The sequence below is a fragment of the Campylobacter sp. FU_520 genome, assembly GCF_025772385.1.
GTDB classification, from domain to species: Bacteria; Campylobacterota; Campylobacteria; order Campylobacterales; family Campylobacteraceae; genus Campylobacter_D; species Campylobacter_D lari_C.
Genome location: NZ_JAKMRZ010000013.1, coordinates 1 through 42,457 on the forward strand (window position 1 = coordinate 1; position 42,457 = coordinate 42,457).

Annotated in this window: 44 protein-coding genes and 1 other RNA gene; 12 read left to right on the top strand and 33 right to left on the bottom strand. The window is 29.5% G+C overall.

The genetic code is table 11. The features are described 5' to 3' along the window. The 3 genes from L8W55_RS05875 to rnpB form a co-directional block, all read left to right on the top strand. Nucleotides 1–546 (top strand): hypothetical protein (locus tag L8W55_RS05875; protein WP_263677787.1); only part of this gene is annotated, 546 nt, incomplete at its 5' end. After that, on the top strand, nucleotides 509–1,048 hold the full coding sequence (locus L8W55_RS05880; RefSeq protein WP_263677788.1) for a hypothetical protein: 540 nt from the start codon (nucleotides 509–511) through the stop codon (nucleotides 1,046–1,048). The genes L8W55_RS05875 and L8W55_RS05880, both read left to right, overlap by 38 nt. Nucleotides 1,049–1,074: 26 nt before the next feature. After that, nucleotides 1,075–1,397, top strand: an RNA gene (gene rnpB / locus L8W55_RS05885) — RNase P RNA component class A. Here the strand turns inward: rnpB and L8W55_RS05890 are convergent. The 17 genes from L8W55_RS05890 to L8W55_RS05970 form a co-directional block, all read right to left on the bottom strand. Continuing rightward, nucleotides 1,392–1,607, bottom strand: a complete 216-nt coding sequence (locus tag L8W55_RS05890; protein WP_133318894.1) for a hypothetical protein — start codon at nucleotides 1,605–1,607, stop codon at nucleotides 1,392–1,394. The genes rnpB and L8W55_RS05890 overlap by 6 nt on opposite strands. After that, on the bottom strand, nucleotides 1,604–1,975 hold the full coding sequence (fliS, locus tag L8W55_RS05895; RefSeq protein WP_263677789.1) for a flagellar export chaperone FliS: 372 nt from the start codon (nucleotides 1,973–1,975) through the stop codon (nucleotides 1,604–1,606). The genes L8W55_RS05890 and fliS overlap by 4 nt, the downstream gene beginning before the upstream one ends. Nucleotides 1,976–1,992: 17 nt before the next feature. Then, nucleotides 1,993–4,287, bottom strand: a complete 2,295-nt coding sequence (gene fliD / locus L8W55_RS05900; protein WP_263677790.1) for a flagellar filament capping protein FliD — start codon at nucleotides 4,285–4,287, stop codon at nucleotides 1,993–1,995. A gap of 2 nt (nucleotides 4,288–4,289) precedes the next feature. Beyond that, entirely contained in the window at nucleotides 4,290–4,637 is a 348-nt protein-coding gene (locus L8W55_RS05905; RefSeq protein WP_263677791.1) for a FlaG family protein, read from the bottom strand. A gap of 120 nt (nucleotides 4,638–4,757) precedes the next feature. Continuing rightward, nucleotides 4,758–6,551, bottom strand: a complete 1,794-nt coding sequence (locus L8W55_RS05910; protein WP_263677793.1) for a menaquinone biosynthesis decarboxylase — start codon at nucleotides 6,549–6,551, stop codon at nucleotides 4,758–4,760. Next, entirely contained in the window at nucleotides 6,552–7,478 is a 927-nt protein-coding gene (hemC, locus tag L8W55_RS05915) for a hydroxymethylbilane synthase (RefSeq protein WP_263677794.1), read from the bottom strand. Continuing rightward, nucleotides 7,469–7,864: an FxsA family protein gene (locus L8W55_RS05920; RefSeq protein ID WP_263677795.1), complete on the bottom strand. Its 396-nt coding sequence runs from the start codon at nucleotides 7,862–7,864 to the stop codon at nucleotides 7,469–7,471. Before L8W55_RS05920 ends, hemC begins: the two co-directional genes overlap by 10 nt. After that, nucleotides 7,861–9,561, bottom strand: a complete 1,701-nt coding sequence (locus tag L8W55_RS05925; protein WP_263677836.1) for a proline--tRNA ligase — start codon at nucleotides 9,559–9,561, stop codon at nucleotides 7,861–7,863. Before L8W55_RS05925 ends, L8W55_RS05920 begins: the two co-directional genes overlap by 4 nt. Further along, entirely contained in the window at nucleotides 9,548–10,855 is a 1,308-nt protein-coding gene (gene hemA / locus L8W55_RS05930) for a glutamyl-tRNA reductase (protein ID WP_263677797.1), read from the bottom strand. Before hemA ends, L8W55_RS05925 begins: the two co-directional genes overlap by 14 nt. Further along, nucleotides 10,855–11,748 (bottom strand): polyprenyl synthetase family protein, encoded by an 894-nt coding sequence (locus L8W55_RS05935; protein WP_263677799.1) that lies wholly within the window; start codon nucleotides 11,746–11,748, stop codon nucleotides 10,855–10,857. Before L8W55_RS05935 ends, hemA begins: the two co-directional genes overlap by 1 nt. Before the next feature lie 47 nt (nucleotides 11,749–11,795). After that, the gene (locus L8W55_RS05940; RefSeq protein ID WP_412175272.1) at nucleotides 11,796–12,236 is read right to left on the bottom strand and encodes an exporting protein; all 441 of its coding nucleotides are present in this window, start codon (nucleotides 12,234–12,236) and stop codon (nucleotides 11,796–11,798) included. Beyond that, nucleotides 12,233–12,496 (bottom strand): DUF2018 family protein, encoded by a 264-nt coding sequence (locus L8W55_RS05945; protein ID WP_039618310.1) that lies wholly within the window; start codon nucleotides 12,494–12,496, stop codon nucleotides 12,233–12,235. The genes L8W55_RS05940 and L8W55_RS05945 overlap by 4 nt, the downstream gene beginning before the upstream one ends. A gap of 2 nt (nucleotides 12,497–12,498) precedes the next feature. Beyond that, the gene (locus tag L8W55_RS05950) at nucleotides 12,499–13,125 is read right to left on the bottom strand and encodes an HAD family hydrolase (protein ID WP_263659848.1); all 627 of its coding nucleotides are present in this window, start codon (nucleotides 13,123–13,125) and stop codon (nucleotides 12,499–12,501) included. Then, nucleotides 13,122–13,454 (bottom strand): hypothetical protein, encoded by a 333-nt coding sequence (locus tag L8W55_RS05955; RefSeq protein ID WP_257396833.1) that lies wholly within the window; start codon nucleotides 13,452–13,454, stop codon nucleotides 13,122–13,124. The genes L8W55_RS05950 and L8W55_RS05955 overlap by 4 nt, the downstream gene beginning before the upstream one ends. Beyond that, nucleotides 13,451–15,076, bottom strand: coding sequence for a cation:proton antiporter (locus tag L8W55_RS05960; RefSeq protein WP_263677801.1), 1,626 nt, complete (start codon nucleotides 15,074–15,076; stop codon nucleotides 13,451–13,453). The genes L8W55_RS05955 and L8W55_RS05960 overlap by 4 nt, the downstream gene beginning before the upstream one ends. 28 nt (nucleotides 15,077–15,104) lie before the next feature. Next, complete coding sequence (locus L8W55_RS05965; protein WP_039668403.1) at nucleotides 15,105–15,479, bottom strand: heat shock protein transcriptional repressor HspR; 375 nt, start codon at nucleotides 15,477–15,479, stop codon at nucleotides 15,105–15,107. Between the two features lie 12 nt (nucleotides 15,480–15,491). Further along, the gene (locus L8W55_RS05970; RefSeq protein WP_263677802.1) at nucleotides 15,492–16,364 is read right to left on the bottom strand and encodes a J domain-containing protein; all 873 of its coding nucleotides are present in this window, start codon (nucleotides 16,362–16,364) and stop codon (nucleotides 15,492–15,494) included. Nucleotides 16,365–16,513: 149 nt separating this feature from the next. Between L8W55_RS05970 and L8W55_RS05975 the strand changes: the two genes are divergently transcribed. Genes L8W55_RS05975 through L8W55_RS06005 form a run of 7 tightly spaced genes read left to right on the top strand, consistent with a single transcriptional unit; the run spans nucleotide 16,514 to nucleotide 23,374 of the window. Beyond that, the gene (locus L8W55_RS05975) at nucleotides 16,514–17,932 is read left to right on the top strand and encodes a DegQ family serine endoprotease (RefSeq protein WP_263677804.1); all 1,419 of its coding nucleotides are present in this window, start codon (nucleotides 16,514–16,516) and stop codon (nucleotides 17,930–17,932) included. A gap of 12 nt (nucleotides 17,933–17,944) precedes the next feature. Continuing rightward, nucleotides 17,945–18,619: a response regulator transcription factor gene (locus L8W55_RS05980; protein ID WP_039618324.1), complete on the top strand. Its 675-nt coding sequence runs from the start codon at nucleotides 17,945–17,947 to the stop codon at nucleotides 18,617–18,619. Next, a complete protein-coding gene (locus tag L8W55_RS05985; RefSeq protein WP_263677806.1) occupies nucleotides 18,616–19,857 on the top strand; it encodes an ArsS family sensor histidine kinase in 1,242 nt (413 codons plus the stop codon). Before L8W55_RS05980 ends, L8W55_RS05985 begins: the two co-directional genes overlap by 4 nt. A gap of 7 nt (nucleotides 19,858–19,864) precedes the next feature. After that, nucleotides 19,865–21,886, top strand: a complete 2,022-nt coding sequence (locus L8W55_RS05990) for an ATP-dependent helicase (protein ID WP_263677810.1) — start codon at nucleotides 19,865–19,867, stop codon at nucleotides 21,884–21,886. A 60-nt stretch (nucleotides 21,887–21,946) separates the two neighbouring features. Continuing rightward, nucleotides 21,947–22,471: a thiol peroxidase gene (gene tpx, locus L8W55_RS05995; RefSeq protein WP_263677811.1), complete on the top strand. Its 525-nt coding sequence runs from the start codon at nucleotides 21,947–21,949 to the stop codon at nucleotides 22,469–22,471. A 39-nt stretch (nucleotides 22,472–22,510) separates the two neighbouring features. Next, entirely contained in the window at nucleotides 22,511–23,116 is a 606-nt protein-coding gene (locus L8W55_RS06000) for a Crp/Fnr family transcriptional regulator (protein ID WP_263677812.1), read from the top strand. Nucleotides 23,117–23,173: 57 nt separating this feature from the next. Next, a complete protein-coding gene (locus tag L8W55_RS06005; RefSeq protein ID WP_039668411.1) occupies nucleotides 23,174–23,374 on the top strand; it encodes a DUF2892 domain-containing protein in 201 nt (66 codons plus the stop codon). Here the strand turns inward: L8W55_RS06005 and msrA are convergent. The 15 genes from msrA to L8W55_RS06080 form a co-directional block, all read right to left on the bottom strand. After that, nucleotides 23,371–23,877: a peptide-methionine (S)-S-oxide reductase MsrA gene (gene msrA / locus L8W55_RS06010; RefSeq protein ID WP_263677813.1), complete on the bottom strand. Its 507-nt coding sequence runs from the start codon at nucleotides 23,875–23,877 to the stop codon at nucleotides 23,371–23,373. The two genes, L8W55_RS06005 and msrA, sit on opposite strands and share 4 nt — an antisense overlap. Next, nucleotides 23,867–24,232: a hydrogenase maturation nickel metallochaperone HypA gene (locus tag L8W55_RS06015; RefSeq protein ID WP_263677814.1), complete on the bottom strand. Its 366-nt coding sequence runs from the start codon at nucleotides 24,230–24,232 to the stop codon at nucleotides 23,867–23,869. The genes msrA and L8W55_RS06015 overlap by 11 nt, the downstream gene beginning before the upstream one ends. After that, complete coding sequence (hypE, locus tag L8W55_RS06020) at nucleotides 24,232–25,203, bottom strand: hydrogenase expression/formation protein HypE (RefSeq protein ID WP_263677816.1); 972 nt, start codon at nucleotides 25,201–25,203, stop codon at nucleotides 24,232–24,234. Before hypE ends, L8W55_RS06015 begins: the two co-directional genes overlap by 1 nt. Nucleotide 25,204: 1 nt before the next feature. Beyond that, the gene (gene hypD, locus L8W55_RS06025; protein WP_263677818.1) at nucleotides 25,205–26,296 is read right to left on the bottom strand and encodes a hydrogenase formation protein HypD; all 1,092 of its coding nucleotides are present in this window, start codon (nucleotides 26,294–26,296) and stop codon (nucleotides 25,205–25,207) included. Further along, entirely contained in the window at nucleotides 26,283–26,564 is a 282-nt protein-coding gene (locus tag L8W55_RS06030; RefSeq protein WP_039618343.1) for a HypC/HybG/HupF family hydrogenase formation chaperone, read from the bottom strand. The genes hypD and L8W55_RS06030 overlap by 14 nt, the downstream gene beginning before the upstream one ends. Further along, nucleotides 26,564–27,298 (bottom strand): hydrogenase nickel incorporation protein HypB, encoded by a 735-nt coding sequence (gene hypB / locus L8W55_RS06035; RefSeq protein ID WP_263677820.1) that lies wholly within the window; start codon nucleotides 27,296–27,298, stop codon nucleotides 26,564–26,566. Before hypB ends, L8W55_RS06030 begins: the two co-directional genes overlap by 1 nt. A gap of 63 nt (nucleotides 27,299–27,361) precedes the next feature. After that, the gene (hypF, locus tag L8W55_RS06040; protein ID WP_263677821.1) at nucleotides 27,362–29,560 is read right to left on the bottom strand and encodes a carbamoyltransferase HypF; all 2,199 of its coding nucleotides are present in this window, start codon (nucleotides 29,558–29,560) and stop codon (nucleotides 27,362–27,364) included. Next, a complete protein-coding gene (locus tag L8W55_RS06045) occupies nucleotides 29,541–31,055 on the bottom strand; it encodes a hypothetical protein (protein WP_263677823.1) in 1,515 nt (504 codons plus the stop codon). Before L8W55_RS06045 ends, hypF begins: the two co-directional genes overlap by 20 nt. Nucleotides 31,056–31,156: 101 nt before the next feature. Next, complete coding sequence (gene pepE, locus L8W55_RS06050) at nucleotides 31,157–31,978, bottom strand: dipeptidase PepE (protein ID WP_263677825.1); 822 nt, start codon at nucleotides 31,976–31,978, stop codon at nucleotides 31,157–31,159. A gap of 73 nt (nucleotides 31,979–32,051) precedes the next feature. Continuing rightward, complete coding sequence (locus L8W55_RS06055; RefSeq protein ID WP_263677826.1) at nucleotides 32,052–32,717, bottom strand: M48 family metallopeptidase; 666 nt, start codon at nucleotides 32,715–32,717, stop codon at nucleotides 32,052–32,054. Then, entirely contained in the window at nucleotides 32,693–34,009 is a 1,317-nt protein-coding gene (locus L8W55_RS06060; RefSeq protein ID WP_263677827.1) for an MATE family efflux transporter, read from the bottom strand. Before L8W55_RS06060 ends, L8W55_RS06055 begins: the two co-directional genes overlap by 25 nt. A gap of 166 nt (nucleotides 34,010–34,175) precedes the next feature. Further along, nucleotides 34,176–34,916 carry a phosphate ABC transporter ATP-binding protein PstB gene (gene pstB / locus L8W55_RS06065; RefSeq protein ID WP_214100477.1) on the bottom strand — a complete coding sequence of 247 codons (741 nt, stop codon included), beginning with the start codon at nucleotides 34,914–34,916 and terminating at the stop codon, nucleotides 34,176–34,178. Then, nucleotides 34,913–36,001, bottom strand: coding sequence for a phosphate ABC transporter permease PstA (gene pstA / locus L8W55_RS06070; RefSeq protein WP_263677829.1), 1,089 nt, complete (start codon nucleotides 35,999–36,001; stop codon nucleotides 34,913–34,915). The genes pstB and pstA overlap by 4 nt, the downstream gene beginning before the upstream one ends. Further along, the gene (gene pstC / locus L8W55_RS06075) at nucleotides 35,998–36,912 is read right to left on the bottom strand and encodes a phosphate ABC transporter permease subunit PstC (RefSeq protein WP_263677830.1); all 915 of its coding nucleotides are present in this window, start codon (nucleotides 36,910–36,912) and stop codon (nucleotides 35,998–36,000) included. The genes pstA and pstC overlap by 4 nt, the downstream gene beginning before the upstream one ends. A 14-nt stretch (nucleotides 36,913–36,926) precedes the next feature. Further along, nucleotides 36,927–37,910 (bottom strand): substrate-binding domain-containing protein, encoded by a 984-nt coding sequence (locus L8W55_RS06080; RefSeq protein WP_263677831.1) that lies wholly within the window; start codon nucleotides 37,908–37,910, stop codon nucleotides 36,927–36,929. Nucleotides 37,911–37,997: 87 nt separating this feature from the next. On the opposite strand from L8W55_RS06080, the gene L8W55_RS06085 reads away from it, so the two are divergent. Both L8W55_RS06085 and L8W55_RS06090 read left to right on the top strand, forming a co-directional pair. Beyond that, a complete protein-coding gene (locus L8W55_RS06085) occupies nucleotides 37,998–38,657 on the top strand; it encodes a response regulator transcription factor (RefSeq protein ID WP_263677833.1) in 660 nt (219 codons plus the stop codon). A 56-nt stretch (nucleotides 38,658–38,713) separates the two neighbouring features. Further along, on the top strand, nucleotides 38,714–39,937 hold the full coding sequence (locus tag L8W55_RS06090; protein ID WP_263677834.1) for a sensor histidine kinase: 1,224 nt from the start codon (nucleotides 38,714–38,716) through the stop codon (nucleotides 39,935–39,937). Here the strand turns inward: L8W55_RS06090 and L8W55_RS06095 are convergent, their stop codons facing one another. After that, entirely contained in the window at nucleotides 39,938–42,373 is a 2,436-nt protein-coding gene (locus L8W55_RS06095) for a hypothetical protein (RefSeq protein ID WP_263677835.1), read from the bottom strand. It abuts the gene before it with no gap. Nucleotides 42,374–42,457: the final 84 nt, after the last annotated feature.

A 42,457-nucleotide genomic window follows, 5' to 3' on the forward strand; every position in this document is an offset into this window, starting at 1 on the left:
AGTAATATTTTTTACCAAAAATTGTTAAAAAATTGTGATCAAATCAAGGTTAATTTTACCAACAAAGAAAAAATAAATCATTTAAAATCTTTTAGTTTTAAGATTTTATTAGCTTTTACTTGTGGAGTTTTACTAGCTTTAGTTTATCCTTTGTATTCATATACACAAAAATCATTTTATGAAAATGAGAAAACAAAATATGAAAATTTAATAAAAAAGCAAGATGATATTTTAGAGCAAGCAAAAATAAATCAAAAGCAAAATCAAGAGTTTAAAAAACTACAAAAAGAAAATGAGTTAAAGGTTGATTTGTTACAAAAATTTTATGCAAATGCACTTTGTTATAAAGATTTTTATGATTTTTTAAAAGTTTTAAATTCTCATCAAGCTTATATAGAGGCTTTACATGTTAAAAATAATGATTTTATTATAGAGCTTAAAAATGACTATGAATTTTATGAAGATTTTAAAAAGCATCATTTTGTATTAAAAAATAAAGAAGTTAATAATGGAAAAATCATTCTTGTTTTTGAAAAATCTTTATAAAAATTTAGAAAATATCTTTGCTAGGTTATCTGGGCGTGAATTTGCACTAGCTTTGATAGTTGCTTTTGTTTTTGGTTCTTTCATGGTTTATATGAGTGTTTTTGATTATTTTGAAAAGCAAATGAAGTTGTCAAAAGATGGGCTATATGTTTTACAAACAAAATACGAGCAAAAACAAGAAATGATTTCTGATTTAAAAGAAGATGAAAATATATCTTATAACGAGCAGTCATTCTTGAGTTTAGACAAGGACTATCAAAGCATTTTAAAAGATATTGAGAGAAATCTTGCTAAAATAAGGTCTTTGCAAATTCAAAGTTATAAAAGTCAAGATGAATATTTTACTTATTATGAATTAAAATTGAGTTTTGTTAGTGATTTTTATTTTTTAATGCAATTTTTACAAAAACTAGATCCTTATATAAAAGTTAAAAATTTAGAGCTTACAAAATACGAAAATGAACTAAAAATCACACTAAAACTTATTTTTACTCTAGTATAAAAATGATTTTTTTGGTAGAATTTGTCTAAACATGGCAAGCGATCGCTTCTTTCGAAGAGGAAAGTCCGAGCTGCAATAAGACAAGGATTCCATCTAATGGATGGCTAGGGCAACCTAAGGGAAAGTGCAACAGAAAGAAAACTACCATATTTTTATGGAAAAGGTGAAACGGTAGAGTAAGAGCCTACCAGTAGCTTTGGTAACAAAGCTAGCTATGTAAACCCAATCTGCAGCAAGAAGGGGTGGTTTTAGTCTTATAATATAACCCTTCGCTTGAACTTGTTTGCAAAAACAAGTCTAGATAAATGATCGCTCTTGACAGAACTCGGCTTATCGCCATGTTTTACTTCATATAAGCAGAAGCTTTTTTGAGTTTTTGCAAATTTTTTGCTACTTCATCTTGCTTTTTTTTCATAAAGGCTATTGCTTCATTAGTAAGCGCTAAGGCCTCATTAGGACAATCTTTAAAATCAGGTTTTTCGATGAGTTTAACTATTTTTTCCACATCTTCAGTATATACAGCTAGTTTAAACTCATCTATCCATTTTTTTTCACTCATTTTTGATGTACTTCCCTCCAAGCTTCTAGTAAGCCTTTTACTACATTTATTACTTCATCTACTCTAGCTTCATTATTTTCTATGTTTGCTAAAGAAAGAAGTTGTAATTCTCTAGTGTATAAGCCACTCAGATAATGTGCTACATCTCCACCTTTTTCATAATCAAGACAATTTAATAATTCAATAAAAATAGCACTAGCTCTTTTTACATAATACACTCTTTCTTCTATATTTTCATTTTGAATAGCTATTTTTATCCTACTTGAAAAGCGCAAAATCCCGCTATATAGCATTTCTATAAGTTTTTCTTGGGATTCTACACCAGTTTGATTTTGTGAATATGCACTATAAACTGCACTATTTAGCATTTAAACCCTTTCTTATTTTAAGAATTTTGATTATTTGCTGCATTAATCATATTTGAAATAACACTTGCTTGGTTATTTAATTTAGCAATGATACTATCATATGCAGCCCATCTAGACCACATCGTATCATATCTACCTTCTATAGATTTTTTAGTATTTTCTATGGTTTCGTTAAGATTTTTTGATTCTTTAGTTAAAGATTCTTTGTATCCTCCAAAAGAACCATCAGAACTCATTATTTCACCCATAGTATTTTTCAATATCCCAAAGGTTCCTGTTTCTTCTTTATAAACGGAGTATATGGTTCTAGAACTTAAGCCAAATTTTTTCAAAAAGTCACTATTGCCTTGAATTTCTAAATTACTTCCCGAGGTTCCTTTGATTTTAAATTGAATTTTTTGATCAGCGGTGCCTTGATTGATGATTTCAAAACTAGCCTCTAAACCTTCTAAACCAAAACTATTGATATGATCTACTAGGTTTTGAGCTTTTTCTACATCCGTATCTCCAGTTAAGGTGAAAGGATCTCCATTTGCAGTTTTACCTAAATCTATGGTTTCATCATTGTAAGTGATAGTAAAATCACCTTCTTTAAATTCTATATCTCCTTTATCAAAACCACTTACTCTATCGCCTACTAAATCAATATCTTCAAAACCATTATGTCCTACGAAAAATTTTTCAGCCATTTCTGGATCTTCATTGAATTTAGAGTTAAATTTTCCCGAATCAAAAGACAATACCCCATCGCTCAAAGTCAAGCCATAATCAGCCAAAGATAAACTTACTTTAGAAGAAACCTTAATACCATCTGAACTATCACTATCGCCAACTATAACCGTCCCATCTACTGTAATGGTTTGAAGCAAAATATTATTAATTTGAGATTTGATATTATAAATTTCACTAACACCTACAAAATTTCCTTTTGTTCCTGCGTCAGGGTCGTATTTTGTCGCTGCATTAAGATTTACCATTAAATCATTATAAGCAGTGGCTAAACTTTCTAAAGATTGTGAAATAGCTTCGGTATCTTGAGAAACATTGAAGCTTATTTCACCTTTTTGTTTAAGCTCTAAAGTGATATCGGGGCCTATGTCTGTGATGGTATTAGTTGGTCTAGTCATTTTAACACCATCTACACTAAAGATAGCGTCCATACCTTTTTGGATGTGATTTTCATTGTTTGAAGCTACATTGTAGCCTTGTGGAGTGCTAGTATCTAAGGTAATTCCAAATTTACTACTTAACAATGAAGTAGCTTTGCTATCTCTAGCATAATTTGCTTGATCTATATTGCCATCAGCATCAGTTGCATAGCCACCATCAAAAAGACTTAACTCACCACCATTAGTGGCTCTAAATGTAAAAGCATTTCCCTCAAAGCTTAATTCCACTTTTCCATTAGTTTGTTTTTTTAAATCTTTTGCTAAACTTTCATAAGTAGTATTTTCATCAATATTTATAGTAAATCTATCATATCTTTCACCATTTTTAATAACAAAAGTAAAAGAAGTGCTTTCTTCTGGCGAACTAAGTAACTTATCTTTAGGATTTCCACTAAATGTTCCACTTATTTTATCTTTTTCTTCTCCAGCACCTTGAGGTCTAAAACCATACAAACCACCTGCACTAATGCTATCTTTATCAAGTTTCCAACCCATAGCCTCCAAAAGTTTTTCATCACCTGAAAAAGAAATATTATTTTTAGTTCCTGTTTCAGTACTTTGCACTACTAAGCGGTATGGATTATCTTTATCCCCAGTATTGACTAGCTTAGCTTCTATTTTACCGCCTGTAACAGAGTTGATTTTTTCGGCAAGTTGAGCCACAGTAGTGCTTTCATCAATATCGATTTTATAATCTCTTCCATCTTGGGTAATAGTAAAAGAAGTTTTGCCATTTTCTCCGCTTATCCCAAGACTCTTCATTACAGAAGCGGTTTTGTCTTTAAAACCATTGCTTTGATACACGTCTTTTTGAGCAAGTTGTTCTACAATAACTTTCATATTAGTAAGGTTAGATAAAGATCCTACTACTAAGCTTGCAGCAGCACTATCTCCACTTACACTAGGGGATACTTTTTTCTTATTAAACTGAGAGGCATCACCTAGGCTACTTACAGCTGTTTGAAAAGCAAGTAGTTTAGCTTCAAGTTCTGCTAGGTCTTTTTGTCTTGAAGTATTAGTTTCAAGCTGTGAGTTGTAAAGGCCTAAATGAGCGTTCATTTCCGCTTCTTTAAGTTTATTAAGTGTATCGCTTGTTAAAACACCTGAGCCTATTCCTAAACTTCCTAAACTACCTATTGCCATGATTAACTCTCCTTATCAAAAATAGTGCCGATAACACCTTTAAAATGCTCTATTAATTTCATCACTTCTTCACTAGGAATTTTGCGTATAAGTCTACCGGTATCTTTTTCGGTTACATTTACATACATTTCATTGATTTTGTCATTATATGCAAAACGCACATTTGTTTCTAGTGTTTCCATTTGTCTATTAAGCTTTTCTGTCGCGTTTTTTAGTTTTTCATTTAAATTCTCATCTTGATCGTTTAAATTAACTTGTTGTTGCTTATTCTCTTGAGGTGCTTTTTCAACGCTTTTTGTATTAAAATGAGCTACATTTGCATCTCTTTGAATATTGTTACTAATGTCCATTTTAAACTCCTTTTTAAAAGACTTTAAAATACTCTATCGACATAATTTTAAAAAACTTAATATTTAGATTAAAAATCTATATTTTCTTACAAGCAAAAAATGTTCTCAAAAAGTTTAAAATTAAAAAATTTCAAACTTTTTGAATAATTTTTCATCATTTGGAAGTAAATTTCTTGCAATAAGTCTGTCTATAACTTCTTTAGAACAATTTGTCATTAAAGGCCATTCTTTATGATAATCTTCTAACAATCCTTTATTTGTCGCATCAATCGCAACACAATCTTTTTTGAGAAAAATATCTCTTTTTGCATCGATATTATTTACCACACGCCAAATTAGCATATAAGGATTTTCTAAAATAGCATCTGTATCTAAGAAAACTAAAATTCTAAAATGCTTTTTATAAGTTTGTAATTTTTCAAAAACTTGAGTTATTTTTTCTTTTTTATCAATCAAAATCACACAAACTGGAGCAAAGGTTTGGGTGTAAAATTGCTTTAATTTTAAAATACTTTGATCTTTTTCTTTAAAAAGTGAAAGTAAAGCCTCATCGCTTAGAATTTCAAGTTCAACTTTTTTCTCATCACCACACGCATCAAGTCCTGCTTTACCACCATAACAATAAGTGTTTGAAGCATGATCAAGCTGATCGCAAATTCCTTCACTAATAAGCAATTTTTCTTCATCAAAGCGGTTGAGTATATAAGGTATGAGTTTGTCATAATCTTGCAAACAAGGCGCATTTTCATCAACAAAAATAGCATGTTTTACAAAACTCATTTGCCCTACTCCCCAAAAAGTATGCATAACTTGTTTTGCATGAGCTGGGTATTTTGCTTCTATTTTAGCCAAGATTAGATTATGAAAAACTCCGTTTTCAGGCATGTTGTAATCTATCAAATCAGGCGCGTTTGTCTGAAGTAAAGGTAAAAAAACTCTTTCTGTGCCAAGCCCCATGTATTTATCTTCTAAAGGTGGTTTTCCTACAACGGTAGCTTGATAAATTGCATTTTTTTTAGCAAAGATTTTTTCTACTTTCAAAACAGGACAAAGCTCAACAGGGGTATAAAAACCCGTATGATCTCCAAAAGGTCCCTCAGGTGCAAATTCATTTGGATCTACAAAGCCTTCAATCACAAAATCACTATCATAAGGCACATAAAGATGATTGCTTTTGCATTTTGCCAAAATTGCAGGTTTTTTCTTGATAAAACCATAAAGTAAAAGTTCAAAAATTCCTTTTGGTAAAGGTGCTTGAGCACACCAAATATATAAAGGATCTCCACCTATAGCTATGCTTACTGGCATTTTTTGATTTGCTTTTTTATACTCGTGGAAAAAATGGCTCGCATCTTTATGAATTTGCCAATGCATAAGCAAGGTTTTTTCATCAACTACTTGCAAACGATACATTCCAAGATTATTTTGTTTTCCATCTAAGCTTTGAGTATAAACTTGCCCCATAGTGATAAAAGGCGCAGCGTCTTTTTCCCAAGTTTTTAAAATAGGCATATCATATAAAGAATTTAAGCTTTTGTGGTTAAATTCTCCATCTTTTTTAATGCGTTTTGGTGGGATATTTTTTAAATCAAGTAAGGTTTTGAAAAAATTTAATTTTGCACCAAAGCTTTGTGGTATATGCATTTTAAGCAAAGAGCTAATTTCTTTAGCCACATCTTCATAGTCTTTCCCAAATGCTAGATTTAAAGCTTTTTCATTACAAAAAGTATTTAAAAGAACAGGATAATCGTATTTTTTACCATTTTTTACTGCATTAGTAAAAAGTAAGGCTTTAGAATCTTCTTTTTTAACTTCTATATAAGCTAAATGTGCCATTTCAAGATCAACATCAACAGGCTCATGAATGGTTTTTAATAAATTATTTTTTTCTAAAAGCTCTATGAATTTTTGCATTTATATCATACTCTCTGCTTCTTTTAAAATTTCTTTTGCACCTTTTGCTATCATTTCTTTAGCTAAAAGCTCGCCTGCATTAGTGTAATCTTGTTTATCAATCATTCTTTTTTCTTTGAGAATTTTACTTGCATCAGGTAAGCCTACTATGGCGCGAATTTCTATTTTTTCATCAATGATTTTTGCGTTAATTCCTATAGGTACTTGACAGCCACCTTCTAGAGTTTTTATAAAATCTCTTTCTACATGGGTTTCTATAAAGGCATTTTCATCATTTAAACATTCAAGGTATTTTAAAATTTGTTTATCATCAATGCTTTCTATGCCTAAGGCTCCTTGGGAAGCTGCGGGTATCATCTCATCAAGTTCAAAAGCCCTAATGTATTTTATTTCTTTATCCAAACCTAAGCGTTTAATACCAGCTAAAGCTAAAATAATAGCGTCAAATTCTTTGGCTTTAAGTTTTTCTAAGCGTGAGTTAATATTACCTCTTAGAGAAATGATGTTTAAATCAGGTCTTAACGCTAAAAGTTGCATTCTTCTTCTAAGACTTGTAGTGCCTACTTTTGCACCTTTTGGGAGAGCATTTAAACTCTCATAATACTCACTTAAAAAAGCATCATTTACCACTTCTCTTTTTGAAATAGCAGCTAAAACCAAACCTTTTGGGAAAAAACTAGGCACATCTTTTAAGCTATGCACAGCTAAATGCGAATCGCCTCTTAACATACTTTCTTCAAGTTCTTTTGTAAAAAGTCCTTTTCCACCTATTTTAGCCAAAGGTGAATCAAGTAAAACATCACCTTTAGTTTTAAAACCCTCTAAAGAAATTTCTAATTCAGAATGTGTTTGTAATAATTTATTTTTTATATACTCACTTTGCCATAATGCAAGTTGGCTTTTTCTTGTTGCGATGATTAATTGCATTTTTTATGCTCCTGTATGATTTCTACATCTATGATTTCTTCTTCATTATTTGTTTGATGATATTTTCTTTTTTGTTTTGTAAAAAGTTTTAGCACCATCATAAAAAATAAAAGCAAAATTCCTAAAAATGTACTTAAAATTCCTGGTATTAAAAGTAAAATTCCTACTATAGTTAAGGAAAATAATTTAATCATACCAAATAAATTCGTGTTAGTATTTTGCATAGTAATGAGATTTGTCCAAGTCTTTGCTAAAAACATTGCTCCTAAAAACATACTTGCAAAAACTATCATAAAAAAATTTAAAAAACCAAAAAAGGCTATAAATAAAATACTAGCAATTAATTCTAAAATCAAAAATGCACTTAAATTTGTTTTTGCTATCATAGAATTTTCTCTAAGTGTGAAATTACTTCTTGGGTTTTTAAAACTTGTTTTTCTAAGGTATTTCTATGGATTAATTCTACTTCATCATTTTCTAAGCCTTTGCCTATAACTAAAGCATAAGGAAAGCCCATTAATTCAAAATCATTAATCTTTACACCAAAACGCTCATTTCTATCATCAAATAAAATCTCTTTATCATTAAAATGAGTATAAATTTGCTCAGCAAATTCCATAGCTTTTGTATCTTTTATATTAGAAACGATGATATCTAAAACAAAAGGAGCTAGAGTTTTATTCCAAATACAACCTTTTTCATCATGGCTTGCTTCTATGGCAACTGCAACCAAACGGCTCACTCCCATACCATAACAACCCATAGTGAAAAATTGAGCTTTACCATTTTCATCTAAATAGCTTGCATTCATTGCTTTTGAGTATTTATTTCCAAGTTTAAAAATATGCCCTACTTCAATACCTTTGCTTTGCTTGAGCTTATGCTGACATTTTGGACAAAGATCATGCTCTTTAACTACCGCAAGATCTTTAAAGCGTTCTTTATTTAAATTTACAACATTGATTCCTATTAAATGATAATCTTTTTTATTTGCTCCAATAATCATATTTGTTTCATTTTCAAGCTCATGGTCAATATAAAAATCAACTCCATTTAATCCTACAAAGCCGATAAATCCTGGTACTAAACCTGCTTTTTCTAATTCTTCTTCACTTACATCAACTAATTCTAATGCATTTGCTGCATTTAGTGCTTTAACTTCTTGCAATTCATCATCACCGCGTATAAAAAATACTACAATTTTTTCTTCATTTTCATAAATAGCTTTTTTAGCAATAGCTTTGATAGTATAGTAAGGGTTAATTTTAAAAAATTCTGCTAATTCTTCTATAGTTTTTACATTTGGAGTGTGAAATTGTGTAGCAAAATCAGCTTCTGGCCTTTCATCTTCACAACTTTTTTTAGCTCTTTTTGCTGCTTCAATATTTGCAGCATAATCACAATGCTCGCATAATAATATATCATCCTCACCATTCTTAGCTAAAACCATAAATTCTTTTGAACCGCTTCCACCAATAGCCCCACTATCAGCTTCAACAGCTCTAAATTCAAGCCCTAATCTTGTAAGAATTTTACTATAAGTTTCATGCATAAGATTAAATTCTTTGTCTAAATCAGCTTCACTGCTATGAAAACTATAACCATCTTTCATTAAAAATTCTCTACATCTTAAAAGTCCAAATCTAGGTCTAGCCTCATCTCTAAATTTAAGTCCTATTTGATATAAATGCAATGGAAGTTGTTTATAAGAATTTATTTTATTTCTTACTAAAGCCACCATAGCTTCTTCATGAGTTGGCCCTAAGACAAAATCATTTTCTTTTCTATCTTTAAAGCGTAAAAGCTCTTTACCAAAAACATTAAATCTCCCACTTTCTTTCCAAAGTTCTGCTGGAGTATTAAAACTTAAATTTACTTCTAAAGCTCCTGCTTTATCCATTTCTTCTTTGATGATATTTTTAATCTTATCTAAAACTCTTTTTCCCAAAGGTAAAAAATTATACAGACCACTTCCAATTTGTTCTACAAAGGCACCTTTAACTAAAAATATATGACTTGGTAAAGTAGCATCTTTTGGATTTTCTTTTGTACTTATGGCATAAAATTTACTAAATTTCATGATTATTCTCCAAATTAAATTCACATTTATAAAGGTTTAAACCTTCCATGTTTTCATTTTTTAAATCAAACACATAACGCATAGCATTAACTACTGAATCATTTTGCATAGTTCCGCTTAGTTTTTTTAAATTTACACTAGGATGATGTAAAAATGCATTCATTACTTGTCTTATAAGCTTTCTTGCTTCTTCATGGTTTGAGTGTTTTAAATATCCTTTATCTATGGCCTTTTGTAATTGCTCTTTAGCGATTTCATCAGCTTGTAAGCGTAATTGCTTAACTAAAGGCAGAGTTGCTAGTTTGCTTAGATGTTGGAAAAACTCATTTGTCATAGCACCTACTATAGAATAAGCAATTTGAGCTTGGTGTTCTCTTAGAGTTAAATTTTTTCTTACAACTTCTTCTAAATCATCAACAGCATAGACTATATTTTTTTCATTTGTTTTTACATCAATATCCCTAGGCACCGCTATATCAAAAAAATATCTTTTATAATCTTTTTCTTCTAATAAATCATTGGTTATGATAGCATGCGGAGCATTTGTAGCACTAAAAAATATCTCATATTGATTTAATGCTTCTTTTAAATTTGCAATACTTTCACAACTTGCATTTTCACCCAAATCCTCGCAAAGCTTTTGAGCATTTTGTATATCTCTATTTAATATCAATACTTTGGCCTTAGCATTTAATAAATGCTTACAGGCTAGCCCGCTCATTTCCCCTGCACCTACTACAACAGCAGTTTTATTTTCTAAATTTACAAGCTCTTTGGCTTTTGCTACCGCCACTGAAGCAACTGAAATAGGATTTTTAGAAATTTCAGTTTGATTTCTAACATTTGCCGCACATTTAAAAGCATAATGTACTGCTCTAGTTAAATGCACACCACATCTTTGCTCTTGCAGGGCAAATTTATAAGCATCTTTTAATTGTCCAGCAATCTGTGTTTCACCAATAACCAAGCTATCAAGTGAGCTTGCCACAGAAAATAAATGATGGATGGCTCCGCTATCTTCGTAAAAATCAGCCTTGGTGCTTAAACTTTCTTTATTAATCCCACAAAGCAAACTAAGCGTTCTTAAAATATGCTCATTAATGCCTTCAATCTCTCCAACAAAAAGAAAAATTTCAACCCTATTGCAAGTACTAAGTACTAAGCTTTCTAAAATTTTATTATTAGTATGAATTAGCTTTAACAACTCTCTTTTTTTGTCTTCATTAGAAAAGGAAAGTTTTTCTCTAGTAGCAATATCTGTATTTTTATGTGTAAAACTGATACAATAATAATGCATTAAAAATCCCTTTCTATCATACTTTTAATAATATCTTCTAAGTCTTTTATATTGTATTTTTCTATGGCATTGAGTGCATTATTTGCATAAGTATTTAATTCTTGGCCAACTTGATTAAAAATTTCATGCTCTTGCATTTTATTTTTAATCCAAGAAAACTCATCCACACTTAAATCTTTCTTGTAATAAGACTTAAGTATTTCTTGGTCTTGTGGATTTAATTTTTCATATAAATACATATAAGCAAGAGTGGTTTTACCTTCTTTAAAATCATTCATAGCAGGTTTACCTAAGGTTTGCTCATCACCTTTGATATCTAGAATATCATCTACAATTTGAAAAGCTAAACCCAAATTTTTACCATATTCTGCGAAATCATCTTCATCTAAACCAGCGAGTATAGCCCCACACCTTGCACTAGCTTCGATTAAAATGGCTGTTTTATTGTATATCATTTGTAAATAAGCATTTTTATCAGTATTGAAAGTTTCGCTTAAATTTACATCCATTAATTCACCAACAGAAAGCATAACAACAGCATTAGAAATGATTTTTGCTAATTTTAAATCAATCAAAGAAAGCTCATAAAAGGCTTTTGAGTATAAGATATCTCCAAGCATGATAGCGTTTTTAGCTCCAAATTGTGCATTGATAGACTTTACTCCTCTTCTTAATTTTGCCTCATCAATCACATCATCATGCAATAAGCTTGCAGCATGAATTAACTCTATAATAGCACAGATTTTATAGCTAATATCACTTTCGCCAGCTATTTTTAAAAGTAGTTTTGAGCGTAATTTTTTACCACCTTGAAGTTTTGAACTCATGGTTAAAATAGGGTTGTAGTTTAATTCAGATAAAAATTCATGCATATACTGATCGATCTTTTGCACTATGCTTTCCTTAGTTTTCTTATAATTGTATTTTATTAAATTTTACTTTAGTTTTGGTTAAGACTAGCTTTTCTAGGGTCTAAAAATTCTACTTCTAATCTTTTATCTTTATCTTCTATATACACAGTAAAAATAGCTTCACCTTTTTTAAAATCACTAAATTCAAGTATCAATCTTGCTCTATCTATATGAGGATTTTTATAATCAGGCACTAAGGTTTGATCAATCCAGTTTAAATTTCTTCTTAAAGACATCACAAATTGCCTAGGGTATTTTTTATATCTTGAATGAACAATGATATTAGTTTGATCAAATAAAGTCCATGAAAAGTCAAAATAATAAATCTCATCAGGATAGTCAATTTCTTTTATTTTTACACTTGCTTTTTCATCTTTACTTAAGGTAAATTTATAAGTATAATCAAAAAATACTTCAGCCTTTAAAAAATTAAGTATCAAAAATAAAGATAAAAATAAACGCAAAATCAACCCTCATGTCCTAAAATTTCAGCGCTTAATCCTATGTAAAAATCATTTTTTCTCTCATCTATTAAGAGTGAATTTTCCATTTGAAATTGCGCTACATCGCTTTCGTTTAAATTATTTTTTTCTAAAAGCTCTATCATAGCGATATGATCGGCTAATAATTTTTCTAAAACATTTTCTAATGCACCTAAATTTGCATATTTTATTGTTTCGATAAATTTTTCTTTAGGGCTTTTTGCAAACATTTCATCAAAAATATCCATTTTTAACCTTTTATGTAAGTTTGAATTTTTTCTATTAAAGTAGTTTTATCGTTAGCTTCATCTAAGTCTTTAATTTCTTTTTGCCAAGAAATATGTATATAATCCATCTTAGCATTTTTAGCACAAAGTCTGTCTTTTAAGCTATCACCTATGAAAATACTTTTTTCATATTTTGCTTCATCTGCGATTAATCTTAACATCATAGGATCAGGCTTAGCTTCTATACCATAACTAACACCTAATATTTTATCAAAATATGAAAGAATGTTTTGTTTTTTTAAAATAGGTACTAAGCTTTCTTGAGGTGCATTAGTAGCTATAGCTAAATAACAATCATTTTTTTTACAAAATTCCAAAACTTCAAGTACACCGTCAAAAAGCACCACGCTTTGATCATAATGCTTGATAAAATACTTCTCATAACCTTCTTTAAAGCTAGTATGTGAGTAAGTATCAACCCCATAAAAAATCTTAGCATAATTTTGCCCAGGAGTATTGATAGTATCTAAAATAAACTCTCTTTTTAAAGGTTCTAAATTTAAATCTGCTCTTATTTCATTTACCGCACATACTATGGCATTGGCACTATCTATAAGCGTGCCGTCCATATCAAAAATTACATTTATCAATATTCATCCTTAAATTTAATTTTATGTTTGTCTTTTTTATAACTTTGATTATTTTTTAGCTTATATAAGGCATTGGCTTTTGAAGCTAAGGTTTTTTGGTCCAAACTCTCATCTAAACACTCATTTACAAAAAGCTCCAAAGCCTTAGTGTAAGTAGAATCTAAAAACACCGCTTGAACTTTTTCAAAGATTTTAGCATTTTTTTGCATTCTTTCTCTAAAAAGTGTTAAATCAAAATCTTCTCTTTTTAAAGCACTTACAGCAGAGTTGGTAAATTTTTCCAAAGCTCTTACGTATTTAACTCTTAAAGCTTTTTCATCATTTTTCATTCTGCTGCACTTGTATTAATTCTACATTGCAATGCTTCTTGTACTAAATTTCTAGCTATTGAAGCTTCAGCATCTACAATGTGTAAATGTTTATCAGTATGCGGGAAAATGATCTTAGCACCCGTACCACTTGTTTTTAAAACCGTTTGTATGGGTTTATTGAAATTAGAAAGCACTTGATAGAGCATATCAAGTTTAGCTTCATTGCTTATAGTTATAATAGCAACTGAGCATTCTTCTATATTAGCTACTTTTAATGTTTCTACTTGCGCTACACTAGCAAAAAAAACATTCTCATTTCTACTACGCCCAAGCTCAACTAAATTTAAATCACTTTCTAAAACTAGATATGGAATACCTGTTTTTTTAATCTTTTGCACTACTTCTTGACCTAATCTTGCATAACCAAAAATGATAAAATGATCTTTCATTTTTTGATCGCATAAATAAAATTTAGCCATATCATTTTGCTCACCTTCGGCTGCGTTGGCTATTTTTCTAAGATTATTTAAAATAAAAGGCGTCGCAACCATAGTGATAATAGAAACTATAATAAAAATTTGTGCTGTTTTTTCATCTATAAGTGAATTTACTTGCATTAGTGAAAATACTGCTAGTGCAAATTCTCCAATTTGAGAAATACTCAAAGCAGTTTTTAACGCCACTCTTTTTCTTGTATAAAGGATTAAAAGACCATAAATTACTACAAATTTTATCAATAACACCAAACTTACAAAAACAAAAATCAAAAACCAATTTTCAAAAACTATATGAAAATCAATTTGCAAGCCAACACTAATAAAGAAAAATCCTAAAAGTAAATCCCTAAAAGGAACCAAGTCTGCTTCTATTTTATGTTTATACTTAGTTTCAGCTATCAAAGCTCCAGCTATGAATGCCCCAAGTGAATATGAAAAACCAAAAGAATGCGCTAAAAAGCTTGCTCCTATTACGGTAAAAAGTATGGTAGCGATGAAAATTTCATTTGCATTAGTCTTAATGATAAATTTTAAAACATAAGTAAAAAGGTATTTGCCTATAAAATAAAGCAAAACAAGTAAAATCACAGCGCTGACTAAGGTTGTAAATAAAAGCTTTGAAATATCAGCGTTTTGAGAGCTAAATATATCAATCATTAATAGCAGTGGTATCACAGCAATATCTTGAAAAAGCAAAATTCCCAAAGCTTTTCTGCCATATTCTTCATTGATATCGCCACTATCATTAAGTATTTTTAAAACTATAGCAGTGGATGATAAAGCTAGAGCAAAACCTGCTATCATTGCTATATGGTTTGCTATACCTAAAATATAAGTTACAAGCAAAGTACAAACCAAGCCACAAGTTAGCATTTGCAAACTTCCATTTAAAAACACTTCTTTTTTCATTGCTAAAAGGTGTTTAAATGAAAATTCAAGCCCTATGGTAAACATTAAAAAAACTATACCAAACTCAGCCACATGGATAATGATTTCATTCGTGCTAAAACCATAAAACTCACGCACAAATAAACCTGTGGCTATATAGCCTATAATGGTTGGAATTCCAAATTTTTTAAGTATAACATTAAGTACGACAGCAACTGCTACTGCAGTTAAAAATAAAGTTATAAAAGCATCCACTCACCAACCTTTTTTTTGTAATGTTATATTATTTTATTTTTTCTAAAAAAATTAAGTCAAAATTACTTCTGTGTTTGACTACTGCTCTTGATTTTGAAGGATTATCTCTTCTATCAAGTTCTAATCTCAATTCTTCAATGGTATTTTCAAACTCATCAATTTTTGTTTTTAGCTTTAAAATCACATCAACACCAGCTAAATTAACTCCAAGATCTCTTGTTAAGCGTAAAATCATTTTGATTCTATCTATATCTTTTTGAGAATAAAGCCTCATCTTACCATCGGTTCTACTTGGTTCAACCAAACCTTCTTTTTCGTATTGTCTTAGAGTTTGTGGGTGTATGCTTAAAACCTTTGCAACAACGCTTATAAGATACACCGGTTCATCATAACTATGCTCCATTGCATACTCCTTTTAAGGTAATTTTTCTTCTAAAATTTTTACAAATTCAGGATCAAGGCTATTAATATCAGGTATTTTTACATTTAAAATTAAATACATATCCCCATAAAGATCTGTTTTTCTATTTTGTACCCCATAGCCTTTAAGTCTAATTTTTTGATTGTTTTTAGAATTTGGCGGTATGGTGATTTTAACTTCTTTTCTTGGAGTATGTACGCTGATTTTATCTCCAAAAAGTGCTGTTTTTAAGCTAATTTCAACCTTTTTGTATAAATCATCATCTTCTCTTTCGTATTCATCACTTTTTTCAAGCTCTACCTTTAAAATCAAATCTCCTTTTTGCCCTTGAAAGCTTTTTCCCTTACCTCGTATGCGTAGCTTTTCGCCATCTTTTATACCATGTGGAATTTTGATTTTAACTTGTTCGTTATTGATATTTATAGTATGTTCACCACCTAAAATTCCTTTTTCAAAAGGAATTTTAACACTTGCTTGTAAGTCTAAATCCTCTTCAAAGCCCCCAAAACCTCCAAAACCACTTCTAAAATTATTGCTAGAACTAAAACCTCTACCAAAACCTCCAAAGCCACCGCCAAAAATATTATTCAAAATATCATTAATATCAGCCCCGCCTGCATTTCTTGAAAAATCATGAAAACTTTGCCCACCAAATATAGAATCACCATATCTATCATATTGAGCTCTTTTTTTCTCATCACTTAAAATCTCATAAGCGGCGTTGATTTCTTTAAATTTTTCTTCAGCACCTGCTTCTTTATTGATATCTGGGTGATATTGTCTTGCTAATTTTCTATAAGCTTTTTTTATCTCATCTGCGCTAGCATTTTGTGAAACACCTAGTGTTTCATATAAACTATTACTCATTTATTATCCCTTATTTTTTATAAGATTATATCATAAACTTTAGTCTTAGTCAATCAACTTTTATAAGTTTTAAAACTAAAGGTTTTATTTACAATTGTGTAAAAATAAAATTTTATACTTGCATAAATTGATTTTACAAAGGATAATACATGAAAAAAACTATGGTTCTTTCTTTGGCATTAGCAACTACTCTTTTTAGTGCTAGTATTGATTTTAAACAAGCAGATGATAATGTAAAAAGATCTTTACCAACTGATAATCAAAATACTATACTTTCTTATCATGATTCTATACAAAAAGTTAAAAATTCAGTTGTCAATATCTCAACTTCTAAAACCGTTCAAAGTAATTCCTTTGGGATTGATGATTTTTTCAATGATCCTTATTTTAAACAATTTTTTGGTTTTGATTTTCCACAAGCTCCAAAAAGTAAAAAGAATAAAAAAGAAGTAGTAAGTTCACTTGGATCTGGTGTAATTATCTCAAGTGATGGCTATATTATAACAAACAATCATGTTATAGAAGGTGCTGAAAAAATCACTGTAAATTTGCCTGATTCAAGCACTGAATATAAAGCTAAATTAATTGGCGCTGATCCTAAAACAGATTTAGCAGTGATAAAAATAGAAGCAAAAAACTTACCTGCTGCGGTTTTTGCGGATTCAGATAAATTATTAGAAGGCGATGTTGTATTTGCTCTAGGTAATCCTTTTGGTGTTGGAAGTAGTGTTACAAGTGGGATTATTTCGGCCTTAAATAAAAACAATATAGGTCTAAATCAATATGAAAATTTCATCCAAACTGATGCTTCTATTAATCCTGGAAATTCAGGCGGAGCTTTAGTAGATAGCAGAGGAGCTTTAGTTGGGATAAATTCAGCCATACTTTCAAGAAGTGGTGGAAATAATGGCATAGGCTTTGCAATCCCTTCTAATATGGCAAAATCTATTGCGCAAAAACTTATCGAGCATGGAAAAATTGAAAGAGGATATTTAGGTGTGGTTATAGGAGCTTTAACTCAAGATATCAAAAAAGCTTATACTAATCAAGAAGGTGCTTTAATAACAGAAGTTCAAAAAGATTCAGCAGCTTATAATGCAGGATTAAAAAGAGGCGATTTGATCATAAAAGTAGATAAAACTGTGATTAAAAGTCCTATGGATTTAAAAAATTATATAGGAAGTATTGATCCAAAACAAGCTATAGAAGTAACTTATGAAAGAGATAATAAAATCAAAACAGCTAAATTTATGCTAAAAACAGATGAAAAATCGCTACAATATGAAAAAGGTTATATTGATGGTTTAAAATTAGTAGAGCTTGATTCTAAAAATAAACAGCAATACCGCATACCTGAAAATATTAGTGGTATTTTAATCACTGAAGTTACTCCAAAATCAAAAGCAGAAAAAATAGGCTTTGAGCAAGGTGATATTATTATAGGTATTGATCAATATGAAGTTTCAAATTTTAAAGAACTATCTAAGGCTTTAGAATTAAATAAAGGCAAAGAATATGTTAAAATTTGGATTAATAGAGGCGGTATGGTTAGAGCTTTACTTTTTTAAGAAAGGAAAAAAATGACAAATATTTTAATGATAGAAGATGATTTAGAATTAGCTGAGATTATAGCTGAATATTTAGAGCAATTTGATATGAAAGTAGATATTGCTCATGAGCCTTATATAGGTCTTTCAAGACTTGCTTTAAATCCTTATGATTTAATCATTTTGGATTTAAGCTTACCTGGACTTGATGGGCTTGAAGTGTGTGAAGAAATTCGTAAAAAATATGATACACCTATTATCATTTCAAGTGCAAGACATGATATTAGCGATAAGGTTGCAGCACTTGATTTGGGTGCAGATGATTATTTACCAAAACCATATAATCCTCAAGAGCTTCAAGCAAGGATTAAAAGTCATTTAAGAAGAATTTCAAACACCAAAACCGCTCAAACTCAAGTTAAAAAAGATCTTGTATATGATAAATACAAACATACTATCACTATGAAAGATCAAGAAATTAGCTTTACTAATGCTGAATTTGATATTTTGAGTTATTTAATTAAAAAAGAAGGTGGAGTGGTAAGCCGTGAAGAACTTGTGTATAATTGTAGCTCTATTAGTGAAGATTCTAGCAATAAAAGCATAGATGTAATCATTAGCAGAATCAGACAAAAAATCGGAGATGATCCTAAAACTCCAAAATACATTCATTCAATCAGAGGCATAGGGTATAAATTAACTCAATGAATAAATCATCAATTTTTTATACTATAACCTTTGTTTTTTTACTTGCTAGTGTTAGTGTGATTTTGGCATTTTTATGGCTTATAAAATATGATCAGCAAAATTACACTAATGAGCTTAATGCGAAATATTCTTTTATAGCTAATGCAAGATTATTGTATTTTAATCATGTAATTAGCGAAAAAGAATTTTATGAGCAAACAAAAAATTACAAAATGATAGAACTAACAACCCCATCTTCTATAAGAAAAATCATCTACAAAGCTGAAACCATAGCACGCGCTCAAACTAGCACAGGTGTGGTTGAAATCATTACTTTAGAAGATAATGTGTATTTAAAAATTATTTTTGATGGTAAGCTTTATTTGTATAAAGATTTAGAATATCAAGGTTATCGTTATTTTGTGATTAAGCTTATTGCTAGTATAGTGGTAATGGTTTTATTGATTTTATATATTTTTATCATTAGAAAATTAAAACCACTTAGAGCTTTAAAAAGACAAATAGATAAATTTGGCGAAAATAAACTCAATGAAATTCAAAATGTCAGTAAAGGCAATGATGAAATTTCTCAAGTAGCAACAGCCTTTTATGAGTCTATTTTGAGAATTCAAAAACTAAACACTTCAAGGCAATTTTTCTTAAGAAATATTATGCATGAGTTAAAAACTCCTATCACTAAAGGTTTAATTACTTTAGAAATGCTTGAAGATAGCAAATATAAAGAAAGATTAGTAGGCGCTTTTAATCGTTTAGAGATTTTGATTAATGAATTTGCAGCCATTGAACAAATTACTTCAGGTGCTGGTTTAATTAATTTAAAAAAATACAATATCTTAGATCTTTTAGATGAAGCTAAAGATATAGCTATGAGCGATGATGAAAAAGTAAAAATTAGTATAAAAGAAAGTTTTAGTGTCAATGTGGATTTTAAACTTTTTACTACTGCGATGAAAAATATGATAGATAATGCGACAAAATATTCTGATGAAAATTGCGTTACTATAGAAATAACTAAAGATTATCTTTGCTTTAAAAACAAAGGAAAAGCCTTAGATAAAGACTTGAAATACTACACTCAAGCCTTTACGCAAGGCAAGAAAAATAAAGATAGTTTTGGACTTGGATTATACATTGTTAAGACTATTTTAGATTCTCATAAACTCACGCTTTATTATGAATATAAAGATGGTATCAATCATTTTTATTTTAATGATATGCAAAATATAATTTTAAACTAGGAAGCTCATGCCCTTATCGCGTTTAAATGAAGAACAATACAAAGCTGCTAGTGCTCCTTTTGGACACAATCTAATCATAGCAAGCGCAGGCACAGGTAAAACTTCAACCATAGTTGCAAGAATAGCTTTTTTACTTCAAAATGGTATAAAGCCTGAAAAAATTATGCTTTTAACCTTTACAAACAAAGCTAGTAAAGAAATGATAGAAAGACTTAGTAGGTATTTTGATAAAAGCATTACTTCAAAAATCACAGCAGGAACCTTTCATAGTACCGCTTATTCTCTGCTCAAAGAATTAAATCATGATATTATTTTAAAACCTGCAAGTGAGCTTAAAATTCTTTTACGTTCCATTTTTGAAAAACGCACTTTTCATCATCTAAGTGATACTAAACCTTATATGCCAAGTTATTTGTATGATGTGTATTCTTTATTTCAAAATACTAATGCAAATTTAGATGAATTTTATAATTGGTTTTGTCAAAATTATGATGAACAAGCTGTTTATGCTGAAATTTATGAAGATATTTTAAAAGAATACGAAGAAGAAAAAGCACGTTTTAATTATGTGGATTTTAATGATTTATTGATCAAATTAAAACATGTTTTAGTTTCACATCATTTTGAATTTGATGAGATTTTAGTAGATGAGTACCAAGATACTAATACTTTACAAGGTTCATTAATTGATGCTTTTAAAAGCAAAAGTTTATTTTGTGTGGGTGATTATGATCAAAGTATCTATGCTTTTAATGGAGCTGATATTTCTATTATAGGAAGTTTTAAAGATAGATTTGTCGATGCAAATATTTTTACTTTAAATAAAAACTATCGTTCTAGTAAAAATATACTTGCGCTGGCTAATAAAGTTATTTTAAACAATGAAAGATTATATCCTAAAGAATTAATTGTAACTAGAGAAGGAGATTTTAAAGCGCCAAGTTTGCTAACTTTTAATGAATTATTTGATCAATACTCTACTATAGCAAAAATAATCTTACAAAGCGGGGTTAATCTTGATGAAATCGCTGTTATTTTTAGAAACAATTCTAGTGCAGATGGAGTAGAAGTTGCCTTAAGAGAACTTGGTATAGCAAGCAAAAGAAAAGGTGGGGGAAGCTTTTTTGAAAGCTTGGAAGTTAAAAACTTTTGCTCTATGCTTGCAATCGTGCTTAATCCAAAAGATATCATGGCTTTTATACACTTACTTGAATATACCAAAGGGGTTGGTGGGGTTTTAGCAAAAGATATTTTTGATGCTTTATTAAAATTAGGACATTCTAGTTTGATTAAAGGTTTTTTAAATCCTGATAGTAGTGTGAGTTTAAAAAAATACAAAAAACAAAGTTGCCAACTAGGACTTTTTGATGATATTGAGGAGTTAGCCTCGCCTTCAAGGTTTAACTTAGAAAGTGAATTTAATACCCACCCTATTTTAAGCCTTCCTAAAATTAACGAGCTTTGTGCGAAAAATCTTGAAAAAATTTATCTTTTTATTAAAAAAGCAAGCGAGTGTAAGGTTTCAACCCAGCTTGTAAATTTGATCTTAGAAAATGATTATTTTAAAGAAATTTGTGATATTTTAGCAACTAAAAGAGCAACTAATAAAAACTCTAATGTTGATTTAAATAAAAAAAATGAAATTTTAGAAAAAATCAATGCGAAAATGTTTGTATTAAAAGAACTTGCTAAAAATTATAGTGATAATTATAAATATTATAATTTTCTTACTCTTGGTGCTAGTGAAATGAGTAGTGGTAGTGGGGTTAATCTTTTAAGTATACATGCTAGCAAAGGTCTTGAGTTTGAGCTTGTATTTGTAATTGATCTTGCACAAGGAAGATTTCCTAATCAAAAACTCATGAGCATGGGTGGAAGTTTAGAAGAAGAAAGAAGGCTTTTTTATGTAGCAGTAACTAGAGCTAAGGATACTTTATACTTAAGCTATGCAAAATATGATAAGATTAAAAAAAGCAATTATCAGCCTTCGTGTTTCCTAATCGAAGCAGGTATGTGCAAAGAAGAATAAAAATAAGACTTTATTAATCTTTTTATACTATGATTAATAAAAATCATTCAAGGAGAAAAAATGAATAGTGTATTATTCAAAGGAAATAAAGTAAATTTAAAAGGAAACAACATCCAAGTTGGCGATATGGCTCCAAATATCACCTTAAAAGCTAAAGATCTTTCAGGTATTGAAATTGCTCCAAAAGGCAAAACTCAAATTATTATCAGCGTACCAAGCCTTGATACTCCAGTATGTGCAACTGAAGCTAGAGAATTTAATAAAAAAGCAGCAGCAAGCGGTGTAGAAGTAATCGTAGTTAGCATGGACTTACCATTTGCTATGGGTCGTTTTTGCTCAACTGAAGGTATAGATAATTTAACTGTTGCAAGTGATTTTGTTTCTAAAGAATTTGGTGAAAAATATGGTGTTTTAATGGCTGATGGTCCACTTGAGGGAATTTTAGCTAGAGCGGTGTTTGTAGTTAAAGATGGCGTGGTTGTTTATAAAGAATTAGTAAATGAAGTAACAGAACTTCCAAATATGCAAGCTCTAGAAAGCTTCTTTAGTCAAAGTTGTGGATGTGGTGGTTGTGGTTGCCACTAAAATTTAAAAGCCTTTTATAGGCTTTTAAAACTTAAAAACATGGAAAATTTTCTTTCTCGTTTTGAAATAGAAAAGCAAGATCTCAAACTTATACAAGAGCACTTACAAATAATAAGCATTGAAAAAGACTTTAAGGTCAATGATAAATGTTTAGGATTTATAAAAATTTTAAAAGGCGAGCTTAGAGCTTTTATTCTAACTCCAAACGCAAAAGAAATAACACTTTTTCACCTTAAAGAAAATGATGAATGTATTATTTGCTCTGAGTGCAATATGGATGGTATATCTTATGATGTTTTTATACAAAGTACTCAAAATACAAGTATAGCCATCATCCCCTCATCAATTTTTCAAATTTTAAAAGAAAAATACCCAAAAATTAATAATTATGTTTTAAGTTTAATCACTAAGCGTTTTAATACCTTAATCAAAGTTTTAGAACAAGCTTTATTTATGCCTTTATCTTCTAGAATTTGTGATTTTTTAAAAGAAAATGCTAGTAACAATACTTTAAAAATTACCCATGAAGCTTTAGCTAATCACTTAGGAAGCGCCAGAGAGGCCGTTTCAAGAATTTTAAAAGAATTAGAAAAAGAAGGTAAAATCAAACTTGAAAGATCTAAAATAATACTAATTTCTTTGTAACTTTATCACAGAAATACTTTTAAAATTTATTTATAATATCAACAAAAAGGAGAAATTATGAGTAAATTAGAAAGAGTGCTAAGAATAGCTTTAGCCATAGTGGTGTTTTCTTTAGGAGTTTATTTTTCAACTTGGTGGGGATTATTGGGTTTAATTCCTTTATTAACAGGTATTTTTGCTGTTTGTCCTATAAGAGTGCTTAGTGGAAAACAAGCTTGTCCACTTGGGGTTTGCCCTATTTCTAAAAAGAAAAATTAGGAATGATTTACTAGTTTTTCTAGCTTTGGTGTAATGACAAATCTGCAATAAGCTTGGTTGGGATTATTTTTAAAATATTTTTGATGATAATCCTCAGCCTTATAAAATTTTTCTAATTTTAAAACTTGTGTAACTATAGCCTTAGCATAATATTTTTGTACTTTTTGTAAAAAATCACTAATGATTTTCAACTCCTCATTAGTTTGATAAAAAATAACTGATCTATATTGTATCCCCTCATCAGCACCTTGTTTATCTAAGCTTGTTGGATCATGCATTTTGAGAAAAATTTCTAAGATTTTTTCTAATGAAATTTGTTTTTCATCATAAATTATCTTAGCTACTTCTATATTTTCATCGCCACTTATCACGCTTTCGTAACTTGGATTTGGCTTACCGCCACTATAACCTACTTCTGTATAAACTACGCCTTTAATTTCATTAAACACAGCTTGAGTACACCAAAAACAACCCGCACCTAAGATGATTTCTTTATTTGTCATTATTTTCTAAATCCTCGTTTTCTTTTAAAACAAGTTGCATAAGATAAAGTTCTTCTCCATCTATGATTTTTAAATCTTTATCTTCGCATTTTGGGCACCAAAAGATATTATTTTCAAGCACTCCACTAAAATAGCATTTTTGACACTCAACTACTACTTCTTGAATATGCATAATAAATTTAGCATTCTTACACAAAGGACTATTTTCTTTAAAAGTTTCAAAGCTTCTTTGCAAAAGTGGAGGCTCAACCCCACTTAAGCGCCCTATTTTAACATGCACTTCTTCAATAATTTTTCCTTGAGCGTATTCTTCGCAAAGCTCTAGCAAAGATTCTGTAATACTTAACTCATGCATTAGCAAATTCTTGGCAAAAGTTCGCCTTTTGGAGCTTCTAAAATACGTTTTGCTCCATAAGCATTTTCTAAAACCACTCTTGTTTTTTCATTAGCTGTGATTTCACCTATAATGGCTGCATTAGCATTAAATTGTTTTAAAATTTCTAATGCTTTTTGCTCATCTTTTTTATCTACACAAATAATAAAAGTTCCTTCATTTGCAAGCTCATAAGGCTCATACCCAAAAAGCTCACAAACCCCTAAAACTTCATCGCAAACTGGGATTTTTTCTTCATATATTAAAAGCTCTAAATTACTTAATTTAGCCCATTCATTTAAAACCGCACTAAGCCCACCACGCGTAGCATCACGCATTGCTTTTATAGAAATATCTGCATTTAAAAGTGCTAAAACTTCGTCTTTTAAGCTTTTGCAATCACTTTGGATATTTGCCTCTAAATTATTTCTTTCAACCAAAACCGCACAACCATGAGCTCCAATATCCCTTGAAACTAATATGCTACAACCACTTTTTAAGTCTTTGGTATTGATTTTTTGTATATTTTTACCTATACATGAAGTGTTAATATATATTTCATCGCCTTTATTTTTAGGAACAACTTTAGTATCCCCACAAACTAGTTTTACTCCAACTTTATCGCATTCTTCTTTTATAGATTTTAGTATAATTTTTAACTTTTCTATCTCAAAACCCTCTTCTAAAATCAAAGCTAGCGACAAATATAGCGGTTTTGCTCCCACCATTAATACATCATTTACGCTACCACAAACTGCTAATTTTCCTATATTTATATCTTTTAAAAAGATAGGATTTAGCACAAAAGAATCGGTGCTAAAAGCCAAATCATCTAAAATAGCAGCATCATTTGCCTCTTTTAAAACATCATTTTCAAAAATAGAAAAAATTTCACTTATTAAAGCATTCATTTCTTCGCCACCACCACCGTGGGCTAGAGTAATTTGTTTCATTTTATGCCTTATCTTGATAGTATTTATAATAAGCCGCACAAGCTCCTTCACTAGAAACCATACAGCTACCTATAGGATTTTTTGGAGTACAAGCTTTTGCAAACACCTTACAATCATAAGGCTTAGCTAAACCTCTTAAAATTTGACCACAAATACAAGCTTTGCTTTCATCTTTACTTTGCACTTTACAATCAAACACTTTGCTAGCATCTAAGTGTACAAATTCATCTTTTAAACAAAGCCCACCATTTACAATCACTCCAAGACCTCTAAATTCAAAATCACAAGGTTTAAAGTATTTTTCTACTAAAATCTTAGCTTTTAAATTTCCCTCTTTGCTAACTACTCTGTGATATTCATTATAAACTTCAAAAGTATTTGCATTCATTTGCTCTACTATATTTAACACACTAAGCATTATATCAACCGGTTCAAATCCACTTACTGCTATAGGTGTTTGGTATTTTTTAGCAATAGGTTCATAAATGTTTGATCCTGTGATAACGCTTACATGAGAAGGTCCTAAAAAGGCATCAATTTTTACATTTTCATCTTGCATGATAGCTTCTACTGCGGGTGGAACCAAAACATGATTGATATGAAAAAATAAATTTTTTAAATTTAAAGCCATGCTTTTTTCTATAATCACCCCACTCATAGGTGTAGTTGTCTCAAAACCTATGGTAAAAAAGATTATATTTTTCTCAGGGTTTTTTAAAGCTATATCTATCACATCCAAAGGTGTATAAAGCGCTCTAACATCAGCTCCTTTAGCTCTAAGATCAATTAAGCTTTCATAGCTTCCTGGCACTTTAAGCATATCGCCTAATACACAAAAGATAGTATTTGGCATACTTGCAAGCTTTAAAGCTACATCAATACGCTCTCTTGGCATAACACATACAGGACAACCTGGGCCGTGAACAAAATTAATTTCTTTGGGTAATAAATCAGGCAAACCAAATTTCATAATACTATGCGTATGTCCACCACAAATTTCCATGATATTAATAGGCTTAGTAATTTTAGAAGCAATAAGTTCTTTTAGGGCTAAAATTCTTTCTTTATCTCTAAAATCATTAATTAAATCCATTTTTTAGCCCCATATCGCCTTCATTTTCATCGATTTGTCCATTTTGCATTTTCTCTGCTATATCTGTATAAATTTTTAAACTCTCTTGCGCAGCTTGAGTGTCAATTTTTTCCATAGCAAAACCCACATGTATAAGCACATAATCACCTACTTTTAAAGGTTCACTTATTAAATCCAAACTCACTCTTCTTTTAACCCCTAAAGTTTCTACTATAGCTGAATTTAGCTCATCAATTTCTAAAATTTTAGAAGGTATAGAAAGACACATTAGTTAAGCTCCTTTTTCATTTTTAGATAATTTATCCAAAGATCAAATCCTGTTTTTGTTTTGCTATCTAAAATCATAATATCTATTTTAGGATTTAGCCTTTTAGCAGCCATAGAAGCCGCTTTGAAATCAAAGTCAAAATGCTGAGCTAAATCGGCTTTAGTAATGACTAATAAATCAGCCTTTCTAAACATCACTGGATATTTTTCTACCTTATCGCTACCTTCTGTTACTGAAAGTAAAACCACATTTAAATGCTCGCCTAAATCATAACTTGCAGGACATACTAAATTTCCCACATTTTCAACAAAAACTATATCAAGTTCGCTAAGTTTAAAATGATGTAAAGCTTCATGCACCATAAAAGCATCTAAATGACAAGTTTGTCCTGTGGTGATTTGATGAGCTAAGCCTCCTGCTTTGATAATGCGGTTTGCATCATTATTAGTTTCTAAATCTCCTTCAACCACGGCTATTTTTAAATCATCTTTTAAAGTTTTTATAGTTTCTTCTAAAAGTGTTGTTTTACCGCTTCCTGGAGAACTCATTAGATTAATACAAAGAGTATTATACTCATTGAAATGCTCTCTATTATGAGCTGCTTGATGATCATTTTTTGATAAAATTTTACTAATAACATTAATAGTTTTTTCATCTTTTAAAGCTGGATTTTCATGATGGTGATCATGATGATGTTCATGTCTATTAATAGAACAGCCACAATCTTTACACATAATCTTTCCTTTATATTTTTATTTTATTGTATATAAAAAAGTATTAAAAAAATATGAGTTTTATTAAGTTTTTAAAGATAGATAATATACAAGTTGTCCAAGCGCAATAGAGCTATCATTACAAGGAAATTTCAAAGAAGTTTTATAAGTGAATTTTTTTCGATCTAAAATTTCAAGTAAGGTTTTATTTTGAAATACCCCGCCACACAAAAGCACTTCTTCTTTAAAATCTTTTGAATATTCTATAATTAAATTTGCAATGCCATTAAGCAAACCTGTGCTAATTTTAACTTTATCTTTATCTTCTAAAGCTTGCAAAAAAGCATTTTTAAAGCAAATTTCTTTTTCTTTGATGTCAAATTTGTAACTATAATCAAGATTTTTATCATAATATTTTTCCATCAAAAGTCCAATTTGTGCTTCATAATCAAGCTTTTGTATATCAAAAGCAAAAGCGCCAAAAGCATCAATAATCCTACCAAGAGAACTTGTATATAAAGAGCTTTGAGTATGAATTTTTTTAAGATTATTTAATTTTACTTGAGAAAATTTAGCTAAAAACTCGCTAGCTTTACTTTCTAAATTAAAATCAAAAATCAAAGCTAAAGCTAAATTTGCGATATTTTTAATATCTGCATTAATTAGCTTGAAATTTTTAAAATGATTTAGCCTTTCATAGCTTTTTAAATTCGCTCTAAAAATCTCCCCACCCCAAATTTTTCCATCATCTCCATAACCTGTTCCATCAAAAATAAAGGCTAAAACATCATTTTTGTAAATTTTGTGTTCAAATAAACAAGCGCACAAATGCGCATAGTGATGTTGCACGCGAAAATTTTTATAATCTCTAAATTCTTTTACATAGTTAAATTGTGGGTGTTTATCGCTTAAAATATGATCAAAATTTAACCTATAAGAGTTTTGAAAGAAAGTTAAAATTTTAAAAAATCTCTCTTGTATGTCTAAACTTTTCATATCACCTATATAAGGAGAAATAAAAATTTGATTTTTAAAAAAACATGCAAATTCATTTTTTAACTCACTTCCTAGAGCGAGAATATTTTCTTTTACATTAAAAATATCTGCTGTGTTAATATAAAGTGGGTTAAGCCCCCTTGAAGTCCTTAAAAACATTGTTTCTTTACCAATAACTTGAGCAATGCTATCATCACTTGAATTGTGTATTGCTCTATCATAATCAAGATAAAAATCAAACACATCACTAAGTTGCTCTAAAAGTTTTGTTTCTTCATAAATAATGCTTTGTGAGCTTAAATTAGCACTTGTTGCAATGATAGGTTTTTTAAAATGTTCAAAAAGCATTAAATGCGTTCCCATATAAGCTAACATAATGCCTATTTTATTAGTATCTGGTGCTAAGCTTTTATGGATATTTTTGCTATTTAAAATAACTATGGGTTTTAAATTTGAAGTTAAAAGTTTTGCTTCAGCTTCATTAATAAAAGCTAATTCTTGAGCCATTTTAAGATCTTTTACCATGATAGCAAAAGGCTTTTTAGGGCGATTTTTGTGTATTCTAAGTTCATTTATAGCATTTTCATTTGTACTATCACAAATTAAATGAAACCCACCCATACCTTTAAAAGCTATGATTTTACCTTCTTCTAAAAGCTTTGCAAGCAAGATAAAAGCTTTTTCATCTTTGGCTAAAATATTTTGATTTTTATCTTTTAAAAAGATAGTAATTTTACATTTTGAGCATGAGAGTGGTTGAGCATGAAAGCGACGATTAGTAGGATCTTCATACTCGCTTTGACAAAAAGAACACATTTTAAACTCATCCATTGTAGTATTAACTCTATCATATGGGAGTTTTTTTATAATAGAAAATCTTGGCCCACAATTTGTGCAAGTGATGAAAGGATATTTAAAACGCGGATTTTTCTCATCATAAAATTCATTATAGCAATCCTCACAAAGAGCAAAATCACTTAAAATAGGGCTAAATTTTTCACTATCTTGTGAAGTACTTATACTAAATTCATTATAAGTTTTTTGAAGTTTTTTATAAGAAAAATTAAAATCATCTATCCTAGCTAAAGGTGGTAAATTAGCAAAAAGTTTTTCTTTGAAAATTTCTAATTCATCATTACCACACTCAAGGATTATAACAACTCCTAAGCTATTATTATAAATTTCACCTTTTAAATTAAGCTCTTTAGCTATATTAAAAACAAAAGGACGAAAGCCAACGCCTTGCACTAACCCTTTAATATGAATTTCATATCCAAAGTGGGACATCGCTTAACTTAAAAAATGGTATGTGTTTAAATACATTTTTACTAAGGCTTTTATGTTCAAACAAGCTCCCACTAAGCACGGCACAATCAACTTGCTCTTTAGCCTTTAAATCATCAAATAAATCTCTTAAAAAATATGCCAAACTCTCAACAACACCTAAGGCTATGATTTGATTTTCTACTCCAGCAAGCTTAAAACTCATCACACTTCTTAAGGTCTTAGTATAATCAAATTCTTTTTGCTCATTAAGCTTAAAATCTATCCTAACACCTTTTGCCATTTTACTCTCATCTGCTAAAGCTAAAAGCGCTAATGCTGCTTTTTTCTCGTCTTCACCAAGCTCTAAAATCATCCCTACCATGCCAAAAAGATTAAAAAAATTATTAGCCATATTTAGTTCTTTTCGCACTAGGATAAATTCTTTTTCATAATTAGCTAATAATCTCTTAGCAACATCATCTTGACTTATAGTTTCATAAAACTCATCAAAGCTTTTTGGCAAGCAAAGTTTTAAAAGATTGATTTCTTTATCGAGTAAAATAATATCATCATATTTTTTACTAAGTTCTAAAAGCAAAGGCTTTTTGTCTTTAAAATCAGACAATATACAAGAAATTCTTGCAAAATTTTTATCTTCTTTTTGAAAAATCAAATTTTTAAACTCAGGTAAAATATAATCATAACCCCTGCAAACTACTAGTTCATTTTCGATTAAAGCCACTTCAAAATCATCTTCAAAATGTTCTAGCTTTTTAAAATTTAAAAACTTAATTCCTTCTTTTTCAAGCTCAAAACATAAGGCAAACAAGAAAAGATTATCGTATATTTTTATTTTAAAATACTCATGATTTAATTGATGATTTTGTCTAAAAATAGCATTAAATTTAAGTTTCATTAGAGGTTTTTCAACCCCTGCTAAGATTTTAAATTGCTCGTTATTGCAGGAAAAAAATGCATTGATATGTTTTGGATCACTTGGCATTAAAAAATCATCTAATGCTTCATTAAAAATTTCAAAAGCATATATTCCTTTTGAGTTTTTAAAATATATTTTTTCTTTGTTTTTTAATTTTTCTAAGGCTTTTTTTAAATTATCGCAGAAATTTTCTTTAGTGATTTTTATAAAATCTTCTTCTATCTTAAACTCTTCTTCTACAAAAACACCCCATTCATTTTCTAAAAGCTCACCATTAGTATAAGCATTTGCATTAAGTCTTGTTAAAAAACTTCTTTTAGTGAAGTTTTTTTCTTTTTTTATAGGTGTAAAATCTTCTTCTATAACTTTTAAGTCGAATTTGTTTAAAAAAACACTGTGGCTGATATTTTCTAAATTAGAACAAAAGGCTTGAATTTCATCTTTTTCGCCTTTAATTTTAATGATGATTTTTTCATCTTTTTGCTCATAATTATACACATAATCTTTAGCATAATAAGCTAACAAATACTCAAAGATATCGTTTTTAGATTTATAATCAAAAGTAATTTCTAAAAGCAAGTTTAAAACCTTAAAATTAAATTTTTAAAAGCATAAATATAACAATTTTAATTCTAAGGAAAGCTTAAACAAGCTATCTAAAATATAGATAGCTTGTTATTTTAGTAGTTAAATTCAGAACCGATAGCGATTTTTTGAATTTCTTTTTTGTTTTCAAGTTTTAAAAGTGGAGCATTTTTATCTATACCTAAAACTTTTGCTTTTTTACCATCAAGTGACAATGCAACACCTTCAGGTAAAGCATAAACAACAACTTTAGGATTAACAATCAAAAACTCTTCAAGTCTTTCTTCACGACTTTCACCATTATGTCCTACTGGTTTACCTGAGATAAAATGCGGGTTAATTTGGTGAGGGAAGATATTGAAAGTATTGAATGATTTTGGTTCAACTATAGGCATATCATTAGTTGTCATCATAGTTGCACCTGCTACGTTTGAACCTGCTGACCAACCAACATAAGGCACGCCCTCACTTACTCTTTTTGCGATGAGCTCTACTAGGTTATTATTATAAAGTTGATTTACAAGTTCAAAAGTATTTCCACCCCCTACAAAAATCGCATCAGCACTTTTAACAATATCAGCAGCATTTCCTCTATGTACGCTAATTATTTGAAGTCCTAAGCTTTCTAAAGCTTTAGCAACTTGTGCTTCATATTGCTCATAAGTTTTTCTAACACCCGCATAAGGTATGAATGCTACTTTTTTACCTTTTAAGTTGTTTTTTTCGACAAATTCTTTAAGCCAAGGTAAAGCATGGTTTAAATACCCAGTGTCTTTATAGCCTGAACTTGAAAGCAATAAAGCTTTTTGCTTATCTTTTGGGAAATTAACCACATCATTAGCATTTAAAGTCACCCCGCTAAAAAGCATAGCAGCTAAACCAAGAGCACCTACTTTTAACAAATTTCTTCTTTTCATTGTTTTTCCTTTAAAAGATATTTAAAAAATATTTATTTTAATAAATATTTTTTTAAATTAAAATAAATTCTTGTTAAAAAATAAGACTTTTTAGAAAAACTTCTCTTGCCTTGTAATCAGGCATAAATTTATATAAAAAATCATAAAATTCTTTTTGATGATGTGGGTAGATTAAATGTGTAAGTTCATGTAAAATCACATATTCTATAGCTTTTATAGGTTTTTGCATGAGTTTTAAATTTAAGTTTATATATGCTTTTTGATGATTGCAAGAACCCCATCTTGAGATCATTTCTTTAATACAAATTCTTTGCACTTTTCTCTTGTGAACAAATTGCCATTTTTTTATAAAATACTCAAAAATCACTCTAGCACTACGCCTTAAGAAAAGATCTAAGGATTTTTGATTTTTTGCAAAAATTTTATCTTTTTTTATGAGAACTTTTTTATGATTTTCATTAAAAACTAACTTGTATTTTTTACCTAAAAAATACAACTCATCACTTGCTAAAACTACTCTTTTTAAAGAAAGTTCTTTTTCTTTGGCTCTAATCCAGCTTTCATTTTTTTCTAAAAACCTTAAAACATCTCTTTGTTCATAATATAGCGGTATGCTAAGCTTGAAATTTAAATCCCTATCTATCCTAAGTCTTAGATATTTAAGTTTTTTCTTTTCAAAAGCAAAACGAAATTCTTTAAATTCTAAAATTCCTTTTATACTAGTGCTTTGCCTTGCCATTTTTTACTTTTCCATCTATATGAATTGACTATACCGCGTAAAAACTCATCTGCACAAAAACCTATCCAAACTCCTAAAATTCCAAGTCCAGCATAAAAACAAAGCACATAACCAACCGGTAAAGAAACCCCAAGCATAAACACCACTCCACTTATAAACGGAAATCTCGCATCACCACTTGCTCTTAGTGAATTTACCATGACTATATTAAAAGTTCTTGAGATTTCTAAGAAGATTGAAAGAGTAAAAAGTGGTATCATAAGCTCTTTTAAACTTTCTTCAAGCTTTACCACACTCATGGTAAAATCTTGCAAAACATAATTAAGTAAAGCTACAAAAGCACTTGCTACTACACTAAAATACAAAGCTATCCAAGTATGTTTATAGGCCACATTTAAGTATTTTGCGCCGACTAATTTACCTATGATAATTTCATTTGCCACGCTTATAGCTTGCCCTACTAGCATGATAAGCAAAGAAATTTGAAAATAAATCGTTTGAACGCTTAAATTTTCTTTACCTAAACTTGCCACAAAAGCAAAGGCTATGGTGTATTGTATAAACCATATCAAATGCTCTCCTGCTGCAAAACCACCGATGTTAAAAATCTTTTTAAGCACAGCTTTTTCAAGGCTTATCATCTCTTTAATTTTAAGATGAATTTTGAGTTTAAAGCTAAGTATTGCTACAAGCATGCTAAAGGCAACCAGACGCCCAAGTATATTACTAAGCCCTACTCCAAAAAGCTCTAGTTTGGTAAAATGTAATACATAAAAATTTCCTATAAATATCACAACATTCATCAATAAGGTAGTAAACATAACCCAATAAGCCATATTATACACCCTAATAATAGCAGCCAAAACTATACCCATAGCATCAAAAAACAAACAAATTCCAAGCATATGCAAGTAAATCGCACTATCTTTTAAAAGCTCATTTGGAATTTGCAAAAGATAGAGTAAAAACTCTCCATGCCATAAAATCAAACTTCCACACACAAAACCAAGTAAAGCATTTAAAAATAGACTTTGATGAATTGCCTTTCTTGCTAGAGTGTAATCTTTAGCCCCTAAAGCTTGAGCGATCACTACACTACAACCCACACTTAAAAAACTAAAAATAATGATAAATAAATCTGCTACTTGATTACCCGCACCCATGGCTCCAACTAAAAAGTTAGAATACTGCGAAACCATCACGGTGTTGATAATCAAAGAAAAATATCTTAAAAACATTTCCAGCAATATAGGCATACTAAGATGTTTAAGTGAAAGTTGTTTGCTTGCCATGAATACTCTTTTTGATAATAATCTTTTGAAAGTAAAAAGTAATTTTACTTAAAAATTACTTTTTTAAAGATAAATATATTTTTAATTTTGCTGATTTTAAGAATAAACAAATGTATTTTAGAAATTTTGATTAATTATATCATCAAAATTTCTAAATAAATAAAAATTACCCAAAAGCCCCATTTAAATAAGCTTTTGTTTTTTCTTCTTTAGGATTTTCAAAAAATTCCTTACTCTCTCCAAATTCTACAAGTTCTCCTAAATGAAAAAACGCAGTATAATCAGCCACGCGCTTAGCTTGTTGCATGTTATGTGTTACCATGATCATGGAAAGATTATGACTTAATTCTTTAATAAGCTCTTCTATAACGCTTGAAGATATAGGATCAAGTGCAGAAGTTGGTTCATCTAAAAGTAATAATTTTGGCTTTATAGCCAAAGCTCTTGCAATACAAAGGCGTTGTTGCTGACCACCTGAAAGTGCTAGAGCATTTTGTTTTAGTTTATCCTTTACCTCCTCAAAAAGCCCTACTTTTTTAAGACAATCTTCCACCAAAGCATCTTCTTCATCTTTGTTTTTGATCATCCCATGGAGTTTTGGAGCATAAGAAATATTATCGTAAATGCTTTTTACAAAAACATTAGGTTGTTGAAATACCATTCCAACTTTTTTTCTAAGCACAACTAAATCTTGATTTTTAACATCTTTTCCATCAATCTCAACAAGACCATCGATTTTTGCTATTTTGTCATTCATCCTATTAAAACAACGCAAAAATGTGGATTTTCCACATCCTGAAGCACCTATTAAAGCTGTGATTTTATTTTTTTGAATTTCCATATTAATATCAAATAAAGCTTGTTTTTTACCATAAAATAAATTTAGATTTGTTGTTTTTGCTATCATTTTAATTTTCCTTGAAAATATCTTCTTAAAAGTATTGCTGCTAAATTTAAAATCACCAAAAGAGATAAAAGCACTATAATCCCTGCTGCTGTTCTTTCTAAAAATGCACGCTCTGGCATAGCTGACCATGAAAAAATTTGAGCAGGTAAAACACTTGTTGGCGCAAAAACACTATTTGCCACATCAGGTATAAAAGCTATCATACCTATAATCATCAAAGGTGCGGTTTCGCCAATAGCCCCTGCTAGAGTTAAAATAGAACCTGTTAAAATCATAGGCATTGCCAAAGGTAGCATAATGCCTTTTATCATTTGAATTTTAGTCATGCCTAAAGCATATGCTGCATTTTTCATATTAATATCCACACTTTTTAAGGCAGCTTTAGTTGAAACAATGATAATAGGCAAACTCATAATAGCCAAAGTTAATCCTCCAACTAAAGCACTAGAACGAGGCATCCCAAAAAGATTAATAAATACCCCAAGTCCTAAAAGTCCAAATAAAATACTAGGAATACTAGCTAAATTATTTATACACACTTCTATAAAATGCGTAAATACATTTTGCGGAGCAAATTCTTCTAAATAAATAGCTGCTCCAACTCCTATTGGGATACTCACAGCCATACATACTAACATTACAAGCAAAGTTCCAATCACAGAAGCAAAGATTCCTGAATTTTCAGGTGATTTAGAGTCTCCATTAAGGAAAAAATTTGTGTTAAAACTTAGTTTGATTTCTTGCTTTTGAACTAATTCATCAACTAAAGTTTTTTGCTCATCGCTTAGTTTATTGTAGTTTTTTTTCATATATTGATCAACTTCAGAATTTGCTAAAAGCCAAGATTTTTCTTTGATTTGACCTGTTCTTATTTTCCTTTGCTCAGCACGCGATAAAAGCTCATATGAAGGGCTATTTCTATCAGCCTGGGCATAAATGTAAGTTTGCTTAAAAGCTCCTATCCCAAGATATCCTACGCTTGATAAAAAAATACAAAGAAAAATAAGGTTTATATAAAGCCCCATTTTACAGAATCTTTTGAAATTTTTTGAAGCTTTTTTTCTTTGTTTAAAAAGTTTATTCATAAATTTTTCCTTTTATGGAAGCGATTAATCAAATAAACGCTAAAAATATTAATGATTAATGTAATAATAAAAAGCACAAGCCCTAAAGAAAATGCACTTAAAGCCAAAGAGCTATCAAAAGCTTGATCACCACTTAATACTTCTACTATTTTTACAGTCACTGTTGTCATATCTTCTAAAAAATTCATTGTTAAATTTGGACGCAATGAAGCAGCCATAACAACAATCATCGTTTCACCTAAAGCTCTTGAAAGTCCTAAAAGACAAGCTGCAACTATACCTGGCATTGCTTCTGGTAAAATTACTGCAAATACGACTTCTTTTTTAGTCATACCTAAAGCATAAGCTCCATTTATCCTTTTTGAACTTACAGCTTCAATGCAATCTTGTGAGAGTGAAGCTACTATAGGAACTATCATGATACCCATGATAAAACCTGCACCTAGGGCGCTTTGAAAACTAGCTTTGATACCAAAAAGAGAAAAAAACCACACTATAAAAGGAGCTACAACTATGGCTGCGAAAAATCCAAAAACTACAGTAGGAATTCCTGCTATGATTTCTAAAATAGGTTTTAAATAGTTTTTAGATTTTTTACCCGCAAATACTCCAAGATAAATAGCACACATTACACCTAAGGGTAAGGCTGTTAGCATTGCTATTAATGAAATATAAAAAGTTCCCCAAAATAAACTCAAAGCACCAAAAACCCCATGCTTGCTACTTCCATCAGCACCTACAAATGCAGCATCTGCTGCCCACTGACTTGAGAATAAAAAAGTAAATACACTTTCTTTTTGAAAAAATTTTAATGCTTCAATTAAAATAGTTAGCATAATAGCAAAGCTTACCACTACGCTAACAAAAGCACAAAGAAAAAGCGTTAATTTTATTATTTTTTCTTTTATCAATTTTTCATCCTAAATCAAAAAACTTTCCCTGCTTTAACAAGCTCATCAGTTAATAAACCTTTTTCTTCTATATGTTTTTGGGTTTGTTTTAAAGTTTTTTCATCCAAAGGAACTAATCCTATTTTTTCTAATTCTGCCCCACTCTTAGCTAAATCATCACTCATGTAAATTTTTGCAAATTCAAATACTTCTGGATTTTTCTTAGCATTCATATATATAAACAAAGAACGAGCTAGTTTATATTTTCCTTCGGATATATTTTTCTCATCAGCTTTTACACCATCAATGTAAGCAGCATTAATCTTATCATCATTGCTAGCTAAAAATCCGTATCCAAAAAGCCCAAAAGCTTCCTTATCAACAGAAAGTTTTGAAACAATTAAATTATCATTTTCGCCACTTGGTATAAATACTCCATCTTGACGTATAGTTTTATATACACCTTTATATTCTGGAATTTTTTTAGAAATATCTACCATTACAAGCTCTTCTATACTATCTCTTGTTCCTGAACTTGATGGAGGACCATAGATTGTAATTTTTCTATTTGGTAAATTTTTATTGATTTGTTGCCAATTTGTGTAAGGATTTGGGATTAATTTTCCATCTTGCGGAATTTCTTTAGCCAAAGCTAAAAATAACTCATGTAAGCTTATATTTAACGGGGCATTGATTTTATTTTGAGCCAAAACTATGCCATCATAACCTATCATAATCCCGACTATATCACTCACACCTGATTTTTTACAAGTTTCAAATTCACTTGGCTTGATTGCTCTTGAAGCATTAGAAATATCAGTAATTCCCTCGCAAAACACTTTAAAACCACCACCTGTACCAAGACTTTCAACTATAGGTGTTTTTGTATTTTTTATAACAGCATATTCTTCAGCAACAAAAGAAGTAAAAGGATAGACAGTAGATGAACCTGCTATTTTTAATTCTGCTGCGTTTAAACTAACAAAAGCAGCTACACTTAAAGCTAAAAGTTTTTTCATTTTTTCTCCTTAGTTAAAAAAAGTAATGAAAATTTAAAAAAACTTGGAAACATTTTGGATACATATATTTTTTGATATAATTTTTATATGTTAAATATTATTTTGATAGAAGATGATAAAGACTTAAACGAATTAATCACACTAGGACTTAGTCAAGAAAATATAAAAATTTATAGTTATTTTGATTTTTTTGACTTAGAAAATTTTCTAGATACAAATGAAATAGACTTAATCATCATGGATAGAAATTTACCAAGTGGCGATAGTGTAGAGATGATAAAACAATTAAGAAAAAAAGGTTATATGGAGCCTGTGATTTTTCTTAGTGCAAAGACTTTACAAAAAGATATTTTAGAAGGTTTTGAGCAAGGCTGTGATGATTATATATGTAAACCTTTTGATTTTAATGAGCTTTTATTTAGAATCAAAGCCGTAACTAAAAGAAATAAAACTCCAAAAGAACAAATTTCTTATCAAGATTTTACCTTATATATAGAAGAAAGAAAACTAACCTATAAAACAAATACATTTGAAAATTTATCAACCCTAGATGTAGAACTACTCAAGTGTTTTTTTAATCACAAAAATCAACTTCTAAGCCGTCAATTTTTAAGTGAGCAAGTATGGAAAAATGACACAACAAGCGATAAGACAATCAATACAGCTATTTTAAGATTAAAACAAAAAATTCCACAAATTAAGGAAAATATCATTTCAGTGCGTTCGGTGGGCTATAAATTGTGCTAAAAATAAAAACATTTTTCCTTTTTACACTTGGATTTTTTTGTATTGCTTTTTTTATATTGTTTTATTTTTTCAATGAAAGCTATATCAATACTACGGTAAAAAACACTTATGAGCAAAAACTAAAAACACTCAATGATGTTTTACAATTTCAGTTATTAGATACACTAAATTCCAATAACATCAAGCAATTTGCTCAAAATACTAGAGCAGATTTTATCATTAAACAAAATGATGATATTTTTTCATCATTAAAAGATTATTCTTATTTTTTAAATCACTTTGAGTCTAATTTTACCCATGATTTTTACAAACAAAAAGAAATTTATTTTAAAGCTTATGCTTATAAAAACTATCAATACATCATCATTGTATATCCTAAAATACACTCTTTGGTGCAAAATTTTTGGATTAAAAATATTATTATTTTTTCTTTCTTTTTACTTGTACTTGTTGTGTTTTATTTTATTGTGTTTTATTTTTTCAAAAATTATTTTCAAGAATTATTATTGTTTGTTAAAAGTATCAAATCAAATACTAATTTCATTTTAAAATATAATTTCGTTTATGAATTAAAAAATTTAAATTTACGCTTATTGAAAATTAAAAAATTACTCATCAAGCAAGAATTAAAAAACAAAAAACAAGCTAAAAAAATTCAAACCAAAAACACCCAACTAAGCAATGTAATCAGTGCTATATCACATGAGCTTAAAAACCCTATAAGCGTTATAGATTTGAGCTTGCAATCTTTAAAAGAAACTAATGGTAAAAATATGAAATTATTTTTACTTGAAAAAATTCACAAACAAAGCCTAAAAATCAACCAACTAACACACAAACTCAATTTTGTTTTTAATCTTAATTTTGATTCTTTAAATTTAGAAAAATTCGACCTATATGCTTTAAGTAAAAATTTATTAGAAAGTTTTAGAGATGATAGGTTGAAAATTCAAGGCCAAACAAGCTTTATCAAAGCGGATAAATTTCTCATAGAACAAGTTATCATTAATCTAATAGATAATGCCCTAAAATACAGCAAAAAAGAGGTACTAATCATTGTAGAAAATCAAAATTTTACTATCATAGATCAAGGTATAGGCATAGAAGAAAAACATCTTAAATTTATAACAAAAAAATTCTACAAAGCAAACTCGACACACAACAACTCTTTTGGACTAGGATTGTTTTTAGTTAAAAAAATACTCACTTTACACAAAAGTTCTTTAAAAATTCAATCTAACCCACAAAAAGGTAGCATATTTTCTTTTAGTATTAGCTAATCACTCTCTTAAAAAACCATATTCATAAATTTTTGGTTCGATTTTTTTAGCTAAAACATCTAAAGCTAAATTCAAATCATTAAGCAAAATTTTATAATGCTCATCTTTTGCTTTACTAGGTATGTTCATCTTACCTTTTTCGTCTCTACCTTGAAAAAATTCTTTTATATCATACAAAGAAGCATTTACTAAATACCCCGCCTTTTCTTTATGTGTGTGATAATGCTTAAAAAGTTCTTTGCCTGCTTTTAAAAGTTCTTTTGCTTCATTAGAAAATTCCACCTTATCTAATTCATCATCAAATAAAACATCTTCATTTTTTATCTTGCCATTTATAAATTTATACATAAAATCACTCTTAAATGCTTCTTGAGTAATGCCTAATTCTTTCTCGCTAAAAGGTATGAAGTGATTTACACCTTCTTTTGCGCTAATTTTATTTTGTCCATGAAAAAGCATAAAAGCCAAACAATCACTTTGAAATTCTTTGTCGTTTTGATATGCTTTGTTTGGGTATAAAAACTGATCTCTATTATTTAGCCAAGTAGCTTTTATAGCATGGCGTACTGAAAAATAAACTGCGGTATCAATAAGGTTTTTTTGATTTATATTTTGAAAAATTAAATGCGCCGTCCCTTTCTGATTTAAAATTGCAACATGGTTATTTTGTTGAAAATCAGGTGCATCGGTCATCAATACACCTATTCCATTATCTTTAATATTAAATTTTCTAAGCCATTTATTTATACTTTCTTTTTTATCGTTATAAAAATTTTTCTTACCTAAAAAATTTCCATTTTCATTAAAAACATCAAGCCTTACCTTTTTAAGCTCATCTTTTTGACTCATATCCCATATCAAAAACCCTATAGGAAATTTTCCTTTTACATTATCAAAAGTATAAGAAGGTGCTATGAAGCCTTTTAAAAATTTAGCCTTAAAAGTTTCTCTAAAATCATCAAAATTAGAACTATTTACATATTTTAAAGTAGAAAAAGTAGCTAGCATAGCTCCATCGATCTCACAATATATTCTTATATAAAATTGTGTAAAAAGTTCGTTATTAGCTTTACCTAAGATATTTTTGTATTTTTCACAAATTCTATTTTCTCTTGCTACTTTTGCCTTGTGAATACCTGTTTTTGTAGCAGTTTTTGAATTTCCTGCTTCTGCATAAGGCGGGTTTATAAAAATGATAAGTTTTTTGCGTTTGTTTTCATCTTTTAAAATTTCTTGTAAATTTGAAGGTAGTTTTGATTTATAAATGACATTGCCTTTATCATCTACTTTATCAAAAAATTCATCATTTAAAAAGTCAAATTGAAAAACATGATTTTCAAATAAATTTGCACCATTTCTTATACGCTCATGTATTACATCAACATCTGCTTTATCTATGGTAGAGCAAAAAATATTTTTTGCATTTGTGAAATTTGCTAGTAAATTTCCAGTCCCACCAGCACAATCCCATATATAGTATTTCTCTTCATAGTCTTTGCCTAAAGTTTTTGATAAATACTCGCATGCTTTATCCACCCAAATTCTTGGAGTAAAAAACGCTCCCTTTCTTTCTCTAATGTCTTGATCTACAAGCAAATCCCTACGCTCTATCATATAATCCCAAAATTCCTCCAAAGGTGGACGCTCATAAATAGCCCAAAAATCTTTATGTGCTTTTTGATTGTCTTTAAAGCCCGTTTTTTCTGTAGCGATAGAGCCTAGATCTGTCTTTTTGGCATTAAATTCATAATGATCTTTATTTAAAATAGCAAAAAGCTTTTCTACTATAGTTTGATTTTCATTTGAGAGTAAATCAGCTAGGTAAAAGTCTGCATCGATAATGCCGTTTTTCTTTGCTAAATCCCAATCTATACTTATGCTTTCTTTTACACTTTTACTCCATTTGTGATATATGCTTACAAAGTTGTTTTTGTCGATTTTAAATTTGCTTATGTTTTTGTTTGTTAAATTTTCTTTTATGAAATTTTTTAATTCTTCATCATTTTTCTCATAGTAAAAAATCAAAGCTTCGTTTAAAATTTCATCTAATTCTTTTAAAAGTTTTAAAAACTGCTCGCTTGTGTGTTTGCTAGCTGCTACACCCCAAACCCTATCATTTTGATAAAAAATTTCTTGAATTTTATAATAAGGTAAAAATGCGATTTTTTCAGCATCAAATGCGCCTATTAAAGCAGGTGTTTGCATGGTATGAAAACTTCCATTTTTTATAGTCATAATGAGTTGAACAAATGATTTTTTAATATCACTTATGCCTTGCTTAGCTTCAGCCCAAAATAAATTAATCTCGCCTAAGTCTTTATGCTTTTGTGTGACAATAAAATCAATACTAGAACCAACTATAGAAAATTTTGAAAAATACGCTTCACGCACTTTGTTTTTTAAAATTTCTTCATTTAGCTTTAACCATTCTTGCATTTTTAACCTTTGATAATAAATAAACTTACAATTTTAAACAAAATAAAATTATTTTTCAATTATTTTTGAACTAATGATTTTAAT

Excerpts from the sequence above, each read along its gene's own strand:
- L8W55_RS05880 (WP_263677788.1), top strand. The coding sequence starts at position 509 with ATGGAAAAATCATTCTTGTTTTTGAAAAATCTTTATAAAAATTTAGAA.
- L8W55_RS05890 (WP_133318894.1), bottom strand. The coding sequence starts at position 1,607 with ATGAGTGAAAAAAAATGGATAGATGAGTTTAAACTAGCTGTATATACT.
- fliS (WP_263677789.1), bottom strand. The coding sequence starts at position 1,975 with ATGCTAAATAGTGCAGTTTATAGTGCATATTCACAAAATCAAACTGGT.
- fliD (WP_263677790.1), bottom strand. The coding sequence starts at position 4,287 with ATGGCAATAGGTAGTTTAGGAAGTTTAGGAATAGGCTCAGGTGTTTTA.
- L8W55_RS05905 (WP_263677791.1), bottom strand. The coding sequence starts at position 4,637 with ATGGACATTAGTAACAATATTCAAAGAGATGCAAATGTAGCTCATTTT.
- L8W55_RS05910 (WP_263677793.1), bottom strand. The coding sequence starts at position 6,551 with ATGCAAAAATTCATAGAGCTTTTAGAAAAAAATAATTTATTAAAAACC.
- hemC (WP_263677794.1), bottom strand. The coding sequence starts at position 7,478 with ATGCAATTAATCATCGCAACAAGAAAAAGCCAACTTGCATTATGGCAA.
- L8W55_RS05920 (WP_263677795.1), bottom strand. The coding sequence starts at position 7,864 with ATGATAGCAAAAACAAATTTAAGTGCATTTTTGATTTTAGAATTAATT.
- hemA (WP_263677797.1), bottom strand. The coding sequence starts at position 10,855 with ATGCATTATTATTGTATCAGTTTTACACATAAAAATACAGATATTGCT.
- L8W55_RS05945 (WP_039618310.1), bottom strand. The coding sequence starts at position 12,496 with ATGGATATTTTTGATGAAATGTTTGCAAAAAGCCCTAAAGAAAAATTT.
- L8W55_RS05955 (WP_257396833.1), bottom strand. The coding sequence starts at position 13,454 with ATGAAAAATGATGAAAAAGCTTTAAGAGTTAAATACGTAAGAGCTTTG.
- L8W55_RS05965 (WP_039668403.1), bottom strand. The coding sequence starts at position 15,479 with ATGGAGCATAGTTATGATGAACCGGTGTATCTTATAAGCGTTGTTGCA.
- L8W55_RS05970 (WP_263677802.1), bottom strand. The coding sequence starts at position 16,364 with ATGAGTAATAGTTTATATGAAACACTAGGTGTTTCACAAAATGCTAGC.
- L8W55_RS05975 (WP_263677804.1), top strand. The coding sequence starts at position 16,514 with ATGAAAAAAACTATGGTTCTTTCTTTGGCATTAGCAACTACTCTTTTT.
- L8W55_RS05980 (WP_039618324.1), top strand. The coding sequence starts at position 17,945 with ATGACAAATATTTTAATGATAGAAGATGATTTAGAATTAGCTGAGATT.
- L8W55_RS05985 (WP_263677806.1), top strand. The coding sequence starts at position 18,616 with ATGAATAAATCATCAATTTTTTATACTATAACCTTTGTTTTTTTACTT.
- L8W55_RS05990 (WP_263677810.1), top strand. The coding sequence starts at position 19,865 with ATGCCCTTATCGCGTTTAAATGAAGAACAATACAAAGCTGCTAGTGCT.
- tpx (WP_263677811.1), top strand. The coding sequence starts at position 21,947 with ATGAATAGTGTATTATTCAAAGGAAATAAAGTAAATTTAAAAGGAAAC.
- L8W55_RS06000 (WP_263677812.1), top strand. The coding sequence starts at position 22,511 with ATGGAAAATTTTCTTTCTCGTTTTGAAATAGAAAAGCAAGATCTCAAA.
- L8W55_RS06005 (WP_039668411.1), top strand. The coding sequence starts at position 23,174 with ATGAGTAAATTAGAAAGAGTGCTAAGAATAGCTTTAGCCATAGTGGTG.
- msrA (WP_263677813.1), bottom strand. The coding sequence starts at position 23,877 with ATGACAAATAAAGAAATCATCTTAGGTGCGGGTTGTTTTTGGTGTACT.
- L8W55_RS06015 (WP_263677814.1), bottom strand. The coding sequence starts at position 24,232 with ATGCATGAGTTAAGTATTACAGAATCTTTGCTAGAGCTTTGCGAAGAA.
- hypE (WP_263677816.1), bottom strand. The coding sequence starts at position 25,203 with ATGAAACAAATTACTCTAGCCCACGGTGGTGGTGGCGAAGAAATGAAT.
- hypD (WP_263677818.1), bottom strand. The coding sequence starts at position 26,296 with ATGGATTTAATTAATGATTTTAGAGATAAAGAAAGAATTTTAGCCCTA.
- L8W55_RS06030 (WP_039618343.1), bottom strand. The coding sequence starts at position 26,564 with ATGTGTCTTTCTATACCTTCTAAAATTTTAGAAATTGATGAGCTAAAT.
- hypB (WP_263677820.1), bottom strand. The coding sequence starts at position 27,298 with ATGTGTAAAGATTGTGGCTGTTCTATTAATAGACATGAACATCATCAT.
- hypF (WP_263677821.1), bottom strand. The coding sequence starts at position 29,560 with ATGTCCCACTTTGGATATGAAATTCATATTAAAGGGTTAGTGCAAGGC.
- pepE (WP_263677825.1), bottom strand. The coding sequence starts at position 31,978 with ATGAAAAGAAGAAATTTGTTAAAAGTAGGTGCTCTTGGTTTAGCTGCT.
- L8W55_RS06055 (WP_263677826.1), bottom strand. The coding sequence starts at position 32,717 with ATGGCAAGGCAAAGCACTAGTATAAAAGGAATTTTAGAATTTAAAGAA.
- L8W55_RS06060 (WP_263677827.1), bottom strand. The coding sequence starts at position 34,009 with ATGGCAAGCAAACAACTTTCACTTAAACATCTTAGTATGCCTATATTG.
- pstB (WP_214100477.1), bottom strand. The coding sequence starts at position 34,916 with ATGATAGCAAAAACAACAAATCTAAATTTATTTTATGGTAAAAAACAA.
- pstA (WP_263677829.1), bottom strand. The coding sequence starts at position 36,001 with ATGAATAAACTTTTTAAACAAAGAAAAAAAGCTTCAAAAAATTTCAAA.
- L8W55_RS06080 (WP_263677831.1), bottom strand. The coding sequence starts at position 37,910 with ATGAAAAAACTTTTAGCTTTAAGTGTAGCTGCTTTTGTTAGTTTAAAC.
- L8W55_RS06085 (WP_263677833.1), top strand. The coding sequence starts at position 37,998 with ATGTTAAATATTATTTTGATAGAAGATGATAAAGACTTAAACGAATTA.
- L8W55_RS06095 (WP_263677835.1), bottom strand. The coding sequence starts at position 42,373 with ATGCAAGAATGGTTAAAGCTAAATGAAGAAATTTTAAAAAACAAAGTG.